This is a genomic window from Microbulbifer maximicatervae (SeqCode) (genome assembly GCF_052467955.1).
In genome coordinates, this window is record NZ_CP174329.1 from 459922 (window position 1) to 517592 (window position 57671).

At 50.9% G+C, this 57671-nt stretch carries 54 protein-coding genes (2 of these 54 only partly in view); 33 read left to right on the top strand and 21 right to left on the bottom strand.

Annotated features, from left to right (window positions below; all coding sequences use genetic code 11):
• Window positions 1-150 carry the 3' end of an amidohydrolase family protein gene (locus tag ACJJI5_RS01935; RefSeq protein WP_445356296.1) on the top strand. The gene continues 1290 nt to the left of window position 1, outside the view, so only the last 150 of its 1440 coding nucleotides appear in the window; its start codon lies off the left edge, out of view; the stop codon is at window positions 148-150.
• A 46-nt stretch (window positions 151-196) separates the two neighbouring features.
• On the opposite strand, the gene ggt is transcribed toward ACJJI5_RS01935, so the two are convergent.
• The 3 genes from ggt to rsmD form a co-directional block, all read right to left on the bottom strand.
• Window positions 197-1921, bottom strand: coding sequence for a gamma-glutamyltransferase (gene ggt, locus ACJJI5_RS01940; RefSeq protein ID WP_445355386.1), 1725 nt, complete (start codon window positions 1919-1921; stop codon window positions 197-199).
• Window positions 1922-1983: 62 nt separating this feature from the next.
• Window positions 1984-2460: a pantetheine-phosphate adenylyltransferase gene (coaD, locus tag ACJJI5_RS01945; RefSeq protein WP_282930647.1), complete on the bottom strand. Its 477-nt coding sequence runs from the start codon at window positions 2458-2460 to the stop codon at window positions 1984-1986.
• An 86-nt stretch (window positions 2461-2546) separates the two neighbouring features.
• Window positions 2547-3137 (bottom strand): 16S rRNA (guanine(966)-N(2))-methyltransferase RsmD, encoded by a 591-nt coding sequence (gene rsmD, locus ACJJI5_RS01950; RefSeq protein ID WP_445355387.1) that lies wholly within the window; start codon window positions 3135-3137, stop codon window positions 2547-2549.
• 412 nt (window positions 3138-3549) lie between these two features.
• Between rsmD and ftsY the strand changes: the two genes are divergently transcribed.
• The 6 genes from ftsY to trmB all read left to right on the top strand — a co-directional run bounded on the left by ftsY (window position 3550) and on the right by trmB (window position 8749).
• Entirely contained in the window at window positions 3550-4596 is a 1047-nt protein-coding gene (gene ftsY / locus ACJJI5_RS01955) for a signal recognition particle-docking protein FtsY (protein ID WP_445356297.1), read from the top strand.
• Between the two features lie 36 nt (window positions 4597-4632).
• Complete coding sequence (ftsE, locus tag ACJJI5_RS01960; protein ID WP_282930649.1) at window positions 4633-5319, top strand: cell division ATP-binding protein FtsE; 687 nt, start codon at window positions 4633-4635, stop codon at window positions 5317-5319.
• Window positions 5300-6316, top strand: a complete 1017-nt coding sequence (ftsX, locus tag ACJJI5_RS01965; RefSeq protein WP_445355388.1) for a permease-like cell division protein FtsX — start codon at window positions 5300-5302, stop codon at window positions 6314-6316. The genes ftsE and ftsX overlap by 20 nt, the downstream gene beginning before the upstream one ends.
• A gap of 222 nt (window positions 6317-6538) precedes the next feature.
• Window positions 6539-7393 carry an RNA polymerase sigma factor RpoH gene (rpoH, locus tag ACJJI5_RS01970; protein WP_282930650.1) on the top strand — a complete coding sequence of 285 codons (855 nt, stop codon included), beginning with the start codon at window positions 6539-6541 and terminating at the stop codon, window positions 7391-7393.
• 108 nt (window positions 7394-7501) lie between these two features.
• The gene (locus ACJJI5_RS01975) at window positions 7502-7879 is read left to right on the top strand and encodes a DUF423 domain-containing protein (protein WP_444906858.1); all 378 of its coding nucleotides are present in this window, start codon (window positions 7502-7504) and stop codon (window positions 7877-7879) included.
• Between the two features lie 84 nt (window positions 7880-7963).
• Window positions 7964-8749: a tRNA (guanosine(46)-N7)-methyltransferase TrmB gene (trmB, locus tag ACJJI5_RS01980; protein ID WP_445355389.1), complete on the top strand. Its 786-nt coding sequence runs from the start codon at window positions 7964-7966 to the stop codon at window positions 8747-8749.
• Window positions 8750-8822: 73 nt separating this feature from the next.
• Here trmB and ACJJI5_RS01985 read toward each other — a convergent pair whose 3' ends face one another.
• Window positions 8823-9833 carry a hypothetical protein gene (locus ACJJI5_RS01985; protein WP_413663809.1) on the bottom strand — a complete coding sequence of 337 codons (1011 nt, stop codon included), beginning with the start codon at window positions 9831-9833 and terminating at the stop codon, window positions 8823-8825.
• A gap of 203 nt (window positions 9834-10036) precedes the next feature.
• On the opposite strand from ACJJI5_RS01985, the gene ACJJI5_RS01990 reads away from it, so the two are divergent.
• Window positions 10037-10975, top strand: a complete 939-nt coding sequence (locus ACJJI5_RS01990; protein WP_282930654.1) for an outer membrane beta-barrel protein — start codon at window positions 10037-10039, stop codon at window positions 10973-10975.
• Between the two features lie 86 nt (window positions 10976-11061).
• Here ACJJI5_RS01990 and ACJJI5_RS01995 read toward each other — a convergent pair whose 3' ends face one another.
• Complete coding sequence (locus ACJJI5_RS01995) at window positions 11062-12981, bottom strand: ABC-F family ATP-binding cassette domain-containing protein (RefSeq protein ID WP_444906861.1); 1920 nt, start codon at window positions 12979-12981, stop codon at window positions 11062-11064.
• Window positions 12982-13089: 108 nt separating this feature from the next.
• Between ACJJI5_RS01995 and ACJJI5_RS02000 the strand changes: the two genes are divergently transcribed.
• Window positions 13090-13584, top strand: coding sequence for a TIGR02444 family protein (locus ACJJI5_RS02000; RefSeq protein WP_444906862.1), 495 nt, complete (start codon window positions 13090-13092; stop codon window positions 13582-13584).
• Between the two features lie 115 nt (window positions 13585-13699).
• On the opposite strand, the gene ACJJI5_RS02005 is transcribed toward ACJJI5_RS02000, so the two are convergent.
• The gene (locus tag ACJJI5_RS02005) at window positions 13700-14662 is read right to left on the bottom strand and encodes a histidine kinase (RefSeq protein WP_444906863.1); all 963 of its coding nucleotides are present in this window, start codon (window positions 14660-14662) and stop codon (window positions 13700-13702) included.
• A gap of 457 nt (window positions 14663-15119) precedes the next feature.
• On the opposite strand from ACJJI5_RS02005, the gene bamJ reads away from it, so the two are divergent.
• Complete coding sequence (gene bamJ, locus ACJJI5_RS02010; RefSeq protein ID WP_444906864.1) at window positions 15120-15908, top strand: FKBP-type peptidyl-prolyl cis-trans isomerase; 789 nt, start codon at window positions 15120-15122, stop codon at window positions 15906-15908.
• Window positions 15909-16042: 134 nt separating this feature from the next.
• On the opposite strand, the gene rsd is transcribed toward bamJ, so the two are convergent.
• The 9 genes from rsd to rpmE all read right to left on the bottom strand — a co-directional run bounded on the left by rsd (window position 16043) and on the right by rpmE (window position 22990).
• Window positions 16043-16510, bottom strand: coding sequence for a sigma D regulator (rsd, locus tag ACJJI5_RS02015; protein WP_445355390.1), 468 nt, complete (start codon window positions 16508-16510; stop codon window positions 16043-16045).
• Between the two features lie 169 nt (window positions 16511-16679).
• On the bottom strand, window positions 16680-17366 hold the full coding sequence (locus tag ACJJI5_RS02020) for an LrgB family protein (RefSeq protein WP_444934488.1): 687 nt from the start codon (window positions 17364-17366) through the stop codon (window positions 16680-16682).
• Complete coding sequence (locus ACJJI5_RS02025; protein ID WP_444926267.1) at window positions 17363-17749, bottom strand: CidA/LrgA family protein; 387 nt, start codon at window positions 17747-17749, stop codon at window positions 17363-17365. Before ACJJI5_RS02025 ends, ACJJI5_RS02020 begins: the two co-directional genes overlap by 4 nt.
• Window positions 17750-17785: 36 nt before the next feature.
• The gene (locus ACJJI5_RS02030) at window positions 17786-18277 is read right to left on the bottom strand and encodes a disulfide bond formation protein B (RefSeq protein ID WP_282930663.1); all 492 of its coding nucleotides are present in this window, start codon (window positions 18275-18277) and stop codon (window positions 17786-17788) included.
• Window positions 18274-18876: an acyl carrier protein phosphodiesterase gene (locus ACJJI5_RS02035; RefSeq protein ID WP_444892361.1), complete on the bottom strand. Its 603-nt coding sequence runs from the start codon at window positions 18874-18876 to the stop codon at window positions 18274-18276. Before ACJJI5_RS02035 ends, ACJJI5_RS02030 begins: the two co-directional genes overlap by 4 nt.
• 34 nt (window positions 18877-18910) lie before the next feature.
• Entirely contained in the window at window positions 18911-20539 is a 1629-nt protein-coding gene (gene gshA / locus ACJJI5_RS02040) for a glutamate--cysteine ligase (RefSeq protein ID WP_444926266.1), read from the bottom strand.
• A 40-nt stretch (window positions 20540-20579) separates the two neighbouring features.
• On the bottom strand, window positions 20580-21011 hold the full coding sequence (locus tag ACJJI5_RS02045; protein ID WP_445355391.1) for a hypothetical protein: 432 nt from the start codon (window positions 21009-21011) through the stop codon (window positions 20580-20582).
• A gap of 130 nt (window positions 21012-21141) precedes the next feature.
• Window positions 21142-22395 carry a malic enzyme-like NAD(P)-binding protein gene (locus ACJJI5_RS02050; RefSeq protein WP_445355392.1) on the bottom strand — a complete coding sequence of 418 codons (1254 nt, stop codon included), beginning with the start codon at window positions 22393-22395 and terminating at the stop codon, window positions 21142-21144.
• Between the two features lie 382 nt (window positions 22396-22777).
• A complete protein-coding gene (gene rpmE / locus ACJJI5_RS02055; protein WP_108734996.1) occupies window positions 22778-22990 on the bottom strand; it encodes a 50S ribosomal protein L31 in 213 nt (70 codons plus the stop codon).
• A gap of 330 nt (window positions 22991-23320) precedes the next feature.
• Here rpmE and ACJJI5_RS02060 point away from each other — a divergent pair, with 330 nt between their 5' ends.
• The 7 genes from ACJJI5_RS02060 to ACJJI5_RS02090 all read left to right on the top strand — a co-directional run bounded on the left by ACJJI5_RS02060 (window position 23321) and on the right by ACJJI5_RS02090 (window position 32051).
• Complete coding sequence (locus ACJJI5_RS02060) at window positions 23321-25534, top strand: primosomal protein N' (RefSeq protein ID WP_445355393.1); 2214 nt, start codon at window positions 23321-23323, stop codon at window positions 25532-25534.
• A gap of 82 nt (window positions 25535-25616) precedes the next feature.
• The gene (locus ACJJI5_RS02065) at window positions 25617-26195 is read left to right on the top strand and encodes an SPOR domain-containing protein (protein WP_445355394.1); all 579 of its coding nucleotides are present in this window, start codon (window positions 25617-25619) and stop codon (window positions 26193-26195) included.
• Window positions 26196-26360: 165 nt separating this feature from the next.
• Complete coding sequence (gene hslV / locus ACJJI5_RS02070; RefSeq protein WP_108734993.1) at window positions 26361-26900, top strand: ATP-dependent protease subunit HslV; 540 nt, start codon at window positions 26361-26363, stop codon at window positions 26898-26900.
• 73 nt (window positions 26901-26973) lie between these two features.
• Window positions 26974-28290 (top strand): ATP-dependent protease ATPase subunit HslU, encoded by a 1317-nt coding sequence (hslU, locus tag ACJJI5_RS02075; RefSeq protein WP_282930670.1) that lies wholly within the window; start codon window positions 26974-26976, stop codon window positions 28288-28290.
• 4 nt (window positions 28291-28294) lie between these two features.
• Entirely contained in the window at window positions 28295-28669 is a 375-nt protein-coding gene (locus ACJJI5_RS02080) for a gamma-butyrobetaine hydroxylase family protein (protein ID WP_413663796.1), read from the top strand.
• Between the two features lie 267 nt (window positions 28670-28936).
• Window positions 28937-30472 carry an alkaline phosphatase gene (locus tag ACJJI5_RS02085; RefSeq protein WP_445355395.1) on the top strand — a complete coding sequence of 512 codons (1536 nt, stop codon included), beginning with the start codon at window positions 28937-28939 and terminating at the stop codon, window positions 30470-30472.
• 16 nt (window positions 30473-30488) lie between these two features.
• Window positions 30489-32051, top strand: coding sequence for an alkaline phosphatase (locus ACJJI5_RS02090; protein ID WP_445355396.1), 1563 nt, complete (start codon window positions 30489-30491; stop codon window positions 32049-32051).
• Between the two features lie 55 nt (window positions 32052-32106).
• Here ACJJI5_RS02090 and ACJJI5_RS02095 read toward each other — a convergent pair whose 3' ends face one another.
• Window positions 32107-32919 carry a CHAD domain-containing protein gene (locus tag ACJJI5_RS02095; RefSeq protein ID WP_445355397.1) on the bottom strand — a complete coding sequence of 271 codons (813 nt, stop codon included), beginning with the start codon at window positions 32917-32919 and terminating at the stop codon, window positions 32107-32109.
• A 123-nt stretch (window positions 32920-33042) separates the two neighbouring features.
• On the opposite strand from ACJJI5_RS02095, the gene ubiE reads away from it, so the two are divergent.
• From ubiE to tatC, 8 genes are all read left to right on the top strand, one after another.
• Window positions 33043-33792, top strand: coding sequence for a bifunctional demethylmenaquinone methyltransferase/2-methoxy-6-polyprenyl-1,4-benzoquinol methylase UbiE (gene ubiE / locus ACJJI5_RS02100; RefSeq protein ID WP_108734987.1), 750 nt, complete (start codon window positions 33043-33045; stop codon window positions 33790-33792).
• A 55-nt stretch (window positions 33793-33847) separates the two neighbouring features.
• Window positions 33848-34477, top strand: coding sequence for a ubiquinone biosynthesis accessory factor UbiJ (locus tag ACJJI5_RS02105; RefSeq protein WP_445355398.1), 630 nt, complete (start codon window positions 33848-33850; stop codon window positions 34475-34477).
• A gap of 2 nt (window positions 34478-34479) precedes the next feature.
• Window positions 34480-36090 carry a ubiquinone biosynthesis regulatory protein kinase UbiB gene (gene ubiB, locus ACJJI5_RS02110; protein WP_445355399.1) on the top strand — a complete coding sequence of 537 codons (1611 nt, stop codon included), beginning with the start codon at window positions 34480-34482 and terminating at the stop codon, window positions 36088-36090.
• Between the two features lie 51 nt (window positions 36091-36141).
• Complete coding sequence (gene hisI, locus ACJJI5_RS02115; protein WP_282934621.1) at window positions 36142-36534, top strand: phosphoribosyl-AMP cyclohydrolase; 393 nt, start codon at window positions 36142-36144, stop codon at window positions 36532-36534.
• A 7-nt stretch (window positions 36535-36541) separates the two neighbouring features.
• Window positions 36542-36874, top strand: a complete 333-nt coding sequence (locus ACJJI5_RS02120; protein ID WP_282930677.1) for a phosphoribosyl-ATP diphosphatase — start codon at window positions 36542-36544, stop codon at window positions 36872-36874.
• 88 nt (window positions 36875-36962) lie between these two features.
• Entirely contained in the window at window positions 36963-37226 is a 264-nt protein-coding gene (tatA, locus tag ACJJI5_RS02125; protein ID WP_444892350.1) for a Sec-independent protein translocase subunit TatA, read from the top strand.
• Window positions 37227-37255: 29 nt separating this feature from the next.
• The gene (gene tatB / locus ACJJI5_RS02130) at window positions 37256-37849 is read left to right on the top strand and encodes a Sec-independent protein translocase protein TatB (protein ID WP_444895689.1); all 594 of its coding nucleotides are present in this window, start codon (window positions 37256-37258) and stop codon (window positions 37847-37849) included.
• Entirely contained in the window at window positions 37846-38595 is a 750-nt protein-coding gene (tatC, locus tag ACJJI5_RS02135; protein ID WP_413663789.1) for a twin-arginine translocase subunit TatC, read from the top strand. The genes tatB and tatC overlap by 4 nt, the downstream gene beginning before the upstream one ends.
• Window positions 38596-38906: 311 nt before the next feature.
• Here the strand turns inward: tatC and ACJJI5_RS02140 are convergent, their stop codons facing one another.
• Together ACJJI5_RS02140 and ACJJI5_RS02145 are read right to left on the bottom strand one after the other, a co-directional pair.
• Window positions 38907-39080, bottom strand: coding sequence for a DUF3149 domain-containing protein (locus ACJJI5_RS02140; RefSeq protein ID WP_282930681.1), 174 nt, complete (start codon window positions 39078-39080; stop codon window positions 38907-38909).
• Between the two features lie 110 nt (window positions 39081-39190).
• Window positions 39191-39424, bottom strand: a complete 234-nt coding sequence (locus tag ACJJI5_RS02145; protein WP_413663788.1) for a hypothetical protein — start codon at window positions 39422-39424, stop codon at window positions 39191-39193.
• Between the two features lie 71 nt (window positions 39425-39495).
• Here ACJJI5_RS02145 and ACJJI5_RS02150 point away from each other — a divergent pair, with 71 nt between their 5' ends.
• The 3 genes from ACJJI5_RS02150 to ACJJI5_RS02160 all read left to right on the top strand — a co-directional run bounded on the left by ACJJI5_RS02150 (window position 39496) and on the right by ACJJI5_RS02160 (window position 43906).
• The gene (locus ACJJI5_RS02150) at window positions 39496-40641 is read left to right on the top strand and encodes an aminopeptidase (RefSeq protein WP_444895690.1); all 1146 of its coding nucleotides are present in this window, start codon (window positions 39496-39498) and stop codon (window positions 40639-40641) included.
• A 224-nt stretch (window positions 40642-40865) separates the two neighbouring features.
• Window positions 40866-42284, top strand: coding sequence for a winged helix-turn-helix domain-containing protein (locus ACJJI5_RS02155; RefSeq protein WP_445355400.1), 1419 nt, complete (start codon window positions 40866-40868; stop codon window positions 42282-42284).
• 389 nt (window positions 42285-42673) lie between these two features.
• Entirely contained in the window at window positions 42674-43906 is a 1233-nt protein-coding gene (locus tag ACJJI5_RS02160; RefSeq protein WP_445355401.1) for a BamB-related PQQ repeat family beta-propellar protein, read from the top strand.
• A 509-nt stretch (window positions 43907-44415) separates the two neighbouring features.
• Here ACJJI5_RS02160 and ACJJI5_RS02165 read toward each other — a convergent pair.
• A protein-coding gene (locus ACJJI5_RS02165) for an IS3 family transposase (protein ID WP_444897071.1) occupies window positions 44416-45578 on the bottom strand; the annotation gives its coding sequence in 2 pieces (ribosomal slippage) (window positions 44416-45320 and window positions 45320-45578; 1164 coding nt in all).
• Window positions 45579-46020: 442 nt separating this feature from the next.
• On the opposite strand from ACJJI5_RS02165, the gene ACJJI5_RS02170 reads away from it, so the two are divergent.
• The 3 genes from ACJJI5_RS02170 (at window position 46021) to ACJJI5_RS02180 (ending at window position 51679) form a co-directional block, all read left to right on the top strand.
• Window positions 46021-47973, top strand: a complete 1953-nt coding sequence (locus ACJJI5_RS02170) for a hypothetical protein (protein ID WP_445355402.1) — start codon at window positions 46021-46023, stop codon at window positions 47971-47973.
• A 361-nt stretch (window positions 47974-48334) separates the two neighbouring features.
• Window positions 48335-51142 carry a TonB-dependent receptor domain-containing protein gene (locus tag ACJJI5_RS02175; RefSeq protein ID WP_445355403.1) on the top strand — a complete coding sequence of 936 codons (2808 nt, stop codon included), beginning with the start codon at window positions 48335-48337 and terminating at the stop codon, window positions 51140-51142.
• Between the two features lie 135 nt (window positions 51143-51277).
• A complete protein-coding gene (locus ACJJI5_RS02180; RefSeq protein ID WP_445355404.1) occupies window positions 51278-51679 on the top strand; it encodes a VOC family protein in 402 nt (133 codons plus the stop codon).
• A 494-nt stretch (window positions 51680-52173) separates the two neighbouring features.
• Here ACJJI5_RS02180 and gap read toward each other — a convergent pair whose 3' ends face one another.
• Both gap and tkt read right to left on the bottom strand, forming a co-directional pair.
• Window positions 52174-53181, bottom strand: a complete 1008-nt coding sequence (gap, locus tag ACJJI5_RS02185; RefSeq protein WP_445355405.1) for a type I glyceraldehyde-3-phosphate dehydrogenase — start codon at window positions 53179-53181, stop codon at window positions 52174-52176.
• 109 nt (window positions 53182-53290) lie between these two features.
• Window positions 53291-55291: a transketolase gene (gene tkt / locus ACJJI5_RS02190; RefSeq protein ID WP_445355406.1), complete on the bottom strand. Its 2001-nt coding sequence runs from the start codon at window positions 55289-55291 to the stop codon at window positions 53291-53293.
• A gap of 258 nt (window positions 55292-55549) precedes the next feature.
• Between tkt and ACJJI5_RS02195 the strand changes: the two genes are divergently transcribed.
• Window positions 55550-56506 carry a metalloregulator ArsR/SmtB family transcription factor gene (locus ACJJI5_RS02195; protein WP_108734975.1) on the top strand — a complete coding sequence of 319 codons (957 nt, stop codon included), beginning with the start codon at window positions 55550-55552 and terminating at the stop codon, window positions 56504-56506.
• A 72-nt stretch (window positions 56507-56578) separates the two neighbouring features.
• Window positions 56579-57671: the 5' portion of a methionine adenosyltransferase gene (gene metK, locus ACJJI5_RS02200; RefSeq protein ID WP_445355407.1), read on the top strand. Its footprint extends 128 nt past the window's final position; 1093 of the gene's 1221 nt are visible here — the first part of the coding sequence; it begins with the start codon at window positions 56579-56581; its stop codon lies off the right edge, out of view.

Genomic DNA, 57671 nt, shown 5'->3' on the forward strand with positions numbered 1-57671 from the left:
CAGGATACCGGTAGTTTGGAGGTGGGAAAGTGGGCGGACTTTATTGTTTTGGACAAAAACCTGTTTTTAATTCCGCAGCGAGATATTGGTAGTGTCCGGGTGATACAGACTTATTACAAAGGTCAGAAAGTCTATGACCGCAGGCGCTAAGGAGAGGAAGAAACCGAGGGGAAGTGCGCCCCTCGGTTGATCAATGTTAACGCCCTTGGGCGCTGCCCTCGCGGCGGGGGTCGGCTCCCCCGTATAGCTTGTTATTTTGCAAAGCGATTGCATGGATACCGCTGTTGAGGCCCCTTTCGACAACCTCGTGCCCACGGACTTCGAGTTTCTCGATAGTATCGGGGCTGAAAAAGCCGGGCTCCAATTCGACCCTCTTACCGATAGCGCCGATATTTCCCGCAGAAATCGCTTCGGCAATCGGCATATTCAAGCCCAGATGGTAGAGAATGGTGCGCGCGGTGTAGTCAATAATTCGTGAACCGCCGGGGGAACCCACCAGAAGGCGCATGCTGCCATCTTTGTTGAAAACGATGGTGGGGGACATGGAAGAGCGTGGTCTCTTGCGCGCTTGAATGCGGTTGGCCACCCGCTCCCCACTACTGTTTTTTGGAGTGAAGGAAAAATCGGTGAGCTGGTTGTTGAGCAGGAAGCCCTTCACCATCAGGCGCGACCCGAAGCCGGTTTCAATACTGGTCGTCATACTGACACCATTACCGTAGCGGTCGACAATCACTAAATGACTGGTGTTGGGCAACTCTGGCGACTGGGCCATCACCCGCTTCACCCCGAGTTCGGCCGGGGTACCCGGAGTCGCAGCTGTGGCGGAGTCCGGGTCGATTAACTGCGCGCGGCGAGCCAAATAATCCCTGGACACCAGTGATTTACTGGGTACTTGGACAAAGTCGGAATCACCGGAGTAGGTGTTGCGATCGGCAAATGCCAGTTCCGAAGCTTCGATAAATAAGTGGGTGAGCAGATCACTGCCAGGCTCGAAGCGCTCCAGTGGGAATTGTTGCAGCATGCCCAGAATGCCGCCTACTGTGGTACCTCCGGACGACGGGGCATCCGCACCGCACACACGATATTCGAGAAACTCCGAACACAGGGGCTGGCGCTCCTTGGCCCGGTAGCTAACCATATCTTCGAGGCTCAGGAGCCCTGGGTTGGCGCTGTCATAGCGCACAGCTTTGACGATAGCCTTGGCAATGTCGCCGTGATAGAAGGCATCCGCACCGCCCTGGGCAATGGCCTCCAGGGTTTCCGCGTAAGCCGGGTTCTTCAAGTTGTGACCCACCGGCAGGGGCTTACCATCACTGTTGAAGAAGTAGCTGGCAATTTCCGGTCGAGCAGCCACCTTCGGCATGCGCAGTAACAGCTGGTGAAGGCGCGGTGATATCTGAAAGCCGGATTTGGCCAGGTGTATGGCCGGCTGAAATAACTGCTCCCAGGGTAACTTGCCATCGCGCTCGTGAGCCATTTCCAGCATTCGCACAACACCGGGAACGCCGACCGAGTAGCCGCCGATTACAGACTCAAAAAATGAACGCGGCTTGTTGTCGCGGATAAAGTAATTTTCGTCTACCTGAGAGGGGGCTGTCTCGCGCCCGTCGTAGTACTTGAGCTTCTTTGCCGCAGCGTCATAGCTAAGCATAAATGCCCCGCCACCAATCCCGGAGGATTGTGGTTCTACCAATCCCAATACCATCTGAGCGGCAATGGCGGCATCCACAGCACTGCCACCCCGTGCGAGAATCTGCTCGGCAGCTCGGCTGGCGTGGGGGTTGGCAGTGACTGCCATATAGAAGTTGGCCGTTGAGGACTTAACGGCAGTGCGACCGGTATCAAACTCCGGTTGTGGTTCATCGGCAAAAGCGAAAGCGGGACTCAGAACCAGTGCAAAGGCGGCGAGAAAGTTGCGCACGTAACACTCCGCGGATTGTGGATAAATCCGCTCGAGTGTATCAGAAATAGCCAGATTCAGGCTTAACGAAATTTCTCTTCCAGCGCGCTTTGTACAGCAGCCGGAACAAACTTGGTGACATCGCCGCCGAGAGAGGCAATTTCACGTACTAAAGAGGATGAAATGTAGGACAAATGTTCTGCCGGTGTCAGGAACAGGCTTTCCATATTGGGCGCTAACTGGCGGTTCATATTGGCCAGCTGGAACTCGTATTCAAAGTCGGACACCGCGCGCAGACCGCGCAGTACGCCATAAGCATCTACCTGGCGCACCAGGTCGGCGAGCAGGATATCAAACCCAATGACTTCGACATTGGGCAGGTGACCGAGAACTTTTTGTGAAAGTTCTACCCGCTCCTCTAAGGTGAACAGGGGGTTTTTGCGATTGCTGGCAGCCACAGCCACGATAACGTGGTCAAACAAGCGGCATGCGCGCTCCACCAAGTCCAAGTGACCATTGGTGATAGGATCGAAGGTTCCGGGATAGACGACTTTTTTCATACGCCAGGGCTTAAATGCGGGCCGAATGGGATGCGAATGGTAAACAATTTACGGCTAAGGTCAAAACCGAATCTTTTTATTCTTCCCTAAACCGATGGGCCGGTGCGGCGAAACAAGCGCATACACACTTGTCCCGCACGTTTTTCTTTTTCCTGTTCCCAGCCAGGTACTGATGCAACCGCTGTGTCTCGCGGTGTTTCCACATAGATTAATGCATCCTGCGAAAGATGGCCGGACAGGGCGCCTAGAGTTGCCTGCCAAAGATTGTCAGCAAAAGGGGGATCGATAAATACGAGGTCGTATTTACTGCCATTACTTCCGAGGAACTCTTCTGCACTACAGTTATGGACTTTGGCTTCCCGGGCGTTTAACTGTTTTAACTGTTCCGCCAGGGTTCGCGCAGCGCGAGTATTCAGCTCGACAAAATCTACCGAACCGGCGCCTCGGGATAGCGCCTCCAGCCCCAGGGCTCCTGAACCGGCAAAGAGGTCCAGGCAGCGGGCGTCGGGCAGGTAGAACTGCAGCCAGTTAAACAGAACCTCCCGCAGTCGGTCGCCGGTAGGTCTCAAGCCCTCCACTGGGGCAAACTGTAATTTTCGCCCGCGCCACTGTCCGCCAATGATGCGTAACTGTGAAAGGTTTTGCGGGCTTTGCTTTCGGGATGAACTTCTGGCCAAGGTAACTCTCTACTGGGGGCTTAGCGATGCTAAGATTAGCGTCTTTCTGCAAGCGGTACATCCGGACATACGAATGATTTTTGACTTCCTGCGCAAAAAGAAGAAGCGAAAGCCCGAACAAAGTGAGCCCCAGCAATCCCAGGCGGAGGTCATTGCTGCGTCTGAAGAGGAATCATCGGCGCAGAGCCCAGAGCCTTCAGCGCTAGAGAAAGAGCCCTCAGCGCTGGACAAAACGCCCTCAGACATAGAGGAAAAGTCGCCTGCCCAGGGAGAAACTTCCGCTCTGGAGGAGGCAAAGGCCCCTATCGATGAACCCACTACCCCAGCTTCTGCCCCCCAAGAGGAAAGTGCCGGCTGGGCGCAGCATACCGATGCAGCGGGCGAGCCGGAGGCCGTTGTCGAAGCCCCCCAGGTGGTTGCAGCAGCAGAGCCTGTAATAAAAGAAGAGGCCGAGAAGCCAGCCCCGATTCAGCCCGAGCCAGCTCCAAAACCCAGAGCCAAAGAGCAGCCGAAACCGGAAGCCAAAAAGAAAGAGGGCTTCTTTGCACGTATGCGTCGCGGCCTCAGCCGCACCAGCAACCAGTTTGTCGAGGGGATGGGAAACCTGTTCCTCGGGGCCAAGGAGATCGATGAAGATCTGCTGGAAGAACTTGAAACACAGCTGTTAATGGCAGATGTGGGAGTTGAGGCCACCAGCGAGATCGTCGAGCGCCTGACCGAACGGGTATCCCGTCGGGAACTGGCCGATGGCGATGCACTTTACAAGGCATTGCAGCAGGAGCTGGCGGACTTACTCGATAGTGTTGATGCTCCCCTGGAAATCGATATCAGCAAAAAGCCTTACGTCATCCTGGTAGTGGGCGTAAACGGTGTGGGTAAAACCACAACAATTGGCAAGCTGGCCCACCGCTTCCTCGGTGAAGGCAAGTCAGTGATGTTGGCTGCTGGTGATACATTCCGTGCCGCAGCCGTTGAGCAGCTGCAGGTTTGGGGGCAGCGTCACGATGTACCGGTTGTAGCGCAGCATACCGGTGCCGATAGTGCGTCAGTTATTTTCGATGCGGTTCAGTCTGCCCAGGCGCGCGGCGTCGATGTGGTAATTGCCGATACCGCCGGGCGCCTGCACACCAAATCCAACTTGATGGAGGAGTTGTCCAAGGTGCGCCGGGTGATGGGCAAACTGGACCCCAGCGCGCCCCACGAGGTGCTGTTGGTACTGGATGCTGGCACTGGCCAAAATGCAATTAACCAGGCCTCTCAGTTCCGTGAGGCGGCCGGCGTTACTGGCTTGGTGCTGACCAAATTGGATGGTACTGCCAAAGGCGGCGTTATCTTTGCCCTGGCTCGTCGTTTCGGCATCCCGGTGCGTTTTATCGGTGTGGGTGAGCAGGCGGAAGATCTACAGCCATTCCGCGCTCGCGAGTTCGTATCCGCCCTGTTTGGCCGCGATAAGGCCTGATAGTTCGCCTAGGAAATAACAAGAACAACAGAAGCCGTGATCACTTTCGATAATGTGAACAAGCGTTACGCATCGGGGCAGGATGCCCTGGTGCGAGTCAGCCTGGAAATCCCCCGTGGCGATATGGTGTTTCTCACCGGTCACTCCGGTGCGGGTAAAAGTACTTTACTGAGACTCCTGACCGCGATTGAGCGCCCTACTAAGGGCAGTATTCTTGTCGCCGGACAGAATCTCAACCGCCTGCGCAATGGCCAGATCCCCTACTACCGCCGCAACCTGGGTATTGTCTTCCAGAATCACCAGCTGCTATTCGACCGCAGCGTTTTTGACAATATTGCCCTGCCCCTGTCTGTTGCTGGTTGCAATAAGCGCGAGGTAGGGCGTCGGGTTCGCGCAGCTCTGGATAAGGTCGGCTTGCTGCACAAGGAAAAGCAAAATCCCATTATGTTATCTGGTGGTGAGCAGCAGCGGGTTGGGATTGCCCGCGCAGTCGTCAACAAGCCCGCGATACTGGTTGCCGATGAGCCCACCGGCAACCTGGACCCAACTCTCTCGCAGGAAATCATGCAGTTGTTCGCCGACTTTAACGCTGTGGGGGTTACGGTGCTGGTGGCGAGCCACGACTTGGAGCTGATTGCACGGATGCGCCGACGGGTATTGACCCTACAGGCTGGCCAATTGATTTACGACGGAGTTCCGAGCCGTGAAGTACACCCAAGCTAAAGCGCAACGGCAGGCCAACCCTGCCGCAGACAAGCGTGTGCGTAGCACCGGCGCTGTTGTTGCGCAAACAGGGCTGGGCGATCGATGGAATAGCTGGTTGGGGCACCACCGTGAGATGGCTGCCGACTCTGTCAGTCGATTTTTTAGCGCACCCATGGCCAGTGCAATGACGGCGCTGGTGATTGCTATTGCCCTGGCCCTGCCGGCGGCATTGCAATTGGGATTGTTGAATTTCCAGCGTGCGGTGGCCGGTTGGGATGGGCAGCCACAAATTTCTGTTTTTCTACACAAAAATGCGAGACCGGCTGCGGTTAATTCCCTGGCCGACAAATTGCGCAGTGATCCCGCTATCGCGGAGGTAACTTATGTCTCCCCGGAAGATGCCCTGGCAGAGTTTGAACAGGCCTCGGGGCTTGGGGATGTATTGGTTGGCCTGGATGCCAACCCCCTGCCGGCAGTGCTGTTGCTGCGGCCAAGGGATGCGAAGGACGGCGATAAACTTCAGGCTTTGGTGGAGAATCTGAGAGCCCAGGCACTGACGGATTCAGTGGTCTTGGATCTTGCCTGGGTCCAGCGCCTCGCCCAGATCACCGAACTGGGACAGCGTCTCTCCGCAGGTCTAGCCCTGTTATTGGCGCTGGGGGTGGTATTGGTGGTGATCAATACCATACGACTGCATATCGAAAGTCGCCGGGAGGAGATTCTGGTAGTAAAGCTCGTCGGCGGCACTAACGCGTTTGTGCGGCGGCCGTTCCTTTACAGTGGCATTTGCTATGGACTATTTGGCGGGCTGTTGGCGTGGCTGTTGCTTGCAGGTGGTGTGGCTATGTTGTCTGGGCCAGTTGAGAGTCTGTCATCAAGTTATGGCAGCAGCTTCGAATTGAGAGGGCCGGGAGCCAGTTACTTCTTTCAATTAACGCTGGGGGCCTCCTCGCTGGGCCTATTAGGAGCCTGGCTTGCGGTAGCGCGACACACTCGCAAGATAGAGCCTCGCTGACCGATCAGTCTGATCAAGAAGGGTAAAGTGTTCTGGCAAAGGGAACCTGAGGCGTAAAAAGCCCCTCTAATCCCGCGAAATACAACAGAATACGGTAGTTGTTGGCGGGCTTTCTTATCTGCCCGTGCAAGTGCTACACTGAGTCCAGCTTGTCGCCGGATACAGTATCCGTCGGCAGCAGCCGGTAGGATCGGCCGACTAATAATGACAGGAGAGACCTGAATGGGAACCAGCCTACAGCCAGTGCATACGCTGTCTCCGGGCGCCAACCTGGGAGCTTATATCCAGACCGTCAGTGGTTTTGACGTACTGACCGCTGAACAGGAAAAGCACCTGGCAGAAGACCTCTATTACCGCGAAAATCTCGATGCTGCACGCCAGCTGGTCATGTCACACCTGCGCTTTGTAGTGCATATCGCCAAATCTTATTCCGGCTACGGGCTCAATGAAGCCGACCTGATTCAGGAAGGTAATGTCGGTTTGATGAAGGCCGTCAAACGCTTCAATCCCGAAAAGGGAGTGCGCCTGGTATCCTTTGCGGTACATTGGATTAAAGCTGAAATCCACGAATTTATCCTGCGCAACTGGCGTATTGTCAAAATTGCCACCACCAAGGCGCAGCGCAAATTATTCTTCAACCTGCGCGGTCAGAAGAAAAAACTCGCCTGGTTGACCAATGCAGAAGCTAAAGCCGTCGCCAAAGACCTGAATGTGGATGTTACCCAGGTCCATGAAATGGAAGGCCGCCTGGCTGCACACGATGCGGCTTTTGATGCGGGTGTCGATGACGATGACGATACCGCCTGGCAGGCACCGGCTCACTACCTGGAAGACCGCAGTTTTGATCCGGCCGCCCAGCTTGAGCGGGATAACTGGCAGGAAACCAACTTGACCAGCCTCGCCAGTGCTATGGCACAACTGGATGATCGCAGCCGCGATATTATTCAGGCCCGCTGGCTCAGTGAGGAGAAATCCACATTGCATGAGTTGGCTGATAAGTATGGTGTTTCCGCTGAGCGAATTCGCCAGCTGGAAAAAAATGCCATGAAGAAAGTGCGTGCTGCTATGGAAGCCTAAATCGGCGTTCTGGTACACGGGTAGAAAACCGCGCAGTAGCGCGGTTTTTTTTGTCCCGCCTGTTACAGGCATACCTGTCACCACTGGGTAAAACAAAAAGGGAAGGTAATGGCCAAACTCTATCTGCTGCTGTGTGCACTCTTTGGCGCTAGTGGCGTGGCTCTGGGGGCGTTTGGGGCTCATGGCCTGCGCGGCAAGGTGGCAGAGAATCTGCTAGAGGCCTATAAAACCGGAGTCCAGTACCAGATGATTCATGCCCTGGCGCTGTTTGGTGTGGTGCTGCTAGTGCAAAACTGGGGAAACCGTTTATCGCTGACCCTGAGCGGTGCTCTTTTTACTTTCGGTATTATCTTCTTCTCCGGCAGTCTCTATGCCCTGGCACTGGGAGGCCCCCGATGGCTAGGTCCAATCACCCCTCTCGGCGGGCTGATGATGATTGCCGGTTGGGTAGTCCTGTTTTTTGCCGCATTTAATTTCTCTAAGTAGCCACCTTTACTGGGCTTACACTCAGATACCGAGCCCGAACAAAACATCAAGATATAAACCGTTTCGCATAAGAGGTCGCGAACAATGCAAGACGAATCTGCGGAAGATTTTCCCTACCGCACAGAATTTAAGAAGAAATCTATCCGCAGCTATGTGATTCGCGCGGGGCGAATGACAGAGGGGCAGCGCAATGCCTTTGACAATTATTGGGGGCAGTATGGACTCTCCCTATTTGATGGACCTCTGGATCGCCAACAGGTCTTTGGCCGCGAGGCGCCACTGGCGTTAGAGATCGGTTTCGGTATGGGGGATTCCCTGTTGGCCATGGCTGAAGCCGAGCCAGATAAGGATTTTATTGGTATTGAAGTACACCCGCCGGGGGTTGGCCGGTTGATCAATAATGCCGGCAAGGCAGGTATCAAAAACCTGCGTGTTTACATGGCCGATGCGGTCGATGTCCTAAACGATTGTATTGCCGATGGGAGCCTGGATCGTTTCCAGCTGTACTTCCCTGACCCCTGGCACAAGAAGAAGCACCACAAGCGCCGGATAGTGCAGCCGGAATTTGTTCGCCTGATTTGCAGCAAGTTAAAAACCGGTGGCCTTATGCATATGGCGACAGATTGGGAGAATTATGCCGAGCATATGCTGGAAGTATTGCAGGGGGAAAACCTGCTAGAAAATACCGCCAGTGAGGGTGATTATGTTGCCCGGCCAGAATGGCGCCCAGAGACCAAGTTTGAGCGTCGAGGGCAGAGACTGGGGCACGGTGTTTGGGATCTGGTATACCGCAGGTTACCTGGTGAAGCGCAGCCGCTCACTATCTCTGACGTAGATGCGTCAACCGCTGAAGAGTCCAAAGGCGAATAATTCGCACTGACGATCAATGCTTGCCACCGGTGCTAACATGGCACCAGTGGCATGCAACAGCCCACCTCTATTGTTAGAAAAACTCATTCCAGTTTTTCTTGGCGGCTTCCCATCGGCGCTTGTCTTCTACAACATTCAGGTTGCGGATGGTGTTACTGTCATAGGACATCCAGTCCGACAGTTCAATATTATTTTGGGTGCCCGCAAAATAACGCATGCGAAAGCGGCGAATAAATTGGTTGGGAATAGCCATAAAGGCAACTTCACGTCCCTGGGTGACAGTGGAAACCTCTACGCATTGGTGGTTTCTTTTATCGAGCTCATAGATAAAACCGGTAGTGGCTAAGTCACCCTCATTTGTTCCATGCACAAAATAATACCTTTTTGGGCAATAAGTTTTGTTGTGCCAGGCAAAGCGCGCAACAATATTTGCATTGGTAGTGGTTGAGATGACTTGGTTAGATGCTCCGGTACCCAGGTGCGGATCAAAGCGGCCATTTTGATTCATCCAGGGAAAGAATCCCCCGGCTTGCCACAGCTTCTGTGGTGGGCGGGTATCGCCACGGTATAACAGCGTTGTCACTGTGTGCAGATTAAAACCACTGCGGCTAAATCGGTAATTAAATAGTGAGAAAGGGACGTCCAAATGGGCTTCGATGTTGGATATTGCTCTCCTCTCAGAGCTGAAAGCTTCACTGGCTTGTCGATACCAGCAGTAAGCTCCACCGAGTAAAGCTAAAACGGCATCTTTACGGCGTGTTATTCCATCGCTATCGAGTAGCTTGGTGGGTGTGGAGGGATCAAATCCAGTAAGCCAGGTATATAGGGTTTCCACTAGTACTTTGGCGACACGGGTAATCCTTCCGTAATCATTTGTTTGAATTTGTACTGCCTGGCTCACTAATTGGTCGATCCGGGTTAGTCCATCACTACTGCGCTTGTGATACCACTTACTGTTGCTATTGGAATTATTTTGGAAGTCCTGTGCGTACTCACGGATACTTTTGGGGACATAGCAGGTGGTTTGTATGTTTTGTGGGTGAACCAAGTTCCTAACATAGTTATCGATATTGGGTGCCAGCAAGGGTTAACTCTCCTGTCTTTATTACTGTTTTTCGCCACTAGCCGTCTATGCTTCTAGTGGTGCTGTGATTATCGAATTTTATTTCCAATAAGAACCGGATTCAGGAAGCATCGCGAAAACAAAACCGAATTATTTTTATTAATAGATATTGATGTTAATAATAATTTGGGGGGTTGATCAAGGAAGGAATCTTGGTGTTTCTAATGAGAAGGCGTGACCCTCTGCTTTCATTTCTCTATAGCCTGCCGTTTATCTTACTCTTTACAGTTTCTGAAGTCCGTGCTGATTTTGTTGGAACTTTAAACCTCTATGTTAATGGGGGTAAGCATTGGTTTGATGGTGACCGCCTACAAGGCACGCCATTTCGCGGTTTTGAAATGCGAGATACCTCAGGTGTCGGTGCCGGTTTTGGCTTTAACATGACAAATCATTGGGCGATGGAAGGGGTTGTCGACTATTTCGTCGTGAGTGTTGCGGATACGCCCGAGAAAGTAGATGTGTATAACTACCGCATAGATCTCCTATATCAATTTGGAGGGCAGTTCTGCGGTAATTTTTGTTGGCAGCCCTATGTCGCGTTTGGCCTGGGTGAAATGCGTATTAATTACGACCGGCGTTACCGTAAAAAACACTGGCATCCAGATGACCCAAAGTATGTCTATGATCCGGATCATCCCTACGACCCATACTATCCCTATCCTTGGGATTGTCGTAAGAAATTCTATGTCCCTGAGGATCGGCCAGACGGCCACCATTATCCCTACCCGCCTTACCATTGTGACTGGCATGACCGGCAAAATATGGTGAATGTGGGAATGGGAATTAAATATCACCTGGGGCCCCGTTGGCAGGCCCGCGCAGATATACGTCTTTTCCAGGGGGTCGAAGAAGGTGGTGTCGATGGTTTTGCCAGCTTGGCGGTCGGCTATCAATGGCTTGAATATCCGGATTTTTGGTATGACGAAGATGCCGATGGTGTTATTGATGCCACTGATCAATGTCCGCAGACCCCAGTGGGAATCGATGTGCAATTAGATGGCTGCCCGCTGGATACAGATTTTGATGGTGTACCCAGCTATATCGATCAATGCCCAAATACACCGATTGGTATTGCAGTGGATGAATACGGTTGTATTCGTTAAGGGCAACTAAAATCGATTTCTTCAGCGGGCGGCAGAAAAGTTCTGAAGCCCGCTGAAGATATTGTTTAAAATGATTTTCTATAAAATTACTCGCTGCGAATTTCTTCGAGCTTCTCAGAAATTTCCAGCCATTCCATTTCCAGTTCTTCCATTAATTCCTGCTGCTCCGACTGCTCTTTATTAAGTCGAGCTATTTCCTCCTGCTGGCCACCGCTATATAGCGCTTCATCGGCAAGTTTTTCCTGTACTGCGACCAATGCCTTTTCTGCCGAAGCCATCTGTCGCTCAATATTCTTGAGTTTGTTGGTCAGGGGTTTCAGTTGTTCGCGTAGAGCGGCGGCGGCGCGCCTTTGGGCCTTCTTATCCTCAGGGGCTTTTTCCTCTGTGCTTGTAACAGTGGAGGCGCTCTCTTCTTTGCGTTTCTTTTCCCGGTTAAAGCCGAGCAGCCACTGTTTGTAGTCATCAAGGTCACCGCTATAGGGTTCGGCGCGGCCATTGGCCACCAGAATAAATTCGTCGGCAGTATTGGCCAGTAGATGACGATCGTGGGAAACCAATATGACGGCACCGGGAAACTCCGCCAGCGCCAGGGTCAGGGCGTGGCGCATTTCCAAATCAAGGTGGTTTGTCGGTTCATCGAGAAGCAACAGGTTAGGTTTTTGCCAGGCCAGTAGTGCCAGGGCTAAACGGGCTTTTTCACCGCCGGAAAAGCCCCCTACCGTTTCGAAAACCCGATCGCCGATAAAACCGTAGCCGCCGAGAAAATCCCGCAGCGATTGCTCCGAGGCATCGGGGCTCAGCCTTTGCAGGTGCAGCAACGGGGAACCGTTGCTATCCAGTGCTTCCAGCTGATGCTGGGCGAAGTAGCCGATGGCCAAGTGTTCGCCACATTGGCGCTCGCCTCTGAGGGGGGCGAGTGTGCCAGCCAGGGTTTTGATTAGAGAGGACTTGCCCGCACCATTGGGGCCGAGCAGGCCGATACGGCGTCCCGGTTGAATGCCCAGCTGAACGTTCTTCACCACTATTTTTTCGGCATAGCCAATATCCGCCTCGCGCAGGTCGATTAACGGATTAGAGGTTTTCTCTGAGGATGGCAAAGTAAAATGAAAAGGGGAATCCACATGGGCTGGGGCAATCAGAGCCATCCGGTCCAGGGCTTTCAGGCGGCTTTGTGCCTGCTTGGCCTTGCTCGCTTTGGCGCGAAAGCGCCGCACAAAGTCTTCCATATGTGCGCGTTCGGCTTGCTGTTTTTCAAACTGTATTTGCTGCTGGGCCAGGCGCTCAGCGCGAGCGCGCTCGAAGGCACTGTAATTGCCGCTGTACAAGACCAGTTTTTGCTGTTCAAAACTGACAATGCCGTCGACCACTGCATCGAGAAAGTCGCGGTCGTGGGAAATAATCAGCAGGGTACCGGGGAAGCGTTGCAGCCACTGTTCCAGCCAAAGGGTGGCATCCAGATCCAAGTGGTTGGTGGGCTCGTCCAATAGCATAAGATCTGCGGGGCACATCAGGGCACGGCCCAAATTGAGGCGAATACGCCAGCCACCTGAGAAGCTGCGAACGGGGCGCTGTTGCTCTTCGTGGGAAAAGCCGAGCCCGTCGAGAAGTTGCGCGGCGCGCGCCGGGCCACTATAGCCATCAATACTGGCCATGCGCTCGTGCAGTTCTGCCAGTTTGTGACCGTCGGTATCGCCGCTCGCTTCGGCCTCTGCCAGTTGCTTTTGCAATAGCCGCAACTCGCTATCGCCGTCTAAAACGTAATCCAGTGCTGACTGCTCACTAGCTTCTACCTCTTGAGCCATATGGGAGATACGCCAGGTGCTGGGGAGGTCTACCCGCCCTGCATCGGTTTCCAGTTGTCCAAGCAGCAGTTTGAACAGAGTTGACTTGCCACAGCCGTTGGCACCGATAATTCCGACTTTGTGGCCGGGGAAGATTCTGCAATCTGCGCTGTCAAGCAAGTCGCGCTCACCTCGGTGCAGAGAAACCCCTTGTAAATTGATCACTGGAAAAACCTCATATGAATAGGCCGATGAATGCTAGGCTATTGAACAGACCCGGACTCCACAGAGACTGGGGCACTATGCCGATCAGCAAAGGGTCGGGATTTTAACGTGACAAATACTTCACCTCCATCTTCCCCCAAGGAAAACCCCCTCTGGCAGTTCAGCTTGGACTTTTATGCCTATCAGGATGTTGAGAAGTTCCTACTCGACTGCCAAGACAGAAATGGCGCTGACGTGTGTCTTCTGCTGTGGGCGAGCTATACAGCCGTTTGTGGCAAGGAAATCAGTGAAGAGGGATGGAGAGTCGCAGATCGAGGCGTTGCGCCGCGCAGGCGAATGATTCGCAGTGTGCGACACCTGCGTCGTTGGTTGGGGAGTTTGCGCCCCCATTCCCAGCGGGCCTACGCACTGTGTAAACGCTATGAATTGAAGCTGGAGCAGTTACAGTTGGCTGCGCTGTGGAAAATTTATGTTGAGGACTGGCCGGGGGATCGTTCTGCACTGGAGCTAGCATCCCAGCAATATGGTTTGCAGCAAAAAGATCAGGCCCGCTGGGCGGGCCTGATCGAAAGCTACTTGGCTCACAGGGGGGCAGCGGGTTAAACCACTGTTACACCCCTCTGGGCACTGTACTTTTCTGGGGTCGCCGGTAATACAGTCGTGAAAAGTACAGTGCTCAATTAAGCAGCACTATATTTGGCTGCGAGGAGTCCCAAGACTACTCGCCGCTGGGTTGCTCTGAAGAAAACAGGCTGTTTGCCGGAGTGCTAGGAGTAATCGTTGCTGCTGGGCGCGGAGTATCCACCGGTTTCTGCTGCTCAGCTGGAGCCATGGTTTTTGAATCGTCTTTGGGCTTCTCTACGGTTTCTGGCTTGCTGGCAGTCTTCACCTTCGGAGTTTCTGCGCTTGGCTTGACTGTTGCAGGCTTGGCTTCCGTAGAGGGTTTGCTCGCCGATGGTTTTTTGGCAGCAGCAGTTTTAGCTGGAGCTTTCTTCGCTGGAGTTTTTTTCTCGGCAGTAGAAGCTTTCTTGGCTGGCGCTTTTTTCGCAGTAGTGGAGGCTTTCTTTGCGGGAGTTTTCTTTACCGCTTTAGTGGCAGCGGCGGTTTTTGCCGGCGCTTTCTTGGCACTAGTTTTCTTTTCTGTGGCTTTTTTTGCCACTGTCTTTTTCGCTGTTTTGGTGGTGCTGGTAGTGCTTGCTTTAGTGCGGCTCTTTGCTGCGGTTGCTTTAGGAGCGGCTACTTTTTTTGAGGTGGTAGCTTTACGGGCTTTTGGCTTGGATTTGTTCAGCAGTTTTTCTGCTTTTACACCGGCCTTACGTACAGCTTCGGCAGCTTTCAGCTCGGCTTTTGCCTGGGACTCAGTACCCTTTGCTTCGGCGTGTGATGCCTTTGCTTGCTGGAGTACTTCGTTATGCTTTTCTACATTGGCCTTGGCGGTTTCTACACGCTTTTGTGTGGCAGCTGTCTTTCGTGTCTTGGCTGCAGTTCTAGCGTCTACTAGTTTGGTTTTCGCTTTAGCTAATTTTTCTTTTGCGGAAGTCAGTGCTTTTCCGGCTTTTAAAACACTTTTGCCGGCATCGGTAACTTTCTTGTTGCGGGCTTTGTCCAGCTTGACGGTTAGCTTGGAAATTTGTGCTTCCAGTTCTGCGACTGAATTGACAGCTCTTTGTTTGGCAGCCATGAGTAAATGTCCTGACGTTTATTATCAATTGGAACATCCGGACAGTGTACGGATCAGATCTATATGAAATAGACATATTTAAATCGGGGATCTGAACACTGTAAATTGTTCTGAAACTGAAAAGCACCTCAAACAGTCCGGAACAATAACCGGCGACTGGTCGATAATAGCGCTGTTTTTAAAAAAAATGTATGCCGTAAGCAGCGAAAATAGTGCTGTAAATGTATTTTTTTCTCGCTGGTCCCTGGAACCTTGAGGTGGAATGTGGTGTCCTGCACAGTGTGCGCGTCATCGGTATGCACTTGCAGTCGCCTTAGGTTAGACTTGAGCGGACTGGCGGAAAAGGTGCGCCTGGAGGCTAAGGGCCGAATCAGGATTACTTGATAAGCCGCCGCAGGCATTGACCCAGGGTCAAGCGCGAATCATTCAACGCAATACGGACAAAGAGACAACACCCATGAATAAATACCCTTTGGCTGCAGCAATTGCCCTTGGCCTGGCGCTGACCGGCTGTAACGAACAGGGATCTAAGCAGGAAAAAGAAGTTGCCCTGGACACCCAGGAGAAGAAGGTCAGCTACATCATTGCCGAAGATATGGCGAAGCGCCTTGAAGCTCAGGATGTGAAATTAGATCCCCAAGTGGTGATGATGGCTCTTAAGGATGTTTCCAGCGGCCATGAATCCCGTTTGACTGAAGAAGAAAAGCAGCAAACTATCGCTGCCTTCCAAGAGCAAATGCAGAAGAAGCAGCAGGAAATGCTGGCTCAGCAAGAGAAAGAATTCAAAGAGACTGCTGATAAAAACCTGCAGGAAGGAAAGGCTTTCCTCGAAGAGAATGCCAAGAAAGATGGTGTTGTTACCACTGATTCCGGCCTGCAGTACAAAGTGATTACTGAGGGTTCCGGCGGCCAGCCCAGTGAGAACAGCACTGTTGAAGTGGACTACAAGGGTACCCTGATTAATGGTGAAGAGTTTGATAGCTCTTACGCCCGTGGTGAGCCGGTCCAGTTCCCAGTTAATGGTGTTATCAAGGGTTGGACCGAAGCGTTGCAACTGATGAAAGAGGGTTCCAAGTGGGAGCTTTACATCCCCTCCGAGCTGGCATATGGCCCGGGTGGTGCAGGCGGTAAGATCGGCCCTAACGCAACGCTGATTTTTGAAGTGGAGCTGCACAAAGCCAATGTTGGCAAGGAAGATGGCGCCGAGAAAAAAGAAGAGAAAAAAGAAGAGCCCAAAAGCGAGTAATTAAATTTACTACTTTGGATTCAATAAAGGCGCCCAATGGGCGCCTTTATTTTTTACCCTGAAAAATCAACAGCAAAAATATTCGATTAAAGGCGCCGGCTCCCCATCGCCTTTACAATGATGAATTCAGTTTTTTAGACCAGCTGGTTTTTATGGGCTGTGTGCAAAAGTGCGATCATTCGATCCTCGGAACTAAAGCGGGTTTCCAGTGCTTCCCCCAGCTGTGACAAATCTGGGTTCAGGCTGGATAGATCGTCGGTTTCCTGGTACTTATCATTGAAATCGACAGCGACATCAGTGGTCACATCAATATCCCCATAGAGTTCCCGCGCTTGTTGCAGCCCCTGTTTATCATCAAAAGCCTGGCCTTCAAGTATGAGCTGTTCGTATACCTCAAAGTGTCCCGCAGAGACGTAGTCCACCAGCAACTGGCAAAGATGACGAACACCGTTCTCGGTCTCCGAATCCCCATCGTTAAACTCTTTCTTCTCAGATAGATGGTAGTAACTTACCAGCAGGATTTGTCGGGACTGTAGCCAGCGGTCAATGATTTCACTGACGCCACCCCAGCGCTCGCGCGCAGATTTACAATTTTCCAGCATCTCCAAGAATCCTTTGGTTACTGTTGCCGTGATAGCCAGCTTTATTGCTGATCCCGAAGGCCCTAAGAAGATAGGAGATTCCCCCGCCGACGGCAAGGCGCAGAGTGTGATCTACGCCAGAATACAACGATGCCTGCGGCGATCTTCGGTGGAGGAAATCTAGGGTGTTTTATCCACTGATAATGAGCGGCAAAATCAGCGCTGTGAGCGCACCGCAGGTACCCATCGCCAACGCTGCACAGGCGCCGCACAGGGCGCTGATTTCTAATGCCCGCGCGGTCCCCACCGCGTGGGCATTGATGCCGAGTACGATACCGACAATGCGCTCATCGTGAATATTGAGCCTACTCATTAGAGCTGGGCCAGCGATAGCACCGACCACCCCGGTCAAGACCACAATTGCCGCAGTGAGGCTGAGAGAAGCGTGGATTGTTTCCGCCAGGGCCAATGCGATGGGTGTGGTAATAGATTTGCCGCTCAACGCCAGTAGCACTGACTTGCCTGCGCCAAATACCAAGGCGATTAATACCGCTATAACCGGGGCCAAAATCGCACCCACAAAAATAGTGACAAGTAGCGGCCAACCGGCTTTGCGGATAATCACTAGATTTTGTTTGAGAGGGACAGCCAGGGCAACAACTGCTGGACCTAACAAACTGTACAGTAATGCACTGGAGCCCTGATAACTCTCATAGGGGATATGGAGAACACTCAATGTTATTGCGGTCAAAATGCTAGCGCTGATGATAGGGTGCAGCAGAACAGTCTTGTAGCGCCGGTAAAGGGTAACGCCGACAAGAAAAGCGATGACATTCAAGGGCAATACAAAGATTGGGCTCGCAAGAAATTCATTCACTCCCCATTACCCCCAGAGCGAATCAGCAATTTCTTTAATAGCTGTGCGCAAATAGCGATACTGATCAGTGTGCCAATCACAATAGCGGCGATTAAGGCTAGCCAGTCGGATAGAGTCAGGCCCTGGAAAAAAAATACCCCGACAGCCGCCGGTAGCAATAACAGCGGCAATAGGTAAAGCAGTTGTGAGCTGACTTTGGCAAGGCCTGCGGGAGCCCCACCATTGAACACGAGAATCACCAGTAGCATCAGCATCCCTATGACAGATCCCGGAATGGGTAGTGACAGGCTTGAGCTGGTGAAATTGCCCAGCCAGGTACAGGCAACCAGAATGGCAGCTCCCCCCAGCCAGCGGAGTATGTTGTGCAGCGTGGATTTTGACATGTAGGAAATGGCGGCCGGTAAAGCCGCCGGAGATTGTTAAGCTCTGCGGAATGCTTGCCAGCCACCGAACAGGATCAGACCGGCAAAACCGATAGCGGCCCAACCGGGGATACTCAGGCCCATCATGGTCCACTGTACTTCAGCACAATTGCCATCGCCGCTCAGCAGTGCCTTGAGCACATCGGCCATCGGGAAAACTTCAATCATATAGCTGACGCTTGGACCACAGGCCGGCACTTGGTCTTCCGGCAGGCTTTGCAGCCACAGTTGGCGACCGGCAAAGTAGAGACCGCCCATTGCCCACAGGGATACCAGCAGGCCGTAGACACGACGGCCAATGGTGGCAGGGTTGTGCAGGAATGCGATCAACGAAACTACACCAACACCCAATAGCATTACCCGCTGGGTAATACACAATTTGCAAGGCTCCAGCCCCTGCACGTACTCGAGATAAAAGGCGGAGCCGAGTAAAAAGGCCACCATTAGGAAGACCAGAAGAAAAGTGATGCGCGGGTTGGGTAAGGTCATGGTAATTCGGGTCCTGAATAGTGCTGTCGAAAGCGGTTCGCTTCGAGATTCAAGTCGGTTAATAGTTTATTGAAATTGCTTTCCAGTTTGTTCCGCCCGGCGATAAGTTCAGGCAGTAGCTCCTGCAGTGCTACCGGGCGGCGCAACCGCTGTCCAACCCGCTCCAGGGTCAGCTCGATTACCCGCTCCTCGCGGTAACTTTGCAGCAGTTTAATTTGCTCGGCGCGCTCAATAAATGCCATTGCGCGTGGCGGAATATACCGGCTGTCGAAATGAAAGTCTCTCCAACAGCGCCGGCAAAACTCATCCAGCGCTTCAGGGTGCCACTGCTGCCAGTTTTCTGCCAACAGGTGATCAAACCATATATCCAGTGCGATACCGGCATAGCGACGCCAGCGCGGGTCCAGTTGTGACAGGGCATCCCGGTAGGCCGGGTGAGCATCGGTGATGGCATCGATGCGACGGTGCAGGCGAATACCATGCTCAATATCCGTTGGCCAACTGTCATCCAGGGGACCTTTAACAAAGTCCCCCAGGAGCCCGCCCAGTCGCCAGCGCGGATTGGGCCCGGACAGTAACAGGTGTGCCAGATAGTTCATAAGCCTCGCTCAGGCTGCGGCACTGTATCAGCCGCTAGTCCTGGCAGCAGTTGTATTGGGCATAGTAACGGCTCAGGAATGTTTCAAAAGTACCGCTATCCTGCGCTTCAATTTCTTTTTGCTTGAGCAGTGAGGTTTCTGCCTGTTGTAAGAAGTCTTGCAGATAGTCGCTGTCCAGAGGGCGCTCCAGGAAGTAGCGGCGGTGCTGTTCGGCTTTATCCATAGCCCACTGGGAAAAGGTAATGTTTTGTTCGCGCATCTCTGCCAGTATCTGCTGTGCCGGTGTGAGGATATCCCCTTTCACCTTGGCCTTCTGCACGCCCACTGAGCCGCGGTATTGCGAGCCGCCCCAGGCGTTATCCAGCAGTTCTGCCACTGAGTCGACCTCTTCCAATAATTGGGTGGCCCAGTCGCTCAGTTTACGCTCGCCACCGTTATCCAGCAGTGTTAGTTCCGGTTCGTGACCCCGGTAGACGATACGCTGTTGGTTCTCCTGGGTACTGCGGTAATCGGCATCACTGGTTTTGGGGCTGTCAGTGAGCAGGCAGTGCAGCAGGAAGCTATCGAGAAAGCGCATCTGCTGGGCGTCAATTCCCAGGGGGGCGAAGGGGTTCAGGTCGAGACAGCGCACTTCAACATATTCAACACCGCGATTATCCAGGGCAGACAGCGCTGTTTCGCCGCGTTTGGCGGGGTTTTTGGGACGGATCGGTGAGTAAAACTCATTCTCGATTTGCAGTATGCCTGTGGACAATTGCTGGTAGTCGCCGCCTTTATTTTTAACCCCCATTTCCTGGTAGGGGCCGTAGGAACTGCTGATCGCTGAACAGAGCGTAGATAAATAGCTGCGCAGGTCGTTGTAGCAAACCACTAGTGACTGCTGCACGTTGCTGTTGTAGCCCAGGTCGCCCATACGCAGGGACGTAGCGTGGGGCACGTGCAGAGTGTGGTCATCCCCATTGAAGGGCTCAAGACTGTGCTCGCGGCCATCGACAAAAGAAGCGCATACCGCAGGTGCGGCGCCAAACAGGTAAATCAGCAACCAGTAATTGCGGCGGAAATTACGAATTAGATCGAAGTAGCGACGGGTTTTAAAACTTTTTAAATCCTCACTGCTGCCTTCGATTTCATGCAGCCACAGCCAGAACTCTTCAGGAAGCGAAAAGTTGTAGTGGATACCGGCGATAGTCTGCATGGCGCGGCCGTAGCGCAACCCCAGGCCCAGCCGGTAAATAGTTTTCATTGTGCCGCTGTGAGAGCTGCCGTAGCGGGCAACGGGAATATCTTTATCTTCGCCAATCGCACAGGGCATGCTGTTAACCCACAGGCGCTCGTCACCGATCTGGTTGTAGGTGTAGCGGTGGATACGGTCCAAGACCTGTAACGCTTCCTCTGGGGTCGCTACTGGCGGCGTAATAAATTCCAGTAGGGCCTCAGAGAAGTCGGTAGTAATACTTTCATGGGTAAGTGCGGAGCCCAGTGCTGTGGTATGCGGCGTTTGCGCAAGGGCGCCATCGGGAGCGACACGCAGGCTCTCTTTCTCGACACCGCGGAGGATGCCTTTGAGCAGTTGGGCTGGTTTGGCTTGCGATAGCGCGGCCAGGTGGGAAATGGGCACTCGAATCTCCTTGGTACTACCGGAACGCTTCTTTATCGCTGCCATCTCGGGCGACTCTCTGTGCCGGTGCTGAATGTTCTGGCGCTCAGGCGGCGGATTCAGATTTGTTTTCGTCAGGCTGTGCGGGCGTTTCAGCGGGCGCTGGTTCCGGGGCAACCTCAGGCGCTTCTTCCGGTGCGGCTTCAGGCGCAGGCTGGGGTTCTATCTCCGGGTTGGCCTGCTCTGGCAGTTCCTCAGGTGTTGAGGGGGTGATTTCAGGGTCACCCTGACTCACATCACTGGATACCGGTGCCAGAGCTTCCTCGGGGATCTGGGGGTGCCCCTTAATGCTGAGTTCGCACAGTAGCAATTCAATGCGTAGGCTCACATTGCGAGTGTTAGCCTCGAACATCTGGTTGATAGCGACGTCTTTATGCTCGCTGCGAAACAGTTTGTTCGGCTCGCGGCCATCGGTCCATTCGCCGCTTTTACTCAGGAACTGCTGGTGCTGATTGGTCAGCACGTACACATGACTCATTATGTTGGGCAACTTTGATGCTGTGACAGAAAGGCAGTTTAGCGACGGGGGCTTTATGGCTCAAGAACTCCGTTAGAGCGAAAGCGGTAAATGCCTGCTCTAACGGGTTAAGTGAGGAAATCTGTGATCTTTACAGGGTTTCCAGGGGATAGTTGTCCGGGTAGGGCAGGCGCGCACAGCCACTGTCTACGGCTGCTCGAGCTACGGCCGAAGCCACCTCAGGCAGTAAACGCGGGTCGGTTGGCTTGGGCAGGATATAGTTGGGCCCGAAGCTGAGTTCGATACCGCCATAACCTTCGCGCACTGAATCCGGTACCGGCAGGTGGGCAATTTTGCGGATCGCCTCGATCGCTGCCAGCTTCATCTCTTCATTAATGCGCGCAGCACGAACATCCAGGGCACCCCGGAAAATAAACGGGAAGCAGAGGACGTTGTTAACCTGGTTTGGGTAGTCGGAACGGCCTGTGGCCATAATCAGGTCGTCGCGCACACTGTGAGCCAACTCGGGCTTAATCTCCGGGGTGGGGTTAGAGCAGGCGAAGACCACCGGTTTTGGGGCCATGCGCTGTAGCTGCTCGGCGGAGAGCAGGTCCGGGCCGGATACCCCGAGGAATACATCCGCACCGGCGATGGCATCGTCGAGGGTGCGCATATCGGTATCCCGTGCCCACTCACCTTTGTAGGCGTTGATATCCGTGCGACCCGAGTGGATAACCCCACGGCTGTCGAGCATGGTGATCTGCTCTTTGCGCGCTCCGGCAGCCAGCAGCAGTTTGCAGCAGGCGGTCGCAGCGGCACCTGCGCCCAGGCAGACCATATGCACTTCACTGATTTTCTTACCCTGAATCTCCAGAGCATTGAGCATACCGGCAACGGTCACAATGGCGGTGCCGTGCTGATCGTCGTGAAAAACCGGTACCGGGCAGCGCTCGATCAGGGTCTCTTCAATATGGAAACACTCTGGCGCCTTAATATCTTCGAGGTTGATACCGCCGAAGGTGTTGGCGATTGAGGCCACGGTCTGAATAAACTGCTCCGGGCTGCTGGCATCAACTTCGATATCTACTGAGTTGATATCGGCAAAGCGTTTAAACAGCAGTGACTTGCCTTCCATCACGGGTTTTGAGGCCAGCGGGCCCAGATTGCCGAGACCGAGAATGGCACTGCCATTGGAAATGACTGCTACCAGATTACCTTTGCCGGTGTATCGATAGGCTGCTTCTGGGTCCTTGGCGATTTCTCGCACCGGTTCGGCGACGCCGGGACTGTAAGCCAGGGACAGGTCTTCCTGGGTTTCGGCAGGGGTCGTCAGTTCTACTGAAAGTTTGCCGGGACTGGGGAGCGCGTGGTAATCGAGCGCTGCCTGGCGCAATGAATCCGTCATTTGGGGGCTTTTCTCTCGAATACTGTGGACAACACTTAAGTGTTATCCCGGTTACTGCGGGGGCCAGAGAATAACCGAGGGAAGCTTGGCGCTACAAGCGTGAAAATCTGCAATATATGGTACGGACTTCTATTTTTATCGTGCTTGTCGACGATTTTCGGGATAAATAGCCGCAATATTTTGATTTATAAGGATAAAATGGTCGCCAATAGCGGTAAGGTTAAGCGATTCAAGTCGATTTTGATTTTGTACACAGACGCTTACGGCTGTTGGGTATGATGGGGAATGAATAGATACAAAAAAGGCACCATCGCAGTGCGAGGTGCCTTTTTGGAATGGACCCTGCCGCAAGCGGCGGGCCCACTCGAGCGAAGAGCCCGGATTATTTGCCGATACGGCTGCCGAAACGCTTCTTGAAACGGTCAACACGACCACCAGTGGTAGCCTGCTTTTGCTTGCCAGTGTAGAAAGGGTGGCACTGGGAGCAAACGTCGATTTGCAGGTCTTTGCCCAGAGTGGAACGGGTTTTTACAACATTGCCGCAGGAACAGGTAGCGGAGATGTCGGTGTAGTTAGGATGGATATCTGCTTTCATGATTGCCTCTTTTCGAAACCGCCACTCGATCTTTTGCCGAGCACGGCATCGTCATTGGTGCAGGAACCAGTATGGTTCCAGGCTGTTTAAAAAGTCGGCGCATACTATCAGATTAATGTCGCGGTTCAAGCACAATTGGGTGGCGAAATAACTGAGGATGGCCACTTGTTAGCATTGCACAACAGCTTTGATAACAATTGACCTCATTAATTCCTCTGTGACGCCTAAGTCGCCAATTCGGCCTTAACAGTCATTATCCCCGACGAAGCCCTGCAACTTGCCACATCTGCCATTACACTAGCGCCTTTTGTTTGAGTGAGTGGGGGCCAGGTGCAGGAGTCAGTCCAACAAAGAGTCATTTTAAGGCTGGCAGTGCCCGTGCCCCTGAGGCGCTTGTTTGACTATTTGCCGCCAGAGGGGCTGTCGCCGGAGTCACTGCGGCCCGGCCAGCGCCTCTGGGTGCCCTTTGCCGGGCGCAAGTTAGTGGCAGTACTGTTGGATATCGTGCAGGAGTCGCCACACAGCAGTTTGAAGCCAGCGCTGGAACTGGTGGATTCGGAGGTTCTGTTTGGTGATGGCAGCCGCAAGCTGCTGGCCTGGATTGCCGACTATTACCAGGCGCCCCTCGGCGAGGTCTACGCCGCTGCCCTGCCCGTGGCACTGCGCAAAGGTAAGCCGTCTGATCATTGGGCGGAGCAGTGGCTTCAGCTCACGACAGAGGGAAAGGGCTTGCCGAAAACTGCACTGGCGCGCGCCCCCAAGCAGCAGGCTCTGTTCCAGTTGCTGTTGAGTGATGGCAAGCAGAGCCGAACCCACCTTAAGACCCTCGGCCACAATACCCCCGTGATCCGCGCCCTGCAGGATCGCGGCCTGGTGGAGTGGATTCCAGGCCCTACCGTACCTGCGCCGCTACCCGCAGCAGAGAGCACATCGGCTCCGGAGCTGAATAGCGAACAGCAACAGGTGCTCGACAGTATCGATTGCAGCCGCTTCTCTGCCTCACTGCTGGAGGGCACCACCGGCAGTGGCAAGACCGAAGTTTATCTGCGCCTGATGCAGCGGGTCCTGGATAGCGGCCGCCAGGCATTGTTACTGGTGCCGGAGATTGGGCTTACGCCGCAAACGTTGAGGCGTATTGCTGCACGATTTCCCAAGCACAGTATTGCGGCGTTGCACTCAGGCTTGGCTGACGGCGAGCGCGCTCAATCCTGGTTGGCGGCAGCGGGTGGGCAGGCAGATATTGTGATCGGCACCCGCTCAGCCATTATGACCCCCCTGCCCAGGCTCGGCGTTGTGATTGTCGATGAAGAGCACGATGCCTCTTTTAAACAGCAGGACGGGGTGCGCTATTCGGCCCGGGACTTGGCCGTGGTTTTGGGGCGCAATAATAATGTGCCGGTGGTTTTGGGTTCGGCCACGCCCTCTCTGGAGACCTTGCACAACGCTTTGAATGGGCGCTATCAACACCTGCATATGCGCTATCGCGCCGGTGATGCCAAGCCACCGCAAATTCACGTAGTGCCGACACTGCGGGAGCCTCTGGAAGAGGGGTTTTCTTCCCAGGTGCTGCGCCATATCGGCGATACGCTCGCGCGGGGTGAGCAGGCCCTGGTGTTTATCAATCGGCGCGGCTTTGCCCCCGCGCTGACTTGTGATGATTGCGGCTGGCTGGCGGATTGCCCACACTGCTCGAGCAAGCTGACTATGCACCGGCGGCAACGCCAGTTGCGCTGCCACCACTGCGATTACCGCCGCCCGCTGGTTGATAGCTGTCCACAATGTCACAGCCGTTCGATCTCGGCCCTGGGTGCCGGCACGGAGCGCAGCGAGGAACTGTTGGCCCGTCGCTTTGCCGACTACCCGGTGATACGTGTGGACCGGGATACCACGGCGAGCAAACAGGCGCTGGATAAATTGTTAGCACCGGCGCGAGAGGGGGAGCCCTGCCTGTTGCTGGGAACCCAGATGCTGGCCAAGGGGCACCATTTGCCCAAGGTCACTTTGGTAGTGATCCAGGATGCCGATGGCGGCCTGTTCAGCGCAGATTTCCGCGCGCCAGAGCGTACCGGCCAGTTATTGGAACAGGTGGCGGGTCGTGCGGGGCGCGGCAGTCTCAGTGGGCGGGTATTGGTTCAGAGCCGCTTCCCCGAGCACCCGCTTTTACAATTGCTGCTGGAAAAAGGCTATGGCGCTTTTGCGCGCCAGTTGCTGAGGGATCGCACGGTTGCACAGTTGCCTCCCGCGAGTGCTATGGCACTGGTGAGAGCGGAGTGTGAAGAGCCTGGTTGGGCTGAAGAGTTTCTACAAAATGCGCGACTCTTTATGCAGTCCCTGGCACCCCCATCGCCGCAGATCCAATATCTGGGGCCGGTGCCGGCACTACTGGAACGCAAATCCGGGCGCTTCCGATTTTATATTCAGGTCACTGCACAAAACCGAGCCCACTTACAGCCGCTGCTGGCGCGAGTGTGTGCTTGGGCGGAGGGCAATAAAAATCGCCGCCTGCGCTGGGCTGTGGATATGGATGCGCAGGAATTATCGTGAATATGCGCTGGGTTACGCGCCTGGCACTAAATTGGCGGTACAATTCACAAACCGCTAAAACCTTGCAGGGAAGAAATTTTCGATGAGCCGTCGTACCAGTAATCGCCGCAGTAAAAAAGCCGCAGGCAAACCCGCATGGGTTTGGTTTGTCCTGGGGAATTTTGTCGGTGGCTTTGCGGTGGCCGTACTGTTTCTTCAGGGCATGGACAAGGACAGCCGGGGAATAAGCAGCATTAAGCCAAAGGCGGTGCAGCAGCGAGAGGAAACATCGCCTCAACCGCGTTTTGATTTTTATACAAAATTAAAAGAAAACGAAGTCACGGTACCCCCGCCCAAAGTGGCACAACCGGCGCGCCGCAGTGACTCCACCAACAATTCCCAGAGCAGTAGCTCATCGGAACCCGATCGCAGCACCCCGGCACAGGTATATATCCTGCAGGCGGCGTCGTTTCGCGATGCTTCTGAAGCGGAGCGCCTGCGCGTTGAGCTGACCCTGGCCAACCTGGATGTTAAAGTGGAATCGGCCACCGATAACCGGGGTACCTGGCACCGGGTATTGGTGGGCCCTTACAGCAACCGCTCCCGGATGGCCAAAGCGCGCCAAACATTGGCTGAGCATCGCCTGATGCCGCTGGTGCTAAAACGCCCGGCGACCCAGTGACCATCAATTCCGTTTATTAAGGTGTGTTGCCCTACTCAGTAATTGTGACCTCTCTTATTGAAATCGGCGCGTACCGTCCTCACTTACCTAGTCTGAAGACAATTCCCCGGCGCGGGCACTTCGATGCCCGCTGCCAGAGTACACGCGCAATCCGAGAGGTCTCCATTGGAACAGTATCGCGGAACTACTATTTTATCCTGTCGCCGCAACGGCAAAGTTGTGATTGGCGGCGACGGCCAGGTGTCCATGGGCAACACCGTTATGAAAGGCAATGCGCGCAAGGTGCGTCGCCTGTACAAAGATAAGGTTATTGCCGGTTTTGCCGGTGGTACTGCAGACGCTTTCACTCTGTTCGAACGTTTTGAAGCCAAGCTTGAGGCCCACGGTGGCCAGCTGACCCGCGCCGCTGTGGAGTTGGCCAAAGATTGGCGTACCGACCGCGCCCTGCGCCGCTTGGAGGCCCTGCTGGCGGTTGCCGATTCCACTGCCAGTTTGATTGTGACCGGTAATGGCGACGTGATTCAGCCGGAAGACGACCTGATTGCTATCGGTTCCGGTGGCCCCTTCGCCCAGTCGGCAGCCCGCGCGCTGCTGGACAATACCGATATGGATGCCCGCTCTATTGTGGAGCAGGGGCTGAAGATCGCCGGTGATATCTGTGTTTACACCAACCAGAACCACACCATCGAAGAACTGGCTTATTGATTACCGGGTACACCCTAGAGTGACCGGCTGGCGGGCTGTTTAGGCCCCCGCAAGAATTTTTGCAGGAATTTGTATGTCCCAGATGACACCCAGAGAAATTGTCCACGAACTCGACCGCCATATTGTCGGCCAGCAGGAGGCCAAGCGTGCGGTAGCCATTGCGCTGCGCAACCGCTGGCGCCGTATGCAGGTTAGTGAGGACCTGCGCGCCGAGATCACGCCGAAAAATATTTTGATGATCGGCCCTACCGGCGTGGGCAAGACGGAAATTGCCCGCCGCCTGGCCAAACTGGCGAACGCGCCCTTTATCAAGGTAGAGGCGACTAAATTTACCGAAGTGGGTTATGTCGGTCGGGATGTGGAGTCGATTGTCCGCGATCTTGTCGAGATGGCGGTGAAGCAGGAACGCGAGCAGGCTATGGCTGGTGTTGAGCAGCGCGCCATGGACGCCGCAGAAGAGCGCATCCTCGATGCCCTGCTGCCGCCGGCGCGCTCCACCGAGCCCACCGATAAGGATTCCAGCACTCGCCAGCTGTTCCGCAAGAAGTTGCGCGAAGGTGATCTCGATGACAAAGAGGTTGAGGTGGATCTGGCCGCTGCGCCCATGGGCGTAGAAATTATGGCCCCTCCCGGTATGGAGGAGATGACCAACCAGCTCCAGGGCATGTTCTCCAATATGTCCCAGGGCAAGACTCGCAAGAGCAAGCTGCCGGTCAAGCAGGCCCTCAAGCAGCTCACCGACGAGGAAGCGGCCAAGCTGGTCAACGACGAAGATGTTAAGACCCGTGCGATCCGCGCTGCCGAACAGAATGGCATCGTGTTTATCGACGAAATCGATAAGGTTGCCAAGCGTCAGGAGAGCGGCGGTGCCGATGTTTCCCGCGAAGGGGTACAGCGCGACCTGCTGCCACTGATTGAAGGCAGCACGGTTAACACCAAGTACGGCATGATCAAAACCGATCACATCCTGTTTATTGCCTCCGGCGCCTTCCACCTATCCAAGCCCTCGGACCTGATTCCCGAGTTGCAGGGTCGCCTGCCCATTCGCGTGGAATTGAATTCGCTGAGCTCCGCAGATTTCGAGCGTATCCTCACCGAGCCGTCCGCTTCCCTTACCGAGCAGCAAAAAGCATTGCTGGCCACTGAGGGGCTGGAACTGCAATTTAGTGAAGACGGTATTCGCCGCATCGCGGAAGTGGCTTTCGAGGTGAATGAGCGCACCGAGAATATCGGTGCACGCCGTTTGCATACGGTATTGGAGCGCTTGCTGGAGGAAATTTCCTTTGATGCGGGCGATGGCAATACTTCGCTGAACATTGATGCCGCCTATGTGGACAGCCATTTGGGCGAGTTGAGCCAGAACGAAGACCTGTCGCGTTTTATTTTGTAAATCAATGAAACCGCAAAAAATCCGATTAAATCGCGCAGAGAAAAGCCTGCACCTGGTATTTGGCGATGCTGAATTTACCTTGCCGGCAGAGTATCTGCGCGTCTACTCCCCCAGCGCCGAGGTGCGTGGCCACGGTGCCAGTGAACCGGTGCTGGTCAGTGGCAAAATGCATGTGGGTATTGATACGGTGGAGGCGGCTGGCCGCTATGCGCTAAAAATCGATTTCGACGATGGCCACGACACCGGTATTTTTACCTGGGAGTATTTGCACGAACTAGCTGAAAACTATTCGTCCAACTGGGAGGCTTACCTACAGCGCCTGCGCGATGCTGGCCAGGGCCGCGACCCGGATGAGAGTGTGGTGAAGTTTATCGGCTAGTGGCAAATTGATCGGTAATGACAACCGCTCCCCAGGGGGCGGTTTCACCCTTCTCTCCCTCTTAATATCTCCCCACTCTTCTCAATAATTTATTACCGAAATAATCAATTTTTGGTACGTCTTTGCCAAATATTGCCAGCTTTAGGTCATTCTTTGATATTCATTGATTTTCAGAGCAAAGATATTAACAACGTAACCGGCGCGTAATTCTTTTGTCACATTTTGGAACTCTAATGCTCGCCAAATTAACGAGTTTCGGAGGCCCCCATGGCAAAAACAATTGTCCGCGCACTGAGCGCCTTTTGTCTGATTCCTCTCGCTTCCGCTGTTTCAGCGGCAACCCTGCCCGACTACCAAACCAATAGTGCCTGGTACACGGAAAGTGCTGACCGGTTGGAAGAGCGCGCTTCGCTTTCCCGCGAGGCAAAAACTGCGAAGAATGTAATTCTGTTCGTCGGCGATGGAATGGGCATTTCCACACTAACCGCCGCCCGTATCCTTGAAGGCCAGTTAGTCGGTGAGAGCGGCGAAGAAAATGCACTCTCTTTTGAAGAGTTTCCGTATACCGCACTGATTAAAACCTACAACACCAATCAGCAGACTCCGGATTCTGCCGGTACCATGACCGCCATGATGACCGGTGTAAAAACTCGCGCCGGTGTAATTAATATCGACGGCGATGCGCTGCGAGCTGATTGCGCCAGCACCGAGGGTAAGGAATTAAATACCTTCCTGGAAATGGTGGAGAGCCGTGGCAAGGCCACCGGTATTGTTTCCACTGCGCGTCTGACCCACGCCACGCCCGCAGCCACTTACTCGCGCAGCCCGGAGCGCAACTGGGAGTATTCCGCCGAGGGTGATTGTTCCGATATCGCCTCGCAGATGGTTGAGATGTCTGCCGGCGATGGGATCGATGTCATGCTCGGCGGTGGCCGCCGCAACTTTGTTACCACTGATAACGATGGCAGGCGCGAAGACGGCCGCGACCTGACCAGTGAATGGCTGGAGCGCTATGACGGCGAGCAGACTGCCGTGTACGTGGAGAGTGGCTCCGAGATGGAAGGCGTCGATATTGCCTCCACCGATAAGCTATTGGGGCTCTTCACCAGCAGCCACATGAGTTACGATGCGGACCGCATCGCCAAGGACAGCGATGAGCCGAGCATTGCGGAGATGACTGATACCGCCATCGAGCTGTTGGAAAAAGACAGCGATGGCTACTTCCTGATGGTAGAGTCCGGGCGTATCGACCACGGCCACCATGCCGGTAATGCCTATAACGCCTTGCACGATGCCATCGCCTTTGCGGATGCGGTACAGGTTGCTTTGGATAAAGTGGATCTTGAAGACACCTTGATCCTGGTGACCGCCGACCACAGCCATGTGATGACTATCGCCGGCTATCCGACTCGCGGTAACCCGATACTCGGTAAAGTGGTCGAGAATGACAGCAGCGGTGCCGCAGAAGCGGAAGAAGGTCTTGCTGCGGACGGTAAACCTTACACCACCCTGAGCTATGCCAATGGCCTGGGTTATGCCGATTTAGGTGAAAATACCGACGCGGATGAGCGCTACGATATCGCCGCCGATACCGGACGCAAGGATCTCTCCGGCGTGGATACCGAAGCGCCGGGCTTCCACCAGGAAGCAATGGTGCACCTGGAGTCTGAGAGCCATGCGGGCGAGGACATCAGCTTGCACGCTATCGGTGCCGGCGCCGAGCGGGTACAAGGTAGCCTGGAGCAGAGCGCAGTCTTCCACGTGATGACTGCTGCGACCGACCTGTCGCTGACAGAAGAATAACTGGGGGTAATTCACCATGAGACATTTTAAGAAAACAGTACTGGCTTTCTCTGTCGCCCTACTGGCCACCGCCTGTAGCGACGACAATTCAAACTCTGACGACGTAGTGGAATTACCCGAAGAGGAGCATGTCGGTGTTTCCTCTGCTCAGAGCAACAGTAGCTGGTTCCAGGAAGCCCAGCAGGCGATCGAAGAAGCGAGCGCTGTAGAAATCAACAACACCCCCGGTGCCGCCAAGAACATTATCCTGTTCGTTGGCGATGGTATGGGTATCTCCACAGTGACCGCCGCCCGTATCCTGGCAGGTCAGCAGCAGGGCCTCGATGGTGAGGAATACCAGCTGAGCTTTGAGAAAATGCCATTTGCCGGTCTGGTCAAAACCTACAACACCAACCAGCAAACCCCGGATTCTGCCGGCACTATGACCGCACTGGTAACCGGGGTTAAAACCAAGGCCGGTGTATTGAGTGTTGCCGAAAATGTTGCGCGGGGCGATTGTGCTGCCAGCCTCGAGTACCCGCTGACGACGGCAATTGAGCTGGCTGAAGACCTGGGCAAGAGCACCGGTATTATCAGCACCGCGCGTATCACACACGCCACTCCGGCGGCTACTTATGCCAAGGTGCCTGAGCGCGGCTGGGAGGAAGCAGCCCCGGATGGCTGCACCGATATCGCCACTCAACTGATTGAGTTTGAAGCCGGTGATGGTATCGATGTAGTGATGGGCGGTGGCCGTCGAAACTTCCTGCCCAGCGATATTACCGATATCGAAGGTGAAGCGGGGCGCCGTGAAGATGGGCGCAACCTGGTGGATGAGTGGAAGGCCCGTTACGACGACGGTGTAAATAATATTGCCTACGTTGAAGACACTACTGCTTTTGAAGCCGTAGACGCCTCCGCAACTGACAAGTTGTTCGGCCTGTTTAATTCCTCACATATGGAATTCGAGGCTGTTCGCGAGGACGACAAAGCTGGTGAGCCCTCCCTGTCAGAAATGACCGCTAAAGGTCTCGAGATGCTGCAGAAAAATGAGGACGGCTACTTCCTGATGGTGGAATCCGGTCGTATCGACCACGGTCACCATGCCGGCAACGCCTATCGCGCCCTAACCGATGCGGTGGAATTTGCCGAAGCGATTCAGTACGTCATGGATAATACCAGTGCAGAAGACACCCTGATTGTTGTTACTGCGGACCACAGCCACGTGATGACTATCGCCGGCTACCCCACTCGCGGTAACCCGATTCTCGGAAAAGTGATTGGCAATGACGGCAATGGCGAAGCGGAAACCTCCCATGCCCTGGCAGAAGATGGCCTGCCCTACACGACTCTGAGCTATGCCAATGGCCCGGGCTACAGTGCCGGTGATGGCGGAGCGCGTCCGAGCCTGGTGAGCACAGACACTGCCGCCCTAGATTACCAGCAGGATGCCCTGATTCCCATGAGCAGTGAATCCCACGCGGGTGAGGATGTGGGTGTTTGGGCGCGCGGACCGGGTGCGCACCTGGTGAGCGGCACCAACGAACAAAACTTCCTGTTTCACGTAATGGCACGCGCTGGCGGATTATTGGAACAGTAATTCCATCAGCTATTGGTGTGGATGGCATGTTCATCCACACCGACACTTTCCCCGGTCAGATCTTGAATTGAGGCTTGGGGAAGAGCGCCTCACAGAGTGCTTCGGTCTTTTTCATTAGTAGGCTTTGTCGGTGCCGGATAATTTTTAGCACCGTGCCAAACTCACTTTGCAGCTTGTCTCCCTGAGTGATTACCAGCCGTGCCAGCAAATGGAGATCACGCCAGTCACCTAGCACTTCTCCCAACTCCTTTAGTGACTTGCAGCGCTCGCCCACAGTGAGCGGATAACGCTTCCTCAATAAGCGGCTCTGGTACCAGTGATCCTTGGCTCTCTTACGCAATAGATGCAGGCGGTTTGCATTTTTGTGCCTGCGCACTTTACGCCATGCGCTTGCGGCTTTTCGGTAGCCGCGCAGGTAACCGGCTTCCGCATCATGCCAGCCGAGCTGTTCAAGCGGCCACGATGGAATTCTTATTTGACCTTTATCGAGGAGTTTCAATGCCGCTTGAACCGCTGAGTGGTTTTGCTCTGCCTGGATCAGTTCGTCGAGGAGATGGTGTAACCGGTGAAAGTGATGTGGCGGTGCCAATCCCAGTAAAGCGATGCGCAGTGCTGTGAGGTCGCGGGTGTGGGCGAGAGTGTTTGCCAATTTTCTGTAGTGGGTATTTTCACGCTGAAAAGTGCTACTGATTTGTGGGCGGACCAGGCGCAGTAGCGCACGAATTTTCTTGCAGCGTTTGCGCAGTTCGTGGACGGCAGTTTCCCCTCCGTTGCAGCGCAAGTATCCGTTTGCCGCCGTTACTTCTGCTTGGGCGATAGATTTGATTTGCTCGGGAAAAGGAGAGTCACATTGGAATTGGTAGCTCATAGAACAGTCCCGGGTGATCCCACTAAATTTTAGTGGTTTCCGCTCTGCTTGATTTCAAGCGGTGCCCCACTGGCTCCGGCAATGTACAATGGCCTTTTAAAGTTTTCGCTCAGCAGGCATAGCATGAAGGATCGCAAGACCACCCACTTCGGCTACCAGGAAGTGCCGGTGGAAGAAAAGGCCGGTCGTGTGGCAGAAGTGTTCCACTCTGTAGCAGCCCGTTACGATGTAATGAACGACTTGATGTCTGGAGGTGTTCACCGCCTCTGGAAGCGCTTCACCATCGAATTGTCCGGGGCCCGACGGGGCCAAAGTATTCTCGATATCGCCGGGGGTACCGGTGACCTCACCGCGCGCTTCTCCCGTATTGTGGGTGCCAGTGGCCAGGTAGTATTGGCGGACATCAACGAATCGATGTTGCGAGTGGGTCGCGATCGCCTGCTCGATCGGGGAATCGCCGGCAATGTGGTGCCGGTGCAGGCGGATGCCCAGTATTTGCCCTTCCCGGACAATACCTTTGATTGCATCACGATCGCTTTCGGCCTGCGCAATGTCACCGATAAGGACCTGGCGCTGCGCTCCATGTTGCGCGTGTTGAAACCCGGTGGCCGACTGTTAGTGCTGGAGTTTTCCAAGCCCCAGTCGAAGCTGTTGGAGAAAGTCTACGATCAGTACTCTTTCCGCCTGTTGCCATTTATGGGCAAGCTGGTTGCCAATGATGCGGACAGCTATCGCTACCTGGCGGAGAGTATCCGCATGCATCCAGATCAGGAAACCCTCAAGGGGATGATGGCGGATGCCGGTTTTGTCGATTGTGAATTCCACAATATGACCGGCGGAATTGTCGCTTTGCACCGGGGCATCAAGCCCTGAAAAACTGCATAAGCCTATTTTTTCTCTGAGCGCAGGCACGAGGCCGTAAACCGCCATGAGCGACCCCACTTTTCGCGCGGGCTTTGATGCCGTGCTGGAAACCACAATTAATGCTGCCCTCCAGTATGACCCGGCGACACGAGAGCGCCTTTCCGCACTGGATGGGAAAACCATGGCGCTAGATTTAACCGCCCCGCAACTACAGTTTTGCCTGTGTATCGAGGGTGACCAGGTGCGGGTGCGCCAGCACTGGGAGGGGGAAGTTACCACCCAGTTGAGCGGCTCAGCGCTGTCTTTTGTACGCCTGATCAAAGACCCGGATGCAACTCCAGCCGGACTGGGGGTGTCAGTGAGCGGCTCCAGTGCCCTGCTGGCAGAACTGCAGTGGATCATGAGTGACCTGGATATCGATTGGGAAGCGCCGTTGGCGCAAGTGGTTGGCGATATTCCCGCCCACTCAATTGGCAATGTCCTGCGCGATGCTGCCCGCTGGTTAGGAGGCAACCTGAATCGGGCGCCTGAAGTGGCGGTGGAGGCTATCAGTGAGGAGTGGCAGCTGACCCCGCCCCAGGCCCAGTTCGAAGCATTTGTCGAAGACCTGGCCGAGGCCTCTCTAGCTGCTGAACGGCTCGAGGCGCGCGTGCGCTTGCTGGAAGAACAATTTTCCCGCAGGGAGGCCGAGTAGTTTTGCCAGTTCGTCGAAGTCTCACAATTACGCGGGTTTTTCTGCGCTATCGTCTCGATCAATTATTGCCAGCCGAGGAGCGCCCACTGTGGTTGCGGGGATTACTGCTGCCGGTGAAGTTGCTGCCGCAGTCCAAGATGCCACGGGGCGAAAGGCTGCGCCGAGCCTTGGAAGAGCTGGGCCCCATTTTCGTTAAATTCGGCCAACTTCTCTCCACTCGTCCCGACCTGCTACCGCCAGATATTGTCGAGCAATTAGATTATTTACAGGACAAGGTGCCGCCCTTCCCCAGTGACCAGTGCACGGCTCTGATCGAAGAAGCCCTTGGTGCCAAGGTGGATGAGGTCTTCGCCAAATTTGATCAGCAGCCACTGGCAGCGGCTTCAGTTGCACAGGTGCATGCGGCTGAATTAAAGAGCGGCGAATCGGTAGTCGTCAAAGTACTGCGCCCGGGCATTGATGAGGTAATCCAGGAAGACTTGAAGCTCCTGGGGGTGATCGCTCGTGGAATTGAACGCTTTGTGCCCGAAGGGCGCCGCATGCGCCCGGTGGAGGTGGTTGAGGACTATCGGCACACGATTGAAGGTGAATTGGACCTAACTCGTGAAGCGGCCAACGGCACCCAGCTCCGCCGCAACTTTACCAACTCCCCGCTGTTGTATATCCCCGAAGTGCACTGGGATTACACCCGCGAAAATGTCCTGGTGTTGGAGCGCATCGACGGTATCCCCGTCACCGACCTGGCCCAGCTTCGCGCCCAGGACACCAATATGCAGCTGCTGGCTGAGCGCGGTGTTGAGATCTTCTTTAAGCAGGTCTTCGAGTACAACTTCTTCCATGCGGATATGCACCCGGGCAACATTTTCGTTTCCAGGGAGCACCCGCAGCGCCCGCAATATATTGCGATTGATACCGCAATCGTCGGCAGCCTGACACGGGAAGACCAGTACTATTTGGCGCGCAATCTCCTGGCGATGTTCCGCCGTGATTACCGTATGGTGGCGGAGCTGCACGTGCAAAGTGGTTGGGTTCGCTCCGACACGCCGATCAATGCCTTTGAGTCTGCTATTCGCTCGGTCTGTGAGCCCATTTTTGAAAAACCCCTGGGAGAGATTTCCTTCGCTCGGGTGTTGATCAGTCTGTTCCAGACTGCGCGCCGATTCGATATGGCGGTACAGCCACAGCTGGTACTGTTACAAAAGACCCTGTTGAATATCGAAGGTTTGGGTCGACAGCTTTATCCGCAGCTGGATCTGTGGAAGACTGCTCATCCATTTTTAGAGCGCTGGATGCGCGATCGAATCCACCCCAAAACAATTGTGGGTGAGATAAAGCGCTACGGTCCGGAGTGGCTTGAGAAATTCCCGCAGATGCCACAGCTGGTGTACTCAGCTCTGGAGCAGTCGCGGGAACTGGCGCCCCAGTTAGAAGTAATTGGCGAGCAGCTGGCGGGCTCGCAACGCCGAGGCTTGCGCCAATATATTCGGCGGGTCGCCGGAGTTGTGTTGGGCGTTGGCGCCATCGCTGTCAGTAAGCCGGAATGGCTGGCTCAGTTGCCGCCGACCGGTTGGGTACTGGGCGTTGCTGCACTAGTGCTACTGCTGTGGCCCTAGGGCGCTTCGGCCTACACTGGAACTTCTAAGGATTGTTAGACATTGACTCAAATTCAAGCAAAGGCCGGTTTTCTCGATAAAGTCAGCTGGAACAGTGATGGCCTGGTTCCTGCGATTGCCCAGGATTTCAAAACCGGGCGGGTGTTGATGATGGCCTGGATGAACCGTGAATCGCTGGCGCTCACTGCCAGTGAGGGTTACGCAGTCTACTGGTCCCGATCCCGCAAGGGCCTGTGGCGCAAGGGAGAAACCTCTGGTTTCCTGCAGAAGGTGCGTGAATTGCGCCTGGATTGTGACGGGGACACCGTATTAATGTTGGTCGAGCAGGAAGGTGGAATCGCCTGTCATACCGGACGCAGTAGTTGTTTCTATCACCTCCTTCAAGATGAAGAGTGGCAGGTGAATCAGCCGGTGATTCAGGACCCGAAGTCCATTTATAAGTGAAACAATTATGAAAGATGTGCTGCAACAGCTCGATGCGGTGTTGGAAAGCCGTAAAAATAGCAGTGATGCTTCTGAGTCCTATGTGGCCAGTTTACATAGCAAAGGCCTGAACAAGATTTTGGAAAAAGTCGGTGAAGAAGCCACTGAAGCTATTCTTGCAGCAAAAGATGCACAGAGTAGTGGCGATAATCGAGACCTGGTTGCCGAGACAGCGGACCTATGGTTTCACTCGCTGGTCATGCTATCTCACTTGGGCGCTGATTCTCAGGACGTGGTTCGAGAGCTTGGGCGCCGATTTGGTCTTTCTGGCCTGGAAGAGAAAGCTGCGCGAACTAAGTAAAATTTGAATCACTTGTGGCACCACCCCTGATGGCGGGAGTGCCCGGTAAGAAACTCAAGCCATCCTATTGAATGTAATGGAGACAATTATGGGATTCGGTGGAATTAGTATCTGGCAGTTGTTGATTGTCCTGGTCATAGTCTTACTACTGTTCGGAACCAAGCGTTTGAAAAACCTCGGAGGCGATCTGGGTGGCGCAATTAAGGGTTTCCGCAAAGCGGTTAAGGATGAAGACAAATCCAAGGATGCTGATGAAGACAAAGATGTCGAGCGTCTCAAGCACGATGAGGAAGAGAAGCCAGGCCAAGACAGTACTGTCAAAAATAAAGATAAACAGTCTCAGGACAAATAATCGGCAACGACTAAGGCGAGTGTCACTCTGTGTTTGATATCGGCTTTTTAGAACTATTGGTAGTTGCTGCCGTGGCCCTGTTGGTGGTTGGCCCTGAGCGACTGCCCGATGCGGTGCGTACCACTTCCCGCTGGTGGTCCGGTTTGAAGCGGACCTTACATAGTGCTCGCGAAGAATTGGAGCGAGAGGTTGGAGCCGATGATATACGGCGTGAACTTCACAACGAGCGCATTATGCGTGAGATTGAGGAGAGTCGTCGTGAGATGGAGCAAACCTTTAGCGAAGCCAATAAGGAAGTTCACGACGCGCTTAATCAGCCTGAAAAACCAAAAGTTGCAGGGACACCAGTAGAAAAACAGGCAGCTGGAGTCAACCATCCTGAGGCACCAAAACCTGAAAAGGCGATAGAGGAACCTGCTCATCCTCGTGCAGAGCAGGAGGATTATTTGCCAGAACAGGATGAAACTGCCGAGGAGTTACAGGACCCCGAATACCCGGAGCATTGGCATGACTTTGGGGACCCGGACCTAAACCCGGACCATCCTGAAAACATCGATGAAGATGAAGAAGAAAAACAAAGCGAGAAGAAAACATCGCAACAGGAAAAAGACAGCCAGTCATGAGCGATCAGTCCCAAGATAAGCATCAGCCTTTTATCGACCACCTGATCGAACTGCGTGATCGCCTATTGCGAATCCTTTTGGTCGTATTGGTCTTATTTGTCTGCTTGATGCCGTTTGCGTCTGAAATTTATAATTTTATTGCCCACCCACTACAGGAGCGTTTGGCGGGTGATGTTGGAATGATCGCTACAGAGGTGACTTCCACGTTCCTTACTCCGTTCAAAACGACCTTTATAGTTTCTTTTTTTATTGCAATCCCTTTTGTGCTTTACCAAGTTTGGTCATTTATTGCCCCGGGGCTGTATAAAAATGAAAAACGTATTGCTATTCCATTATTAATTAGTAGCGTCGCACTTTTTTATATCGGCATTGCATTTGCGTATTTTGTGGTCTTTCCCCTTCTGTTTGATTTCTTTGTTGGAACTGCTCCAGAAGATATTAAGGTAATGCCAGATATGCGCAGTTATCTGGATCTGGTGCTGAAGCTTTTCTTTGCTTTTGGTTTTGCTTTTGAAATCCCTATCGCGACAGTCCTGCTGATCTGGAGTGGCGTAGTGGATGCCAAGACCCTGGCAAGTAAGCGCCCTTATGTGATTGTGGGATGCTTTTTAATTGGGATGCTACTGACACCGCCGGATATAATTTCCCAATCCTTATTGGCCTTCCCCATGTGGCTATTGTTTGAGATTGGCATTTTATTTGGGCGTTGGATGAAGTCTTCACCCAAAGATAAGCCTGCTACCTGAGATATAAAAAAGTCACCACTGGGTTTTCAGCGGTTAGCTTCACAGGCAGCGCTTGAGGTATTGCAGTTGCGCTCTCGATAGGGTTACTCACCTGAGAGCGCTAGCGATACGGGTACAACGCCGCACTCTCTTCTCAGTAGTATCAACTCCATCTCTTCCATGACAAGAAGCTTGATGACACGGTTATTTCCCAGCTGCAGGGAGGTTGACCACCCTACCGGCTGTAGAATGCCCGCTATTAGATACCAGATCGAAAGATAAACGCTAAACTAGCTTGTGCTTGGTTGCTTACAACAACGATGGAAGCCTAGCTATTTATTGGAACCGGTTGCTTGTGCTGCGATGCGTTCCTGCTCGGCAACAGCTTTTTCAACATTGTTGCGAACCAAGCGAACGAAAAACGCTGCCATCAGGAATATAAAGGCAATAACGGCCAAGCTGAGAAGGCCAGAAAAGCTGGTAAACAGGTCAATTAAAGCATCCATTTTTCTCTCCAAATAGGCTAATGCTTCACCTATGCAGTCTAGGGAGCTGTAATGGAAACCTCTTGACCTAAATCAAGCTGGATCGACTTATTGTAAGAACAACGGGTTGGTCAACGCAGGGTCAGGGCTGCTAGCAGGCAGAGTAAGGACGCGCCACATAAAGAATAAAGATCGCTATTTTCTCGCCTGTCAGGCAGAAGCAGCAAAAGCGCCAAAGGTGGCATAAATAGTGCTATCAGCCCCGACAAGGGGTCGCGACTAAAACCAATAAATAGCAGTCGCAACCAGGCAACAGCACCTAAAACCAGCGCAAATACTGTTAAGACGGCTGCCACTGGTGACATGGAATAACCTTTTGCACATGGAATCGTTTGACTGGTGGGTTTCTCTAAGAAAAATACTAATAGGAAAAAGAGTGTATATCAGTATTTCTGATCTTAGATTTTTAGCGCGCCCCAGAGTTTGGCTGCTCGTATTAGTATTGTTAGGGCTCTACGGGTGCGAGACTGCGGGCTATTACTTCCAGGCTGCAAGCGGTCAATTGCGGATACTCTCTGCCCGGCAGCCGATTGAAGAGCTGGTTCAAGACGGCAATGCCAGTGATCAACTCCAGAAGCAATTACAGCTCGTTCAGGAAATCCGTGCCTATGCAGCACAGGAGTTAAAACTACCAGTGGGGCAAGCCTATAGCTCCTATGTGCAGCTCGATGATGAGTACCCCATATGGAATGTCTTGGCCGCCCCAGAGTTTTCCCTGAGCCCCAAACGATGGTGTTACCCCATAGCCGGTTGCGCTAGCTATAGGGGCTACTTCCGCAAATCAGCGGCTATTGCCAAAGCAAATAGCCTGCGCAACCAGGGTTACGATGTCTACCTGGGAGCTGTTCCGGCCTACAGTACCCTGGGTTGGTTTAATGACCCTGTGTTATCAAGCTTTGTGAATTGGACACCGGAGAGACTAGCCGGACTCTTATTTCATGAGTTGGCCCACAGAAGAGTTTATGTGCCGGGTGATACCCGCTTTAATGAGAGCTTTGCTACAGCAGTGTCCGAAATTGCCCTACCTGATTGGCTTCGTAGTCAAGGTCTCTCGAGTTCTGCTGAGGAGACTAAGGCTCAGGCACTGGCGGTACGACAGTTAATGACAGCGACGCGTAAAGAGCTTCAACCAGTTTACCAATCCAACTTGCCGGACGAGGAAAAGCGCCAAGAAAAGGAGGAAATTCTGAGTCGATTGAGGCGTTGCTATTGGCGTATGGCAGCAGAGTGGTCTTACCCCGCGCGCTACCAGGCATATATAGAGAAAACCAATAATGCTACTTTGGCTTTGGCTGCAGAATATGAATCTTTAGTTCCAGCTTTTCGTCAGCTTTATATTGATAGTAATGGCTGGGAAGATTTTTATAATGCGGCTGAAAGATTGGGTGAGCTTGACCGCCAAGAGCGAGAGCAATATTTATTGGAATTAGCTAATGGATACAGAAAAAAGAGGAACAAGGCGCCGACAATGGCTAAATTTGACTCTCAGTTTTGTATGCGACAGGGGGGGGAAGTTCTATAATTAGCTAGCTCTAAAAATTATACTAATTTTCAGTTTTAATCTCCTATTTTAAAAAGCATAATCTAACTCAACATGGTACATGCTTAGAAATAAAAATAACGTAGAAACCCCACCTTTTACTTAACAATTTTTATTTTTAGGCGTATATTTAATTTTATTTTAATATTTGAAACTAGTCTGGTCGTTAAAAATTACTTATTTGTAATTTTTCAGCGTAGAAGTTTATGAAAGTAACAAGAAATATTAAATTGGGAAGGTGGATTTTAAATGAAGAGCAAGGTTATTTGCTATGTGGTGAGAATAAAAATCAGCTGGACCATATACCACTTCAGGTCTTATTAGAGTTAGTCAATCATCAAGGCTGTCTGGTGACTAAGAAGCATCTGTTAACTACAGTTTGGGCTAATAAGGTCGTAGGGGATGAAGTACTTACTGTGGCTATTAGTCAAATTAGAAAAGCTCTAGGAGACAGAGCGAAGCAACCGGAATACATTAAAACTATTTCAGGTCAGGGGTATCGCCTAATTTGTACGGTGGAGGATATAGAGTCAAATAACAAAGCTTATGATGTAGATAGCACTTGGCGGTTCAGTAAAAAGTATATTGTAGGATTGATCGCTAGTATTTTTGTATTTGTTGGGCCTTTACTATGGCTTTTTTTCCATGTAGATCCTGTTCCATCATTATCCACTTCTCAAAATGAGAAATTCCAACAGGGACGCTATCTTTTAACATTACAAGAGCAAGCTAAGTGGCGACAAGCTCAAACTTTATTTGAGCAAATAATAATAGAAGCTGAGAGATTCTCTCCTGCTTACCTAGCTTTAGTAGAGAGTAAGTTATTAATCGATCAAGCGAACACCCAGCAACTTTTAAATAATTCTAAAACATTGAATAAATTAGTTGATAAGGCGATTGATCTATCGCCATCTAACGTGGATGCTTACCTACTTAAAGCTCGTATTGCTTTTCACATCGAATGGAACTTTGATATGGCAGATAAGTATTACCAAAAAGCTTTATCACTGGAGCCGATGAATGGGAAAGTTCACCATGATTATTCACAGTTCTTGTTAGCTAGGCGAGATTACCCTGAAGCGCTGCAACATGTTTACAAGTATATAGACTCAGATCCCTCAGCTTATTCCAAGCCAATGGTTGCTTGGATATATAATATGTCGGGAAAGTATAAGGAAGCAAATGAAGAGCTAATTAAAATTGCCAAAATCGCTCCACGCTCAATAGCGTATCACGTATCAGCGCACTCGACGCTTGAGAATATGGGGCGAGATGCTGATGCATTTATTCATTTAAAGGCTATCTTGTCTCATGTTGGCTACAACAATGATGACTTGAGAACAGTAGAAGAAAAATTCCAGGTGGGCGGCCTTGCAGCAGTAAATAAGTGGCTATTAGATATAAAGCAAGAGGCAGCTGATATTGGCCAGTATAGACCTCCATTAGCTTATGCGCGATATGCTGCTACAGCGGGAGATATAGAGAGAACCCTATACTATTTGCAGCAGGCTATTGAAGAAAGACAGTTGGAAGTGTTGTGGGTTAACACTGACCCGAAGTACGAGTTAGTAAGATCTCTTCCTGCTTATATCAAATTAATGAGAAAAGCCGGGCTGTCTGAGTAAACTTCTAAGAGTTTAATAGGATATAAGTAAAGCTAACATATTATATACAATTAATTGAAGCAAGTTCCGCCTTTTGGAACAGCTGATAGTTCATCTCCTAATATATCCTGTATTAGTTGATTCTCGTGCCACATAAAAACTAACTGTTATTCCACAGACCCGCTATAAATTATTTGGGACTTTGGATCCTATGATACATGTTTAAGAAGGTATGAAATAGTATTTATATAGATATGACCTTTAGCTTGAAGCGATAAGCTAATAGTTAATTGGTGCTAATGTGTTAGTTAGGCCACCTTAATTAGAAAATTTAAGGATTTCTTAGATATTTTTCAGGTATTTTTGTCAATCATCTTTTAAATTCCAAGTTGATAATTTGGAGTATTAGTATGGATCGTATAAATAAAATTAAGTTGTGTGTATGTATAGTTTTACTTTTATTTTCTTTTGATCTACATGCGCATAGTACTTGGCGATATAAAATGCCCGGTCCAGTTGCAGGAGCTCCACTTGTTTTAGATGATCAAATTATCGCCACTGGTGGATCACTTGTAGTGGGCCTTAATAAGGAAGGAAAGCTCCTTTGGCAATGGAATCTAGGCTCTACCACCGCTGCATCGGCAGCTACAGATGGAGAATATCTATTTATTAATGCAGATAATGGCCTTCATGCATTAAGTCTAGATGGGGAGCCCTTGTGGTATTTTAAAAGTGAGGACAATGAAAATCTTATTGATGGCCGTCCTATGGGGTGGGGAAAGATATTTGTTCCAGATTCTTGGAGCTTTTATAGATCTTCTCCAATAGTAGCTGGTGGTAAAGTTTACTTTGGTAATCAGCGAGGTACGTTTGCTTTGGATGCTAAGACTGGTAAGCAATTGTGGCACCTTAGTACTGGAGTTACGCATACTACTCCGGCTATATACAAAGGGATGCTAGTTGTTGGGTCGTGGAATAATAAGCTTTATGGCATAGATATAATTAGTGGATCTATTATTTGGACTTTTAAAGGAAAGCAACCGTACGGCCAGGTCATATATGAGGGATTCAATCAGTCTCCGGTGATTTATGATGGTACTGTATATATAGGTAATCGCGATACCTATTTTTATGCCGTTGATGCTGAGACGGGGAAGCAAAAGTGGAGTTATAAACACCCTACTTCTTGGATTGGTTCTCCAGCAATTGAAGAGGATGGAGAGCTTTATTTTGGTATGTCGGATGGTTTAACACTGATAAGATTAAATGCAAAAAATGGAAATCAGAGTATGAATTTTAATGCCAATTTTTTTATCTTTGCTAAACCTCAAATGACCGATACTCAGGTTTTTGTTGCCACAATGGCTGGTCAAGTTTTTGCAGTAGATAAGAAGAGTAGTAAAGGACAGCTACTTTTTTCTACACCAGATTGTTTAAAAAAATGTGAAAGTTTGATTAAGCCAAGCGGGGGGATGAAATATATAAATGATACCTCTGCAGACGGTATGGCTAGGAATGTTGAGTATATGGTTGATGTGGCTGATTCACTCCTGAGTATGACATACAGTGACAACACCCTTTATCTGGGGAGTGCCAAAGGTCACATTTATGCATTAAACCCACATATAGAAATTACTCATTAATATACAAGTTAGCCCATTAAAAAATAATCTAACCACTACGAATTGCTAAAATTTTTTGCTTGTTATAGGTATACAAAGATTTATATTTAATCATGCCCCCGAACCTCTCTTGATAGTCCATTGACTAGCCAGTTCAACTAATGAGCTGGTTTTTTTTGATTAAACATCTGATAAAAAAGGATGCGCAATTATTAAATTTTATCTAACAAAGCAACGCTAATATATAGTGTCAGGTGATTTTCATCCGTAGTAAGCAGATGATAACAATGAGTTTTTCATAATAATATCCCTACTCTCAAAATAATTGAGAGATAGATATATTTTTTTAACTTCTAGACTAGCAGGGTTTTACTAGAAATATACGTCCTTAGAGAGTACGCCTTAAGTAATCAGTATTTTTAATAACAATGAGTATCTGATTATTGAAAGTTCAAGCTAAGTAGAGTGGGCCTTTGTATATGGAGAGTGGCAACTCAATATGATCCTACCCACCAACAACGGACACACCACTAAGCGACTAGTTGTTCCTCAAACGCCTCAGGGCTGAGATAGCCATTGGCGCTGTGTAAGCGATTTCGATTGTAGTCTATTTCTATATACTCAAATACGGTTTCCCGCATGAGGCACCTTGTAGGAAAGCGGTTACCATGGATTACTTCTACCTTAAGTGAGTGGAAGAACGTTTCTGCGCAGGCGTTATCATAGCAGTTACCTTTGGCGCTCATGCTGCACCGCAGATCATAAGCTGTAATTAAAGATTGATAATCTTTAGAGCAATATTGGCTTCCCCTGTCAGTATGCACGATAACATTTGTAGGTTTCTTACGTCGCCATAAAGCCATTTGAAGGGCGTCACAGACCAATGTAGCTGTCATCGTTTCTGACATCGCCCAACCAATAACCAGCCGACTATATAGGTCTATCACTACAGCCAGATATAACCAACCCTCTTCTGTTCGTAGGTAGGTAATATCCCCGACCCATTTCTGATTCGGCGCTTCAGTATTGAAGTTCTGCTCGAGCAGATTTGGGGCCACTGGCAGACCATGTTTTGAGTAGGTTGTGGCTTTATATCTCTTGGCGGCTTTAGCCCGTAGGCCCTGTCGACGCATGCTGGCAGCAACTGTTTTTTGATTATATTTACTCCCCTCACTGGCCAATTCCCTCGTCAGGCGAGGGGCGCCACTACGTTCTTTACTGGCTATAAAGCGCTGCTGTACCAAACCATCAAGCTCCATTTGGTACTGCTGGCGCTTGGATTGATCGGCCGATCTTGACACCCAATCGTAAAACCCACTGCGAGATACGCTCAATACCTTAGCCATCGCTTTGATGCTGAACTTATGCCTGTGCTTTAGCATGAAGGCGTACCTCATTTCAGGCTCTTTGCAAAGTACGCTGCGGCCTTTTTTAAGATCGCCAGCTCCTCTGCCTGCTCAGCCAGCTGCCGCTTAAGGCGAGCATTCTCTGTGGCCAGCTCTCTCTCGGCATCCCCTCGGCTCTGATGTAACTTAGCCTTGCTTCGCCATCCGTAAATCTGGGAAGGATGTAACCCAAGCTGTTTAGCGGCAACGCTTACCCCTACCTTGACCGCCAGTGCTAGGGCATCTTTTCTATATTCCTCTGAGTATTTTTTACGAGTGGTTTTGGTTGATTTACTTGATCGTGTCATAGGGCACCTCTGCTGCGTAGTTTATCGCTTAAGAGAGTGTCCGTCTTTGGTGGGTAGGATCAATACTCTATCGCCTCATTTTTTTCCTAAAACCTATCGCGGCCTCTAACATATCTAAAAAATGTACCAATAGTTTAGAATACGCTATTGGCTCTAAGATACTGTTGTTTATAGGATTTTATGTTTTTTTAGAATTTTTTTAGGACTTTTTTGTTTTATTTCAGGTCTTTTTATATTCTTGTTTTTAGGATAGATACATTGCTCGTAGTCAAAAAATAATTGGCATTTTGGAATTTGTATTTTATTGCTGGAAAAAACTGATGGTGGGTGAAATAAAATATGAAAAACATATTTGTTGATGGCATCAAGAAATCGTGCAAGGTTTTGAGGTGATTCATTGGCTTAGTTTTTTGTCATGGCTGTTTAAGGGAGTATCCAATATATGTTCGAATATAGATGTACCAAAGTGATGGGATTGATTACTGCTCTTGTTCTATCTGGATGTTGGAATAAAAGTGAGGATAGTAATTATAGGGATAGTAATATTCCAACGTCTGATAATTACTTATACATCCAGGGGGAAGTGATTGATGGACTGCCAACAGGTACAAAGCTTGAAGTTCTTGTTGGTGATAATTTGGTCTATACCACAAATATAGATCATGATAGATATTCAGTTGAAATCAATTTGGATAAGAGCAACACTGATGGCTTGGTAAAGCTTATTGCCACTTCCGAGACTAATGAGAGAATTAAGCTTGTAAGTACATTGGGATTCTTACATGCGCTTCAGGAGGATGCAGGTTCTGATAGAACACTTGTTTATTCCGAAAATAAATTTGTCCAAATTAGTGGAATATCAACAGCAATTTCAGCGACATTAGATAATTCAACTAATGAGTCGTCAGGCTGGAGTAACATTACTAGGCCTATAGAGGCAAGTGAAATTTTTGCTAAAGCCACTATGATTAAAATGTTAGTAGAGCGTTCACAGAAAGGAGTGGCAATACCTTCAGATATTCAAGATACTTTCCAGCTAGCATCAGATTTTAATCTCTCTTCGAAATACATTAGCCTCTTTAGAAAGGCGCTTAAAGATATTTATCAGGAAGTACAGGCAGATATATATGAGAGTGGAAAGTATTTGCATGTAATAGATGAAAATTTAATAGCGGATACTTATTATGTTGATAATGGAATATTAACACTTAATGTAGACGGTACTGGAGAGTACATTGAAAACGGTGAAGTGGTTGATCTTACCTGGGAGAAAACACAACAAGGCGTTGACTTGGAATCAGACAGTAGCATTGTTTTTACCGATACGATTTTAGTTGAAGGCCAAAAGATTGAGTTTGAGCGACACAGACAGATTAATAGAATTTCATGGATGTTCAACTCTACTGCTCAATCGATGTTTGTTTTTGAGGTAAATGACAGATTTCATTACCCTAGTGGAGAGCTTCAGGATTACATGGAAAATGGGTATGAAGCTGTTTCAGGCGCTCGAGCGAGTAATTTAGTAGACCCGAAAGATTTAATAAGCATTGGTAAAGTGTATAGCATGCCTATACCAAATAGTCGCGGGGAAATCGCTGGTAGTGTTGATAGCGAAACCCCACGATTTAGTTTTAAGGCGGTGGAAATAAGTTTTTCTGGAGACTTCTCGAATGGTGGAACCGCCAGTATAAAAGTACCTTCAATCTCAGCTTCCGGAGAAGCTCTCTATACTGAGATATCTGCTACTTGGCAGCTAGATAATAATAGAATAGATTTAAACTTCCTTGATGGTTCAAGTCTTGAATATTCAATTCTTAGTTTATCTAGTCATGGCTTTGCTAAAATTCACGTTATTTATCAGTCGGAACAAGGAGAGAAAAGCACTTATTCTTCATATGTTTTAGAAAAAGAGGGAGTTAGCTGGTCAGATATAGATATACCAGGAATATACACTCTTCCATTGAGCTTGTTGGATAATCTCAGTAATTACTTCTACGACTTTTCATCAAATGGAACCCTAGAAATTGTATCTGTCCAAGATCTTAATTTAAACGGGAATATTGACGATGGAGAGTACAGCGAGGTACCTGCTTATTGGAATATTGATGATGGGGGACATCTTACAATAAGAGTTTATCAAGGAGCGGAGGGATACTGTTTGCCTGAGGCTTTGGATATCACTGATAGTATTTGTACATTAACTGATGAAATAAGTTGGGATCTGTACCAGATTTATAACATCGATAGTTTTGGTGTTAGGCAAACTGAAAATAGCTTCTATAAGCCATTTGGTTCCTATGCAAATAGTATAAAAACTCGGGAGATATTATTAAAGTATGGAGATATCGATAATATACGGCTAACGAAAGTGCCAGAAAGACCATTTAAAAATTAACCAAATATCTATTTGGCCTACAAGAATAATATGGACATACCTTAAAGGTTTGTATTTTATTCTTATGCTTTTTTGTGCGATAACACAAGCAACTTTTCCGATCAAATCAGTTGGCTATTAATATGTTATGGAAGTGAAGTTATAATTTTTATTTACTTAAAATAAATCTTTAATAGTTTATTCATGTCTATTCGGCTTTAGCGTCGTACGCGGAAAAATAGATACTTAAGGCCTTAAGTCACAATGAAATAGTTGCTTTTAAAAAATTGCCGGGTGAGTTTCTTTTTTTCTAATGGAGGCAATTTTAAGAATTCTTAGTAGATAAATTTAAAGTGATAATAAACTAGTAAAAGGGTTAACAATGAAAAATAATCTAATATCTATTGCCGTTAAGAGTGTTATTAGCTTGACAGGTGCAGCAATAATATTCCCTTCTATACCTGTGCTCGCTCAAGAAGATGCAGAATTGGTTGAAGAAATCGTTGTAACCGGGTCACGTATTAAGCGTGCAGATTTGGATAGTCCAAGCCCGGTAACTGTACTCGGGCGAGAAGATATGAAAATATCTGGCAAAACTGATGTGGGAGCTTTAATTCAAAGCTTGCCTTCAATGTCAGGTTCGCCGTTGGGAACAACTATAAATAACGGCGGTAATGGGGCTGTACAAATTAACTTGCGTGGACTGGGTGCTAACCGGACACTAAATTTAGTAAACGGGCATCGCTCAGTAGATATGGGGGACTATCAATCCATTCCTTCAGTTATGATTGAGCGGATTGAGATACTCAAAGATGGAGCTTCTGCAACTTATGGTGCTGATGCTGTTGCTGGGGTTGTAAATATCATAACGCGAAAGGATTTTGAAGGAGTTGAGGTTGAGCTTCAGAATGCCGACTTTATGGATGTAGACTCGATTAGCCAAAATAGCGTGAGTTTTATCGCTGGTCGAGAGTTTGATAGCGGAAATTTTGTTTTTGGTGCAGAGTATATATCTCAAGAGGGTGCTTACCAGTCTGACACCCCCTGGGACATTTTCCAAGATACATACTATATTTTTCCGGAAGGTGGTTGCGAAAGTAATCCGGTTAATTGTTTTCCCGACGGGTCTTCACGTATACCGGAGGGCCGACTCAATATTGGCGGTTCCGAGTACATCAACTTGGGAGATGGCTTAGTTGCAGATGATGGCCGCACCTATAACTATGCTCCCTCTAACTATATTCAGACTCCGTTTGAACGGTACAACGTCTTTGCCGAAAGTAATGCTGAAATTACAAACAATGTGCGATTTATTTCCGAGGTCCGTGTAAATTATCGTGAGTCGGCTCAAGAATTGGCACCGATTCCCTATGATAGCCGCCCTGGGTTTGATCCGGCCTACAACGGTTACTTTGACTTCGATGGTGATGGTGTTTTGGAAGCTTACAATGGCATTCACCAAGATAATTATTATTTATCTAGGGCATTGGCAGATGCAGGAATTGATAACCAGCCAGCTATGGATGTGCGTCGTCGTGTGGTAGAGGACCGCCGCATAATGGAACAAAGGGTCCTCCAAATACAGGGAGTGTTTGGCTTCGAAGGTAATATTAACGATTACGACTGGAAAATCAGCTACAACCGAGGCTATCGTACTCGAACGGACATTAATACTGGACAATTTATTGGGGCGAGGTTAGCAAATGCACTTGGCCCCTCAGCAGATCTTGATGGTAACGGTGTTCCCGAATGTTATGCTGATATTAGTGATCAAAACACATTGATAAGTGATTGTGTACCAATCAATATGGTTGATGGGGCGGGTACAATTACCGATGAAATGCTTGCTTATGTGAGCTCAGATCTCACAGATCATAGGGTAACTACCCAAGAGGTTATCGACCTTAGTATTAGTGGCAATGGATTTGAACTTCCTGGGGGGGCAATGGCGTGGGCCCTAGGCGGAGGGTATTGGGCGCGTTCATTTGCCCTCTCTCCAGACTCGGGTAAAGCAACCGGCGATGTCACCGGGTCTGTAGGGGCGGGTACAGAAGGCTCTCTGTACAATACGAATCTACTTGCTGAGGTACATCTTCCGATATTTAATAATGGTGTTCAATCTGTCGATGTTAAAGGTGGATTACGCTACGACTCCTATAATATATTTGGTAGCGATACCACTTGGCAATTGGGTTTGGATATTCAGGTGCTTGAAGAACTCAAATTGCGTAGCACTTACGGAACGGTTTTCCGTGCCCCGACAATTACTAACTTATTCGGGGGGCGAAATGATAGTGCACCATCAGCTATTGATCCGTGTGTTGTCGACAGTATTAGCCAGCTTCCTGCTGGTTGCATTCAAATATCGGAGCAGGAGGATACTCAGCTTCCTGCAACAGTCGGTGGCAACGAAGAGCTCCTGCCTGAGTCAGGGAATACATTTACGCTAGGCCTTGTCTGGATACCGGACTTCACCGGGAATGCAGATTTGAGCCTCACCTTGGACTACTGGAAAGCAGAAATTGATGCAGGTATCAGTTCTTATGGTGCTCAGTACATTTTGGATCAATGTCACATAGAGCAGGTAGCCAGTTACTGTGATCTCATTACCAGAACTAGTGATTATACGATTCAAAATATATTGAATATAAATCAAAATGTTGCCGAACAGGGAGCGGCTGGAATTGATTTCGAAACTCGATACTCTGTAGATACCGAATTTGGACAATGGGATGCTGTCTTACTTTGGACCCACTTGATTGAACGTACCAAAGTCGCTTATCCAGGGGCGGAGGCTATCCATTTAGAAGGACGTGCCACTGATAGCTCGGCACAAGATGGAGGGACTTACGCAGAAAACAAAATAAACTATTCCCTATCCTGGAATTGGAATGATTTCAATTTAAGTTACCGTGGTGAATATATAGGCGAGGTGAAAGGAGATCTTAAATATGGTCCCTACATGGATGATATATGGCTAGACTATAAGCAAGATATAAAAGCCCAGCTTTATCATGATCTTGTTGCTTCATATAATTTTAGTAATGGTATGGCTATTTCGGGCGGAATCACTAACCTTACTAACGAAGCTCCCCCATTTATAGATATTGGTTTCAATGCAAAAACGGACCCTTCGGTTTACCGCACATTTGGGCGAGGCTACTACTTGAGGCTTAGCCATAAATTTTAAGGAGTGGTAGCTGCCACAATTAAGGGCCGTATTTACGGCCCTCCTCATCTTCATGAACTAATTGATATTTAAAAAAATACTAAGTCCCGCTCTCAAAGGTGGCTATAAATTGTGTTTTGGCCTAAGGAACTCCTGATGAACTCAATTGGCAGGCTGGTAATTCTTGTCAACAGCTATGAAGAAGCTATTACCTTTTATTGTAACAAATTGGGGTTTGAAGTTTTTATAGACTATCAAGCAAAACCACATCGATTCGTTCATATTCGACTTCCGGAACAAAGAGATATGGGCATATGGTTACTTAAGGCAGATTCTGAGAGTCAGCTGAAGAAAGTTGGAGCACAAACTGCTGGGCAGCCTTGCGCCGTTATTTACACTGAGAGCTTTGACCGAGAATATAAGAGGCTTGTAAACAATGGCGTCCACTTTAGCAAGCCCCCCACCTCTGACGCAGATGCGGAGTTTGCTCACTTTGAGGACCTGTATGGCAACGAATTTATTTTAGTTGAATTAAAAAAAGTAGGATCCCTGGAATAGACTTTAACTTGTCACTTTTGGTGCTTTTATAGAATACGCGAAATACGGTCTTGTACTAAGAATTAAAAAAAGGGGACATTCCAGGAGTACACCAAACTAAAGGAGTAGTCAGTTGTATTTTGCTATGAAGTTGTATATCGATACCGATGACAATTTTGGACTATCCAATAGTCTCTGCACAACAGTGGGAAGCCGATATGATATTGCTGTATTAGGTATATTTCTTCATGTAAAAGAGGAGTGAGCCCGGGGAACTCTGACTATAGAGGTGAGGAAAGCTGAGAAAGACTAAACTTAAAGATAAAGAATTATGTATTATAGAAAGGATGAGGCACTTGAAGCACCGCCTGATTTATAAAAATATTTTTAGGGATTAAAAAATACGTTATCGAGAGCTAGTAAAAACACTTCAGGCTTATTTCTACGGGCAGGTTTTACCAGCCTGCTTATTAGAATATGGCATCTTTTGATTTAAGATTAATGCACCTTATCTGCTAAAGCAGGGCTTTTGTCACATCCAGCATCCGATTCGCAAATCCCCATTCATTATCAAACCAAATCAAGATCTTGGCTAAGCGATTCCCCGCTACACGAGTTTGGCCTGCATCAATAATCCCCGAACGCGGGTCGTGATTAAAATCACAGGATGCGAGGGGTTCTTGGGTGAAGCCAAGTACACCATTAAACTCAGACTCAGAAGCTGATTTTAATAGGGCATTAACATCTTCCCGACTTACTTCTCTTTGTAGTGAGACTGATAAATCGATAGCAGAAACATTGACAGTGGGAACGCGCAGGGCCTGCGCCTCAAATTTACCTGCCAAGTTAGGCAGTATCCTCTCAATACCTCGTGCCAAAGCAGTATCAACCGGGATAACAGAGGTTATCGCTGAACGTGTTTTTCTCAAATCAGTATGATGATAGGCATCACTTACCGGTTGATCATTCATCGCAGAGTGAATAGTGGTAATGACTCCAGCCTCAATACCGAAGGCTTTATCCAGGGCGGCGATAACTGGAACACTGCAATTAGTTGTGCAGGAGGCTGCTGAAATTACCCGTTCCTTGCCCGTCAAAATATGGTCGTTCACTCCGTAAACAATCGTGGCATCGACATCCCGGCTGGCGGGTTGGGAAAACAATACTTTCTTGGCTCCTGCGGCAAGGTGCAACTCCGCGCCTTGTCGCTGCTTAAAGCTGCCGGTGCATTCCAGTACGATATCTACTTGATCCCGTCGCCAATCCAGATCTTCTAACCGCTCGCAATGAGTTACGGCAATAGAATCTCCGTTAACCACAAGGACATCTTTATGCACGGAAACTTCGCCTGAGAAGCGGCCGTGGACAGAATCGTATTTTGTCAGGTGTGCAATGGTGTCGCAGTCAGCCAGTTCATTGATGGCGACTATTTGTAAGTTATCGCGGGCGCCAGACTCATAGAGTGCGCGTAAAACGGAGCGGCCGATACGGCCGTAGCCATTGATGGCAATTCTAGTGGTCATAGCACAACTTTAGGCAGGAGAAAAAATGTCAGCTAAGCGTCCCCGCGCGGCGCTGAGCCAGTGCCGCACGGGGTTGATACCTAAATGATATTCAGTGGAGAAAACAGTACTACTTCAGCAGTTTTTCTACCGCTTCAGCCACATTGTCCACAGTGAAACCAAAGTAGCGCATCAAGTCGCCGGCAGGGGCAGATTCGCCAAAGGTTTCCATACCGATAATAGCGCCATCGAAACCGACAAACTTATACCAGTAGTCTTTGTGGCTCGCTTCTACCGCTACTCGTGCACGTACAGAAGAAGGCAGTACGGACTCACGATAAGCCTCTTCCTGCTCCATAAACAACTCGGCACAGGGCATGGAAACAACGCGAACTTTCTTGCCGACCAGTTTTTCCTGGGCCGCCATTGCCAGCTCTACCTCGGAGCCAGTGGCAATAATAATGGCCTCAGGAGTACCCTCGCAGTCGGACAGTACGTATCCGCCGCGCTCAATCTGAGCTAGCTGTGCGCTGTCGCGATCTTGAGGAGCCAGGCCCTGACGGCTAAAGACCATGGTGCTGGGGCCTTCTTTGCGCGCGATAGCCATCTTCCAGCTCACAGCGGATTCAGTGGCGTCACAGGGGCGCCAAGTGTGCAGGTTCGGAGTGGCGCGTAAGGCGCTGAGCTGTTCTACTGGCTGGTGAGTCGGGCCGTCTTCGCCCAGGCCAATAGAGTCGTGGGTGTAGACAAAGACCACACGCTGCTTCATCAGTGCGGCCATGCGCACAGCGTTGCGGGCGTATTCCATAAACATCAGGAAGGTAGCGCCGTAGGGCACGAAACCACCGTGCAGAGCGATACCATTCATAATGGCGCTCATACCGAATTCGCGCACACCGTAATAGATGTAGTTGCCGGAGGCATCTTCGGCGCTGACGCCTTTGGAGCCTGACCAGATAGTGAGATTGGAGCCGGCCAGGTCGGCGGAGCCGCCGAGGAATTCGGGCAGCAGTGGGCCGTAGGCGTTCAGAGCGTTTTGGCTGGCTTTACGGGAGGCGATCTTCTCTGCACTTTCCTGGCAGGCTTTGATGTACTCATCTGCTTTGCTGAGGAAATCTGCGGGCAATTCACCGCTCATGCGGCGCTCAAATTCGGCTGCCAGCTCCGGGAATTCTTCGCGGTAATCGGCGAGGATATCTTTCCACTCGTCTTCCTGGGCTTCACCTTTGGCTTTGGCATCCCAGCCAGCGTAGATATCTTCGGGGATTTCAAATGGGCCGTGGGCCCAACCGAGGGTTTCGCGAACCAGGGCGATCTCTTCGTCACCCAGCGGTGCTCCGTGACACTCTTCGCGCCCTTGTTTGTTCGGGGAGCCGAAGCCGATCACGGTTTTGCAGCAAATAATGGTGGGTTTATCGGTAACAGAGCGAGCTTCTTCAATAGCGGCTTTGATAGCGGCGGAATCGTGGCCATCCACATTGGGGATTACGTGCCAGCCGTAGGATTCAAAGCGCTTAGGCGTGTCGTCGGTGAACCAGCCTTCCACTTCACCATCGATGGAGATGCCGTTGTCGTCATAGAAGGCGACCAGCTTACCCAGGCCCAGAGTGCCGGCCAGGGAGCAGGCTTCGTGGGAGATACCTTCCATCAGGCAGCCATCGCCCAGGAATACATAGGTGTGATGGTCTACCAGTTCGTAGCCGGGGCGATTGAACTGGGCACCCATTATCTTTTCTGCCATTGCCATACCAACAGCGTTGGTGATGCCTTGGCCCAGTGGGCCGGTGGTGGTTTCTACACCAGGGGCATAACCGTATTCGGGGTGGCCCGGAGTTTTGGAATGAAGTTGGCGGAAGTTCTGCAGCTCTTCAATCGGCAGGTCATAGCCGGACAGGTGCAGCAGGGAATAAAGCAGCATGGAGCCGTGACCATTGGACAGTACAAAGCGGTCGCGATCGGCCCAGCTGGGGTTGGCCGGGTTGTGCTTTAAGTAGTCATTCCACAGCACCTCGGCGATATCCGCCATACCCATGGGCGCACCGGGGTGGCCGCTTTTGGCTTTCTGGACCGCGTCCATGGACAGGGCGCGAATGGCGTTGGCCTTTTCAGCGCGAGAGGGAGTAGAAGACATAAGAAGAGCTCTCTGGTTTCTTAGCTAGGGTGCGGCGCTGCTCTGCCGGCAGATTCCCGCAACAACAAAATGGTGGCGTATTTTCCCGTAAAGGGCGGCCCCGCGCAAAGCTTTGGTTGGGGATTTGTTGTTGAGTGCAGCAACAAACTTCTAATTCTATGCATTAGGCGGCGCCATTAACATCTATATCAAAAATATTTAATAAAGCTATATCAAAACATTTTGATATAGGTGTGCTCCCCTGCTAGACTTCGCCCCATGTCTGAAAATGAGCCAGCACCCGAACTGAGTCCAGCCGAGGCAATTCCTCAGTTGGCCTTGACCCTGAAAGCCGCCGGAGATCCCCTGCGGCTCGAAATTTTGCGCCTGCTTAGCCAGGATTCTTACAGTGTTTTAGAGCTGTGCCGAATCTTCGATTTGCGCCAACCGGCCCTGAGTCATCATTTGAAAGTGCTCGCCCAGGCAGGTCTGGTAAACAAGCACCGCGAAGGTAATAACCTTTTCTACCGGCGCACTGCAGCTACTCCACTGCTGGCACAGCTATTTACAAACCTGGATCATTTGCCTCTGGCCGATGTGCGGGTGCAGGCGGTATCCCGGATTTCTGAGGAGAGAGCGGAAGCATCGCGACGTTTCTTTGCCGATTACGGCAACCGCTTTCGCGAGCAGCAGGAATTGATTGCCAGCTATGACGTGTACGGACCACAGGTGGCTCAGCTGCTCAAACCTGGTCGTCATGCCTTGGAAGTTGGGCCTGGAGAAGGTGAATTTCTACAGGAGTTGGCTCAGCGTTTCGCGACAGTGACAGCACTGGATCTGTCTTCTGCAATGTTGGAGCGGGCCCAATCTTTTGCCGATGAACAGGGTATTAAAAATATCGAGTTTGTCTGTAGCGATACCCGCGCTGCTGCGGCACGGCCGGCCAGTGCCGACACCATCGTGGTGAACATGGTGCTGCACCACACCCCTGATCCGGCACAAATTTTTCACGATTTGCACGGCGCCCTAAAAAAAGGCGGGCAGCTTTTAATTGCAGAATTGCAAGAACACAGCCAGGACTGGGCCAGAGAGGCCTGCGGAGATTTATGGCTGGGTTTTGCTCCAGAGCAGTTGAGTGACTGGGCCGCGACTGCCGGCCTGCAAGATGGGCGCAGTATTTATAGTGCCCTGCGCAACGGCTTTCAGATCCAGATAAGAGAGTTTATTAAGCCCTGACGGGGGTTTGTCAGGCACAGCCTGAAGTTAAAAGATATTCAACCGCTGCGGCGGGACAATGGAGACCTCAAAATGAGTGAATACAGACTGTTTACCTCAGAATCCGTATCTGAGGGACACCCGGATAAAATTGCCGACCAGATTTCCGATGCTGTATTGGATGCTCTACTGGCCCGTGACAAGCAGGCGCGGGTAGCCTGTGAAACCCTGGTGAAAACCGGCATTGCTGTTATTGCCGGCGAGATTTCCACCTCTGCCTGGGTGGACCTGGAAGAACTGGTGCGTAAAGTAATCACCGATATCGGTTACACCTCCTCTGACGTGGGTTATGACGGTGAGACCTGTGGTGTTATCAATGTGATCGGTAAACAATCTGTGGATATCGCACAGGGTGTAGACCGCGCTAAGCCGGAAGATCAGGGCGCTGGGGACCAGGGTTTAATGTTTGGTTATGCGACCAATGAAACCCCCACCTTTATGCCTGCACCGATCTACTATTCCCACCGTCTGGTTGAGCGCCAGGCTGAAGTGCGTAAATCCGGTCTGCTTCCCTGGTTGCGTCCCGATGCAAAAAGCCAGCTGACCTTCCGTTACGACGAACAGGGTCGCCCCTGTGCGATCGATGCGGTTGTTCTTTCAACTCAGCACAACCCGGATGTCAGCCAAAAAGATCTGCGCGATGCAGTGATGGAGTTGATTGTTCACAACACCTTGCCGCTGGAATGGCTGCATAAAGACACCCAGTTCCATATCAATCCGACGGGCAACTTTGTTATTGGTGGGCCAGTTGGGGACTGCGGTCTCACCGGGCGCAAGATTATCGTTGACACTTACGGTGGCTCTGCTCGCCATGGCGGCGGTGCATTTTCCGGTAAGGACCCCTCCAAGGTTGACCGCTCTGCCGCATACGCAGGTCGCTATGTGGCTAAGAACATTGTCGCAGCAGGTTTGGCCAAGCGCTGTGAGATTCAGGTTTCCTATGCCATCGGTGTCGCCGAGCCGACTTCCGTAGCAATTAATACTTTTGGAACCGGTTTGGTACCAGAGGATAAGCTGGTCGAGCTGGTGCGCGAAAACTTTGACCTGCGCCCTTTCGCCATCTCCAAATCCCTCGACCTGCTGCACCCGATGTATCAGTTGACTGCAGCTTACGGTCACTTTGGTC

What these genes read in the sequence shown, in the direction of transcription:
- coaD (WP_282930647.1), bottom strand. Translation starts at nt 2,460, where the DNA reads ATGAAAAAAGTCGTCTATCCCGGAACCTTCGATCCTATCACCAATGGT.
- rpoH (WP_282930650.1), top strand. Translation starts at nt 6,539, where the DNA reads ATGGGAACCAGCCTACAGCCAGTGCATACGCTGTCTCCGGGCGCCAAC.
- ACJJI5_RS01975 (WP_444906858.1), top strand. Translation starts at nt 7,502, where the DNA reads ATGGCCAAACTCTATCTGCTGCTGTGTGCACTCTTTGGCGCTAGTGGC.
- trmB (WP_445355389.1), top strand. Translation starts at nt 7,964, where the DNA reads ATGCAAGACGAATCTGCGGAAGATTTTCCCTACCGCACAGAATTTAAG.
- ACJJI5_RS01990 (WP_282930654.1), top strand. Translation starts at nt 10,037, where the DNA reads ATGAGAAGGCGTGACCCTCTGCTTTCATTTCTCTATAGCCTGCCGTTT.
- ACJJI5_RS02005 (WP_444906863.1), bottom strand. Translation starts at nt 14,662, where the DNA reads ATGGCTGCCAAACAAAGAGCTGTCAATTCAGTCGCAGAACTGGAAGCA.
- bamJ (WP_444906864.1), top strand. Translation starts at nt 15,120, where the DNA reads ATGAATAAATACCCTTTGGCTGCAGCAATTGCCCTTGGCCTGGCGCTG.
- rsd (WP_445355390.1), bottom strand. Translation starts at nt 16,510, where the DNA reads ATGCTGGAAAATTGTAAATCTGCGCGCGAGCGCTGGGGTGGCGTCAGT.
- ACJJI5_RS02025 (WP_444926267.1), bottom strand. Translation starts at nt 17,749, where the DNA reads ATGTCAAAATCCACGCTGCACAACATACTCCGCTGGCTGGGGGGAGCT.
- ACJJI5_RS02030 (WP_282930663.1), bottom strand. Translation starts at nt 18,277, where the DNA reads ATGACCTTACCCAACCCGCGCATCACTTTTCTTCTGGTCTTCCTAATG.
- ACJJI5_RS02035 (WP_444892361.1), bottom strand. Translation starts at nt 18,876, where the DNA reads ATGAACTATCTGGCACACCTGTTACTGTCCGGGCCCAATCCGCGCTGG.
- gshA (WP_444926266.1), bottom strand. Translation starts at nt 20,539, where the DNA reads ATGGCAGCGATAAAGAAGCGTTCCGGTAGTACCAAGGAGATTCGAGTG.
- ACJJI5_RS02045 (WP_445355391.1), bottom strand. Translation starts at nt 21,011, where the DNA reads ATGAGTCATGTGTACGTGCTGACCAATCAGCACCAGCAGTTCCTGAGT.
- ACJJI5_RS02050 (WP_445355392.1), bottom strand. Translation starts at nt 22,395, where the DNA reads ATGACGGATTCATTGCGCCAGGCAGCGCTCGATTACCACGCGCTCCCC.
- rpmE (WP_108734996.1), bottom strand. Translation starts at nt 22,990, where the DNA reads ATGAAAGCAGATATCCATCCTAACTACACCGACATCTCCGCTACCTGT.
- ACJJI5_RS02065 (WP_445355394.1), top strand. Translation starts at nt 25,617, where the DNA reads ATGAGCCGTCGTACCAGTAATCGCCGCAGTAAAAAAGCCGCAGGCAAA.
- hslU (WP_282930670.1), top strand. Translation starts at nt 26,974, where the DNA reads ATGTCCCAGATGACACCCAGAGAAATTGTCCACGAACTCGACCGCCAT.
- ACJJI5_RS02080 (WP_413663796.1), top strand. Translation starts at nt 28,295, where the DNA reads ATGAAACCGCAAAAAATCCGATTAAATCGCGCAGAGAAAAGCCTGCAC.
- ACJJI5_RS02085 (WP_445355395.1), top strand. Translation starts at nt 28,937, where the DNA reads ATGGCAAAAACAATTGTCCGCGCACTGAGCGCCTTTTGTCTGATTCCT.
- ACJJI5_RS02090 (WP_445355396.1), top strand. Translation starts at nt 30,489, where the DNA reads ATGAGACATTTTAAGAAAACAGTACTGGCTTTCTCTGTCGCCCTACTG.
- ACJJI5_RS02095 (WP_445355397.1), bottom strand. Translation starts at nt 32,919, where the DNA reads ATGAGCTACCAATTCCAATGTGACTCTCCTTTTCCCGAGCAAATCAAA.
- ubiE (WP_108734987.1), top strand. Translation starts at nt 33,043, where the DNA reads ATGAAGGATCGCAAGACCACCCACTTCGGCTACCAGGAAGTGCCGGTG.
- ACJJI5_RS02105 (WP_445355398.1), top strand. Translation starts at nt 33,848, where the DNA reads ATGAGCGACCCCACTTTTCGCGCGGGCTTTGATGCCGTGCTGGAAACC.
- ACJJI5_RS02120 (WP_282930677.1), top strand. Translation starts at nt 36,542, where the DNA reads ATGAAAGATGTGCTGCAACAGCTCGATGCGGTGTTGGAAAGCCGTAAA.
- tatA (WP_444892350.1), top strand. Translation starts at nt 36,963, where the DNA reads ATGGGATTCGGTGGAATTAGTATCTGGCAGTTGTTGATTGTCCTGGTC.
- tatC (WP_413663789.1), top strand. Translation starts at nt 37,846, where the DNA reads ATGAGCGATCAGTCCCAAGATAAGCATCAGCCTTTTATCGACCACCTG.
- ACJJI5_RS02140 (WP_282930681.1), bottom strand. Translation starts at nt 39,080, where the DNA reads ATGGATGCTTTAATTGACCTGTTTACCAGCTTTTCTGGCCTTCTCAGC.
- ACJJI5_RS02145 (WP_413663788.1), bottom strand. Translation starts at nt 39,424, where the DNA reads ATGTCACCAGTGGCAGCCGTCTTAACAGTATTTGCGCTGGTTTTAGGT.
- ACJJI5_RS02155 (WP_445355400.1), top strand. Translation starts at nt 40,866, where the DNA reads ATGAAAGTAACAAGAAATATTAAATTGGGAAGGTGGATTTTAAATGAA.
- ACJJI5_RS02160 (WP_445355401.1), top strand. Translation starts at nt 42,674, where the DNA reads ATGGATCGTATAAATAAAATTAAGTTGTGTGTATGTATAGTTTTACTT.
- ACJJI5_RS02170 (WP_445355402.1), top strand. Translation starts at nt 46,021, where the DNA reads ATGTTCGAATATAGATGTACCAAAGTGATGGGATTGATTACTGCTCTT.
- ACJJI5_RS02175 (WP_445355403.1), top strand. Translation starts at nt 48,335, where the DNA reads ATGAAAAATAATCTAATATCTATTGCCGTTAAGAGTGTTATTAGCTTG.
- ACJJI5_RS02180 (WP_445355404.1), top strand. Translation starts at nt 51,278, where the DNA reads ATGAACTCAATTGGCAGGCTGGTAATTCTTGTCAACAGCTATGAAGAA.
- gap (WP_445355405.1), bottom strand. Translation starts at nt 53,181, where the DNA reads ATGACCACTAGAATTGCCATCAATGGCTACGGCCGTATCGGCCGCTCC.
- tkt (WP_445355406.1), bottom strand. Translation starts at nt 55,291, where the DNA reads ATGTCTTCTACTCCCTCTCGCGCTGAAAAGGCCAACGCCATTCGCGCC.
- ACJJI5_RS02195 (WP_108734975.1), top strand. Translation starts at nt 55,550, where the DNA reads ATGTCTGAAAATGAGCCAGCACCCGAACTGAGTCCAGCCGAGGCAATT.